The sequence below is a fragment of the Pseudomonas sp. 86_A genome (assembly GCF_017491705.1).
Taxonomy (GTDB): Bacteria; Pseudomonadota; Gammaproteobacteria; order Pseudomonadales; family Pseudomonadaceae; genus Aquipseudomonas; species Aquipseudomonas koreensis.
The window spans coordinates 20,828-78,498 of the sequence record NZ_JAFGYS010000010.1; the positions used below are offsets into that span (position 1 = coordinate 20,828).

A 57,671-nucleotide genomic window follows, 5' to 3' on the forward strand; every position below is an offset into this window, starting at 1 on the left:
ACGCCTCGCCACAAGAGCAAGCCAGTCTGCGCGCCATGGGTAACCATTGAGTCCGAACCAAGGAAACCGTATGAGCCTGTCACTCCTGAGCCGCTACGCCTTCTTTGCCGTCTGCGTGATTTTCACCCTCGCCAGCCTGCCTTTTCTTGAACACGACTGGCTGTGGCCGATCACCGCCGTGACCGCCGTGCTGAGCCTGCTCGGTGTGTTCGACCTGCTGCAGAGTCCGCACGCGGTGCGCCGCAACTACCCGATCCTGGGCAACATCCGCTATCTGGTCGAAGCGATCCGCCCCGAGATCCGCCAGTACCTGCTCGAATCCGACAGCGACGCCCTGCCCTTCTCCCGCGCCCAGCGCTCGCTGGTCTATTCGCGAGCGAAGAACGAAACCGCCGACAAACCGTTCGGCACGCTGATCGACGTGTATCAGTCCGGCTTCGAATTCATCGGCCACTCGATGCGCCCGGCACCGTTGAGCGACCCGAGCAGTTTCCGCGTCACCGTCGGCGGCCCGCAGTGCACCCAGCCGTATTCGGCCTCGGTGTTCAACATCTCGGCGATGAGCTTCGGCTCGCTCAGCGCCAACGCCATCCGCGCGTTGAACCAGGGCGCCAAGCTCGGCAACTTCGCCCATGACACCGGCGAAGGCAGCATCAGCCCTTACCACCGTGAACACGGCGGCGACCTGACCTGGGAGCTGGGCAGCGGCTACTTCGGCTGCCGCACCAGCGACGGCCGTTTCGACCCGGAGCGCTTCGCCGCCCAGGCGCAGAACCCGCAGGTGCGGATGATCGAAATCAAGATGAGCCAGGGCGCCAAACCGGGCCATGGCGGGATCCTGCCCAAACACAAGGTGACCCAGGAAATCGCTGACACCCGCGGCATCATGATGGGTGAAGACTGCGTCTCGCCGTCACGTCACAGCGCTTTTTCCACGCCGATCGAGATGATGCATTTCATCCAGCAACTGCGTGAACTGTCCGGCGGCAAACCGGTGGGTTTCAAGTTCTGCCTCGGTCATCCGTGGGAGTTCATGGGCATCGCCAAGGCCATGCTGGAAACCGGCATCCTGCCGGACTTCATCGTCGTCGATGGCAAGGAAGGCGGCACCGGCGCCGCGCCGGTGGAGTTCACCGACCACATCGGCGTGCCGATGCGCGAAGGCCTGTTGTTCGTGCACAACACCCTGGTCGGCCTGAACCTGCGCGACAAGATCAAACTCGGCGCCAGCGGCAAGATCGTCAGCGCCTTCGACATCGCCAGCGTGCTGGCCATCGGCGCCGACTGGGCCAACTCGGCACGCGGCTTCATGTTCGCCATCGGCTGCATCCAGTCGCAAAGCTGCCACACCAACAAATGCCCGACCGGCGTCGCCACCCAGGACGCCCTGCGCCAGCGCGCCCTTGTCGTCCCGGACAAGGCCCAGCGCGTCTACAACTTCCACCGCAACACGCTCAAGGCGCTGGCAGAAATGCTCGCCGCCGCCGGCCTTGAACACCCGTCGCAACTGTCGGCCAAGCACCTGGTGCGGCGCATGTCGGCGACCGAAATCAAACTGTTCTCGCAGCTGCATGTGTTTCTGAAGCCGGGGGAATTGCTCACCGGGGAAGTGAATGGCGAGTTCTATTCGCGGATGTGGCAGATGGCGCGGGCGGACAGTTTTGAGCCGCAGGAAGTGGCGGCGGCATGATGAGCGATGCGCCAGCCTGATCGACAGGCTGGCGCCTCAGGATCGCTGCTGGCGAAACAGCACGAAGCGGAAAAAGCAGTACCCCAGAAAAATATTCAGAAACGAAAACGAAGCCAACGTCACCAGCCCGGGCAACTGCCTGGCGTCGGCGATCACTCCCACACCAAAACTTACGGCCCCCATCAAGCCGATGAACATCAGGTAGGCGAATATCGACGTTTCCCTTTCGAACGTGTAAAGCGCGTTCACGTAAAACGAGAACGCCGCAGCCACGCAGAACGCCGCAAAGTTGCTGGCCGCCTGGTCCAGGCCTGCTGCACTGCGAAGGACAAAAAAAACTTGCCAGTGGATCAGGGCATCAGCCAATCCGATCACGGTAATTGCCGAGAATCCTTTCATGTCCAGTCCTTGCGTATCCCGCTTGACGGGGCTTTCAAGCTAGGGCACTACGCCGGAATGGTCTACTGTCAGAAATTACAGGTACACCGTGGATTGCGACGGACGGTCAGCTTCACCCCTGCAGCAACCTGCCGCTTGCGGGGGGTTGGTATCGCTCTTGCAGATCGGCGCTTGACGCACCTGCGGCACCCATGAAAAAGCCCCGACCAATTGGCCGGGGCTTTTTTATAACCGCACGTTCAACTTACGAAACCGAACGCACCGCACCTTGCGATTCACCGGTCGGCTGCAGCTTGAACACGTAGAACAACACGGTCAGCAGCACCAAGAACGCTGGCCCCACGTACAGCGCCACGCGGGTGTCCGGGAAGTACGCCATCAGGCCTACCACCAGCACCAGGAACGCCAGTGCGAAGTAAGAGCTGACCGGGTACAGCCACATCTTGTATTTCAGGCCGGCTCGTTCGCTGGCGCTCAGGCCTTTGCGGAATTTGAGTTGCGCCAGCAGGATCATCACCCAGGTCCAGATCGCGCCGAAGGTGGCGATCGAGGTCACCCAGACGAAGACTTTCTCCGGCACCAGGTAGTTGAGCAGCACGCCGATCAGCAAGGCGAAAATCGACAGCAGCAACGCCCGGCGAGGCACGCCGTTGGAGGTCTTGGCGAAACCCGCCGGGGCCTGGCCGTTCTGCGCCAGGCTGTAGAGCATGCGCCCGGTGCTGAAGATGCCGCCGTTGCACGACGACAGTGCCGCGGTGATGACCACGAAGTTGATGATGCCGGCGGCGGTCTTGATCCCCAGACGCTCGAAGGTCATCACGAACGGACTGCCCTGAGTGCCGATTTCGTTCCATGGGTAGATCGACAGAATCACGAACAGCGCGCCCACGTAAAACAGCAGGATGCGCCAGAACACCGAGCCGATGGCGTCGGGAATGGTCTTCTGCGGGTTCTTCGCTTCACCGGCGGTCAGGCCGATCATCTCGACACCCAAGTAGGCGAACATGACCATCTGCAGCGACATCAGCACACCGGTCACGCCATTGGGCATGAAGCCGCCGTGGGCCCAGAGATTGGAAATCCCCAGCGCCACGCCGTCGTTGCCGAAACCGAACGCAATCACGCCGATGCCGCCGATGACCATGGCGATGATGGTGACGATTTTGATCAAGGCGAACCAGAATTCGAACTCACCAAAGGCTTTTACCGCGATCAGGTTGATCGAGCCCATGCTGACCAGCGCCGCGAGCGCCCAGATCCAGCGCGGTACATCGGGGAACCAGATGCCCATGTACACGGCGACGGCGGTGATTTCCGCGACGCAGGTCACCAGCCACAGGAACCAGTAGTTCCAGCCGGTGAGAAAGCCCGCGAGCGGGCCGAGGTAGTCCTGGGCGTAGCGGCTGAACGAGCCGGCCACCGGGTTGTGCACGGCCATTTCACCGAGGGCGCGCATGATGACCAGGATCGCCAGACCGCCGAGAATGTAGGACAGCATGATCGCCGGACCGGCCATTTCAATGGCCTTGGCCGAACCCAGGAACAGGCCGACACCGATACAGGCGCCGAGCGCCATCAGGCGGATATGCCGTTCACCGAGTTCGCGTTTGAGCGGGCCGCCGTGAGCGGTCTCGCCATGGGGCAGGTGATTGCCGACTGGCATAGGGATACAACCTCGTCTTGTTATTGGATATGACCACCGAGTATCGAAGCGTCGACCGATAGGCCTCAGCCTCCCGAAACCGCGCCAGCCTCGTGGGCAAACGCGTCTCGCAGGTCCCAACCTGCAAGATCAGCGGGGCGTGCAGTATAAAAAGCTTGTGACAGGGCTTTTCACTCTATAAACCACAACATTCAGCGGGAAGTCTGGGCAATAAGCCGGTTTACGGAGAGGCATTACCTGGACTCCGTAGGATTTTTCCCCACTAAAAAGGCCGGCGAGTATTGCACAGCGTTGGTGCATCGTCATGCCCTTGCGTGGGTGGAATTGCGCGGGTGATGGCTCTAGCACAGCTGTTTCGATGAACTTGACTGTCTAATCCCCCCTGTGGCGAGGGAGCTTGCTCCCGCCCGGCTGCGAAGCAGTCGTAAATCCTGCCCAAGCGGTGTTTCAGACAGATCGCGATTACAGGGATTGGGGCTGCTACGCAACCCAGCGGGAGCAAGCTCCCTCGCCACAGAAGGCGCGACATCTGGATGCTTTCAGAAACTTCGTACAGTCATCGCAGACCCACCTCTTGAATGAGGCGACTAGCGTGAATCAGGATTGAAATCGCAAAGGACGCGACGGAATGCGTAAACATCTACATTCACATAGGCTACGCCGAGGCCGCTATTCGGAATCGGGGCGTGCCTATCTGATCACTGCAGTGGTGTATCAGCGCCGCAGGATATTCAGCGATTGGCAGGTAGGCCGTTTATTGGTAGCGGAGCTCAGGCGAGCTCATGATCAGCGATGGGTCGACTCGATCGCCTGGGTGGTGATGCCTGACCACCTCCACTGGCTGGTCCAGCTGGAAGCAATGCACATGGAAGGCCTGATGCAAGCGGTGAAGTCCCGAAGCACATTGTCGATCAATCGCGCCCTGAATCGAAAAGGCGCTTTCTGGCAAACCGGTTTCCACGACCGCGCCATACGCGACGGCGAAGAACTGAAACCGTTCGCCCGTTACATCATCGCCAATCCGCTACGGGCTGGCCTGGTGGAAAAAATTGGCGACTATCCACTTTGGGACGCCTGCTGGCTTTAAAGCTCCCACTTCCCCTGTGGCGAGGGAGCTTGTCGAACCGTCGCACCGCCCCGCTCGGCGGCGAAGCCGTCGTAATACCTGCGCACGCTGTGTTTCAGAAAAATTGCGACTACAGGGATTGGGACTGCTGCGCAGTCCAGCGGGAGCAAGCTCCCTCGCCACAGGTGCAGTTTTGTTCAGACGATTGCCCCCGCACTTTTTCTTCCCCATCCCCAACCACCGTCTAAGCTTCAGTCAAGTCCGATCAATCTGCGTGAATGGATCAATCGACTATGGGCGCTTTGTGGCAAACCGATTCGAGTAAAGCCGTGGTTCCGACTGAACGTGTGGATGAAGCGCCTATCTCCCCAAAAAAACGCCGCAACCGGCATGGCTGGAAGGCGTTCTGGTTATTGTTGGTGATTATCGCCATCGTGGTGGGGCTGGCCGCGAGCAAGGAGATGCGCACCTCGCGCTTTCAGTCCCGGGAGCTGAGCCAATACGCCGCCTCACTCAAGTATCAGCTGGAACCCGGTCCCAGCGAAGCGATCCGCTACCCGGGCAACGGGCCGTTCGATCTGCGCCTGGGCTACAGCTCCCTTGATGAATTTTTGCCACGCCTGCTCAAGCGCGATTATGTGATCACCGAGCAGACCCGGTTTTCCCCGGCGCTGCTCAGCTATACCGACAAAGGCTTGTTCGTGCCCTACTCGGAAAAAATCCAGGCCGGGCTGTCGATCACCGATTGCCGCGCCGCGCCGTTGTATCAGTACAAGTATCCGCAGCAGCTGTATGCGAGTTTTGCAGCGATCCCACCAGTGGTGGTCAGCAGCCTGCTGTTTATCGAAAACCGCTTTCTGCTCGACCCCAGGCAACCGCTGGCCAACCCGGCGGTGGACTGGCCGCGCTTCGGCATGGCGGCGTGGTCGCAGGTGGCGAAATTGCTCCACCTGCCGGGGCAATCGGCCGGTGGCAGTACGCTGGCGACGCAACTGGAAAAGTACCGGCATTCGCCCGATGGCCTGACGGTGTCCGGCGCCGAGAAGATCCGCCAGATGATTTCCGCCAGTGTGCGCGCCTATCAACCCGGGCCGCAGACCCTCGGCGCCCGGCAGAACATCATTCGCGACTACCTCAACAGCGTGCCGCTCTCTGCCGTGCCGGGCCACGGTGAAGTGCACGGCATGGCCGAAGGCTTGCGGGTCTGGTACGGCAGCGATTTCAACAAGGCCAATGAACAGCTGAACAGCCCGGCCACCGACCCGAAAACCATGGCCGACAAAGGCCTGGCCCTGCGCGAAATGCTCTCGCTGATGATCGCCCAGCGCCGCCCTTCGCATTACCTGACCAAGGGCCGTGAAGAGCTTTCCGACCTCACCGACAGCCACCTGCGCCTGCTCAAACAGGGCGGCGTGATCGACAGCGCCCTGGCCGATGCCGCGCTGGCGAGCAAGGTCACTTACCGCGACTGGCAGACCCAGCCGACCATTCAGCCGATCGAAACCAACAAGGGCATCAGCGTCGCCCGCAGCCGTCTGGCGAGCATGCTCAATCGCCCGCTGTACGACCTCGACCGCCTCGACCTGTCGGCCACCAGCACCCTGCAGGGCGATCTGCAGACCCAAGCCACCGAGTACCTGAAAAAACTTGCCGACCCCGGGTTTGCCGGGCAGATCGGCCTGATCGGCGAACGCCTGCTCACCCCCACCAGCACCACCCAGGTGCGCTACAGCTTCACCCTGTTCGAGCTGACCCCGGACGGCTCACGGGTGCGCGTGCAGACTGACAGCACTGATCAACCGTTCGACATCAACGAGGGCAGCAAACTGGAGCTCGGCTCGACGGCGAAGATGCGCGTGCTGACCACCTACCTGCAGATCATCTCCGAGCTGCACGACAAGTACGGCGCCATGAGCGTGCCGGAGCTGAAGAAAGTCGAGGTGCCGGATCAGGATCGCTTGAGCCAGTGGGTGATCGACTACCTGATCCAGAACAAGGACCACGACCTGTCGAAAATGCTCGGCGCCGCACTCGACCGCAAATATTCGGCCAGCCCCGGCGAGGCGTTCTTCACCGGTGGCGGCCTGCACGTGTTCCACAACTTTCGCAAGGAAGACAACGGCCGCATGCCGACCCTGCGCGATGCCCTGCGTGAGTCGATCAACCTGCCGTTCATTCGCCTGATGCGCGATGTGGTGCGTTACGTCACCTACTCCGGCCCCAACAGCAGCGCCGAATTGCTCAAGGATGATCGCGACCCGCGGCGTCAGGAATACCTGGCCAATTTTGCCGATCGCGAAGGCACTTCGTTCCTGCTCAAGTTCTGGAAAAAGTACAAGAACAAGGACACCCAGGCACGCCTCGACACGTTCCTCGACAGCATGCGCCCGACGCCGATCCGTATGGCCGCCGTGCACCGCTACCTGTTGCCCAACGCCAGCCAGGAAGACTTCAACAGCTTTGTGCGCGCGCACCTCAAAGGCGCCAAGCTCACCGAGAAACTCACTGACGACCGCCTGATTCGGCTGTACGACGCTTATGGCCCAGGCACCTACGATCTGCCCGACCAGGGCTTCATTGCCAAGGTCCACCCGTTGGACCTGTGGCTGATGGGCTACCTGCTGCACAACCCGGACGCCACCTTCACTCAGATCGTCAAGGCCAGCCAGTTCGAACGCCAGGAGGTTTACAGCTGGTTGTTCAAGAGCAAGCACAAGGGCGCTCGCGACAGTCGTATCCGCACCATGCTCGAGATCGAAGCGTTCCTCGAGATTCACCAGCGCTGGCAGAAAGTCGGCTATCCGTTCGATCATCTGGTGCCCTCACTGGCCACCGCCATCGGCAGTTCCGGCGACCGCCCGGCGGCACTGGCCGAGCTGATCGGCACCATCCTCAACGACGGCGTGCGCATGCCGACCCTGCGCATCGACAGCCTGCACTTTGCCGCCGACACACCGTATGAAACGCGCCTGACCAACGACCCGCATGTGGGCAAACGGGTCATGCCTTCGGAAGTCGCCACGGCGATGCGCGAGGCGCTGTCGCAAGTGGTGGACTCGGGTACAGCGAAGCGGGTCTCCGGCAGCTTCAAGACTGCTGACGGCACACCTTTGGTGATGGGCGGCAAGACCGGTACCGGCGACAACCGCATTGAAGCCATCGGCTCCGGCGGACGCATCCTCAGTTCCAAGTCGATCAACCGCACCGCGACCTTCGTGTTTTACATCGGCAACAACCATTTCGGCACGCTCACCGCCTTCGTCCCCGGGCGCTCGGCAGAGAACTTCAAATTCACCTCGGCGCTCCCCGTGCAGGTGCTCAAGGGCATGGCGCCGATCCTCTCGCCCTATCTGCAACCGGGCACCCACACGCTGTGCCAACCGCCAGAGACGGTGACGGCACAGTTGTAAAAAACCGGGTGGTATTCCTGTATTTCTTAGCGTTGAAATGTGGGTGGTTCACCGCGCAAACCCGCCGCGTTTCAAACGGCTTTTTGCGCTTTTTTCGGGCAAGGCGCTTACCTAGTCTGGTCGCTCCATTCTTGATCAACGGACGATCAGACCATGCCCAATCCCCCTCTGACAGTGGAACAGTCAGCGCAGGCCCCGTCGGCCTCGGCCGAACGCAGTGTCCATTACAAGATCATCCAGACAGCCCTCCCGGACTGGCTGCTGAAAACGTCGCCAGCACGGGTCGCAGCATTGAAACGCGTCAAACTGACCCTGCCCGACTGGCATCGCCAGGCCGCGGCGAGCGCCCACGCCCAACTCAAGGGTGAGATCCAAAAGGCCTGGAGCGCCCAGAACGATGTCGACCGCGCCCTGAGCGACCTGCAGGATGTCTACACCTTCGCCAAGCCCTTGCTGCAAAAGGCCTTGAAGGACCGCTTCGGCGTCGAGGATGACGTCGAAGAGACCTGGGTGCGCCTGTACATGCCGGTCAACACGTCGTGGTGGACGTATGATTTTGCTTCGGGCAAACGCAGCCGCACGGTGTCCCTGCTCGATGCAGCCCTGCACAATTTTTCCCGCGACGAATCCTTCAGCGCCGACTCCGAGTTCATCACCCGGCCCGATACTCGAGGGCATTTCGAGATCAAGCCGCTGAAGGGCAAACTCAGCATCAAGCAGTTCCAGACGTTGTGCCGCGAGCTGAATATCGGCGCCAGTTACCAGCGCCATCTGCGCGAGTTCGTGCTGTCGAAAAACCGTGTGGCCAGTAATTACCTGCGCATCAAGGTCATCGAGAGCCAGAAGCAGGCGTTGCGGGCTGCCGCGCGCCTGGCCCTGCTGAAAAAGGACATCGACCAGCGCGGTTTCGACGTGATTCAGGGCATGCTCGAAGACCGCGCCCAGGTGCTGTGGCATGGCCGGCCCGTGCGTTATCACACGCTGAGCATGATGGACACCTCGCTGTCAGGCATCGTCCTGATTGCCAGCGACCTGCTCTGCGCCACCCACCCCGTTCCGGTGATCGCTTACGTCCCGAATGATCCAGAGCACCCGCTCAAGCAATACCCGACGGCGCTGGCGTTAATGAACGAACTGTCCCGCCAACTGCGCGATACGCAATCGAAACCGTCCTATCAAGAGTTCTTCAGCCAGTTCGTCGCGCATCAGCAACGGGGGTATTTCTTTGCCCGGTTGAACGAACGACTGAGCAACGTCAAGTGGCAACCGGTGCCCGCCGGCTCCAGTTTGCCGACCTGGCGTGAATGGGCGGTGGATAACCCTAGGCTGCAATTTCGCGTGTCGAGGATCGAGGACGATCGCGAGACCCGTTTCACCGGGGATCTGTGGAAATACCTCTACCAGCAGAAGCTGAACAAGATCCTCAACGACGGCCGGGAAGTCGCCATCTCCACCGAATACGCCGACCGCATGGCGCGCTGGGCCTGGTGGGACAACCTGGAAAGAATACTCTCGGACATCCTCAATGCCGCGTTGCTGGTGGCCCTGCCGTTTGTGCCCGGGCTGGGCACCCTGATGCTGGCGTACACCGCTTATCAACTGACCGATCAGGTGATCGAAGGCATTGTCGACCTCGCTGAAGGCCGGTTGGCGCAAGCCGGCGAGCAGACCATCAGCGTGCTGGAGAGCGTGGTGCAACTGGGGGTGTTCGCCGCAGGCACGACGCTGGGCAATGTCGCGCAGGCGAAACTGTCGTCCTTCTTCGAAGGCTTGAAACCGGTGAAACTGTCCGACGGCCAGACCCGTTTGTGGAACCCGGACCTGAGCCCTTATCGCCAGCCTGAAGCGGCGCTGCCATCGCAAAGCCGACCCGATGCCCAAGGCTTGCATACGCACGGCAAGAAACGACTGCTGCGTGTCGACCAGCAGGTGTTTGAAGTGACCAAGGACCCGGTGACCAATGAACACCGCGTCCGCCACCCGAAACGCCCCGAGGCGTACTCGCCAACACTCAAGCACAACACCCGGGGTGCCTGGGTCTGCGAAACGGAGAATCCGCGGCAGTGGCAAGGGTCGCAACTGATGCGGCGGATCGGTCATGCCACCGAGGGTTTCACCGATAAGCAACTGGAGCAGGTCCGCCAACTGACCGGCACCGACGAAGACATCCTGCGCCGCATGCACGTGGAAAACGCCCCGCCGCCGCCCCTGCTCGCCGATACCCTGCAGCGGCTGGGCAACGCTGGTGCACCGAGCGAAGCCGCCGCCGCACCTACGCCCGAGGTGAAACAGCTGCTGGTGGATTGCCCGCAATTGACCACGGTGCTCGCCGAGCGGGTGATCGCCCAGGCGCGCCCGTCGGAATTGCAGCAAATCACCCAACGGCGCACCGTGCCTTTGCGCTTGAAAACCACCGCCCGCGAGCTGCAGTTCGAGGTGCAATCGGTCAGGGCCGCTCAGGGTTTGCATCGTGAGGCGCTGAGCAACATCGACAGTGAACGCCTGATCCTGGGCACCCTGCGCCACCACAGCGATACCTTTGCGACGCTGCGCATCGACATTCGCGACGGCACGTTCGACGGCGAGTTGCGTTGCAGCGCCGGGCCCGAATCGGCCGAACGCCATCGCGTCCTGGTGCGCCTCGCCGACGACCGCTATGCCGTGCGCGATGGCAATGACCAGCCGGTTCATCCTGCCAGCGGTTTGTACGAAGCGATGCTCCATGCCGTCGAACAGGATGGCGGCAGTGCGCTGGGTTACCGCACCGGTGAAACCGAACAATTCAAACAATGGATCATCGCCAAGACCGCCGCGCCGAGTGAACGGCGCACCGTGCTGGCCGAACCGCCGATACGCCCGGTTGCCCAGCCCGACACCTTGCTGCTGGTACGCGGCGGCGGTCTGAGCCGTGACGGCGCCACGCTGCACGAACGTATCGCGGATCTGCACCCGCATTTCAGTCCACGCGAGGTCGATGCCTTCGCCGCGGCATTGACCGAACGGGGTGAACCGCTCAAGGCCATCGAAACTCAGGAGAATGACCTTGATGAGTTACGCAAGATTGTCCACCGCTGGCGCTACCAGCAACCGGAGAGCTGGGGCCCCGACCGCCAAGGGTTCAACGGCGGTGGCGGGCGGCATATCTATGAACGCCTGCTCGACTGCTTCGAACGCAGAAACCAAGAGCTGGGCAACCGCGCGGATCCCGCTTGCTATGCCCTGGATCTGTCCCGGGAGCTGACGTCCGTTAACCTCGAAACCTGGTGGGCCAAGCGCCCGGCGCTGAAAAAATTTCTCGACCGGGTGACCGTGCTCAAACTCGACAACACGCGCTTTGCCACCGACGAAAACGGTTTGCTCAAGGACTTCCCCAATCTGGTCGAGCTCAGTGCCAAATATTGCGAGCTGACGACGTTACCTGTGCGCATCGGCACCACGCTGCGCCGCCTCGAACGCCTGCGGCTGAACAACAACCACATCGTGCTGGATGCTGCCGCCGTCGAACGGCTGCGCAACCTGACCTACCTTGAAGTCCTGAAAATGGACGACAACCCGCTGGGCCTTTCACCAGACCTTTCGCGCATGCCGCGACTGAAAGTGGTGGCGCTGAAAAACACCGGTCTCAGCGAATGGCCGCTGGGTATTCTGAGCAAGCCCAGACCTCGGGGGTTTCTGCTTGATCTGCGCGGCAACCCGCTCACGCAATTGCCCGAAGTGGTCGAAGGTTCGGATGCGCAATGGCTGGTGGCGCGCACGCGGCTGGACGTCGCGGCGCTGTCGGAGGTCAATCAGTTGCGCTACCAGGCCCATCGTCGCGCGATGGCGCTGCCACCGGAAGCGGTCATGCCTGCCGACCCGACACGCGTGCCCTCCATCGTTTCCTCATACGGCGCCGACTACTGGGGCGATGTGCCGGGTTGGGGGGTCGACCGGGAAACGCCGTGGTCGGAACTGGTGGACGAACCCGCAGCGGAGCCGTTCATGGCGACGCTGCTCAGTGTGCGTGAATTCCACGACTATCGGGCCGGTGGCGCGGCGCGCGAGCAATTGATGCAACGGGTCTGGCGCATGCTCGATGCCGTGCATCACGACAGTCAGTTGCGCGAAAAGCTGTTCAATATGGTCGTGGCACCGGTGGACTGCGCCGATGCCGGCGCCCAGTTGTTCAACCAGATGGGCATCCATGTGCTGGCGTCCGAGGCCTATGCCTACGCCATCGATGCGAAGGAACTGGAGCAGCAATTGGTGACACTGGCCAAAGGCGCGGCGCGGCTCAAACAGGTGAACGAGATTGCCCGCGCGGATGTCGCCAGCCGTGGCGGCACGCCAGACGATGTGGAGGTCTACCTGGCTTATCAGACTGGATTGGCAGAGCGCCTCGACTTGCCTTGGCAATCCAGGGGCATGCTCTACCGGCCGGTCTCCGGGGTCACCGACGCAATGATCGATCAGGCCGGCGACACCGTGCTGGCGCTGGGCGAAGGCGATGGTCTGGTCAACGAAATGCTCGAACAGACCTTCTGGCAAACCCATCTGGAGCAGCGTTACCCAGTGCGGCTGGCGTCGAACAAGCAGCGTTATCTGCAGCTCTTCGACAAGCTCGAGGCGCTACGCAGCACCCAGCGCGAATGGCTCGACGCGCGCACATCGGGGGTGCATCGCATCGCGTTGCGCAACCAGTTGCGCGAGCTCGCCCATGACCTGCCGGTGCCGGACACCGTGGTATTTGCCGACGAGCCGATCAGCGACGCGATCTATAACCGCGTACTGATCGATCTGGTTGACGAAGAAAAGGAACTCTCGCGGCAACTGACCCGTGAGGCGATGAAGCGCGCTGACCTGTAACACCAGCACGCCCGCGTGCTGACGGCCATTGCAGCCGTCAGCACGCGGGAGCGCTGCCGCGCATGGCTCAGACTTCCGAATCCCAGACCACGGTGACGTTGCCGGAATAGCGTGTGGGCGCCCCGGGCAAAAAGAGATGCTCGAATCGCTCGACCTCGAAATGCAACGTACCCGGCTGATGGTCGACATAATGGCCGGGCTGAAAAATCAACGCTCCACTCTCTGTCACCAGTTCCTGGCGCTGAACCGGTCTCCCGGCGCTGTCGGTCAAGCCACCCGGCAAGCTCACACTGACTTTCATCGGCACTGACAGGATCGAATCCCGATCAGCGAGGAAACACACTTTTCCATCGCTGAGCGAACACTCCACAAACATTTTGAAGCGCGAGCTGGCGGACAGATTGAACGTCTGATCACGAAACAGCCGCGTCGGTTTGCGCCCGCCTTGCAGCCAGCGCTGCCAGCCTCCGGCGGGGACCAGCTCGACCTTTTCGCCGCCGGGCGGGATGTCGACCTTGAGGGTGTGTTGCACATTGAGGTTGAAGTTGAGGGTCAGTACCGGACTGCTCGGCAACATGACATCGCCGAAGTCGAAATCCGCACCGGGCCCCAGCGTGTAAGTCAGCGAGCCGTCGTAATCGCCGGCGAACATCTGCAAAGGGTCCGGTGCCTCCAGCTCATAAGCGAAATCCAGATACGAGTAACGCATCCACGGCACATCGAATTTCGCCTGTTTGATGCACGCTGCCTGCTCGGGGGTCTTCCAGAAAAAACCGTAGTTGGTGGGGTAGTAGTAACCAAAGCCGCTGTATCCGCAGGGCGCCGGCGCATAGACCCAACTCAAGCCCCACAAACGGTTATGTGCCAGGCGATAATCATTGTCAGTGCTGCCGGTCAGCTTGATCACATCCTCTGTTTCATAACGGGAGCCGATGCCGACAATCCGCACCTTCAGACGGTGTGCGGTGCCGGTCTCCCGGTGCAGAACCATCAGTTCTCGCCACTGTGCGGGCACTTGAAACGTAGCGCCCTGACGTGGCGTGTTATTGGCAGGGATAGGGCCGCTGGATTCGAACACGATTGGCACCCGCAGGCTGAACATGTTGTTGTTCGTACACTCCTGTGGGTATTGCGCGCAATAACCGCTGGCCGGGGTGGTGTTCTTGAACTTGTTGAAATGCGGATTCGCCGAATCCGGCTTGAACTCGGCGGTGATGCTCACGTCCTGCGCCATGACTGGCGGCAATCTCAGACATGCCATCAGCAGCGCCGAACAGCCACTTCGTTTTATGAGATCTGGCGCCATGTCACCTTCATCCTTTTATCGTTTCTGACATCCCTGACTGCCTGCCGGCATCAGGGCGCGGCGGCGCTGAAAATCAGGTGGACGCTGCCGTAGTAAGTGCCCGGTTGGTAGCCACCGGCGGGCACCACCGGTTGAATCTCCAGGGGAAAGCGTCCGCCGGCCATGGCCTGCGCCGCCGTCACCACTTCTCGCGGCTGCGGGTCGTGGCTCAGCTCGCGGCCGTTGAAGCTCACGCGCAGGTAGATTTCCTGCCCTTGCCGGCCGTTGGACAAATAGGGCTGCGCATCCAGCCGTGCCTGCAGCGCACTGGTGTCGTGTTTGACGTCGAAGTTCTTGCGCAGCCCGCCCAGTGTCGAATTGCTGATGTTCCACGGCAGGGTCTGTTGCAGGTGAATCCAGTTCGATTCGGCGGGAATCACATAGAAGCCGAGGGTCGGAATATCCACCGACACTTCGAAGGTGCGCTCCTCCCTCGCCGCAAATACCGGGGCACTCATCAGCGCCATCACGCCGATCCACAGGGCAATGGGTGATTGCTTGATCATGTCGGGTTACCTGTTGCGTTAAAAATATCCGGCCCGCCAGACGCTCGCGATGGCGTTACTGACTGGCGATGCGCAGCGTCTTTTTGGCCGAGCCTTCGATCAGTTTGAAGCGGTATTCACGGCCAGGCTGCTTGTCGAATTCGAAGGTTTTACCGGCCAGCACGTGATGCTTGGTGATCGGCTCGCACTCGTTTTCGTTCTTCAACGAGCAATTGCGAAACTCATCGACCACTACCACGGTGTTGCCGTTGTTGCGCAACCGGTAAGTTCCGGCGCTGTCCTCGACCACACTGTCGAATCGCGCGTTTTTCGGCCGCACGAAAAACACCGTGCCAAAACCGGTCATCACGTTGACCCCCGCCGTCAGCGACTCCTTGTAGGTTTCCCGCTCTTCGCTGGAGACGGCAAATTCGTCCTCCTTTTCCGGCACCACCGGCACGAAGCGCACACGGAAATAGCGCTCGGTGTCGCGGTTGCCCATCAGCAGCAGACGTGTGCCCTGCATGCCGTTGGCCGGCACGATCAAGCGCGCCGGGCTGGCCATCAACCCATCACGCCCGGTTTCATCGGCCTGGGTCTTGACGGGCACTTCTCGATGACCGCCATCGGCGTCGTAGATGATTTCGAGGATGTTGACCTTGACGAAGGCCGTGCTGTCGCCGCTGTTGAATACCCGCTTGAGATAGGTGCTTTTGTCCGCGTCCAGATAGTCGTAAACCGTTCCGACATTGATCTGCGGCCCGGCCTGAATCGCCAGAGAACACACGCTCAATCCCACCATCAATCCCAGCCGTCTCATACCCTTGTACCTCCAGTCATTGAACACAACACTTGCGCGGCCCATCAGATTTCCGAGTCCCAGATCACCGTGACGGAGCCGGAGCAAGGGCTCGCTACGCTGGCGCTGAGCATCCAGTCCACTTCGTTTTTCGGGACTTCGAAGTGCAGGACGCCGGGGGCCCTATCGACGTAAAAGCCGGGCTCGAATATTTGCGCGTTATTGGCTCCGGCCTGCAGACGCCGGTGCTTGACCGGTTGCCCGGCCAGATCGGTCAAGCCATTGGGCAGGCTGACGCTGACCTGCAACTCGACCGCTCGCCGGCCTGCGGCGTCCTCGATCACGCAATCGAGCGTCGCCCATCGCTTGCATTCGATGTACATCTTGAAACGCGATGACGCGGAAATCTGAAAGGTCTGGTCGCGAAACAGCCGCACCGGTTTGCGTCCGGCCTGTAACCAGCCCTGCCAGCCACCGGCAGGCACCAGCTCGAATTTTTCACCACCGGGCGGGATGTCGATCTTGAGGGTGTGCTGCACATCAAGGCTGAAGTCCAGGGTCACCATCGGATCAGTCGGCAGCATGACGTCGCCGAAGTCGAAATCGCCCAGGGGGCCGACGGCGTAGGAGATCGAGCCGGTGTATTTGCCGGAGGCCATCTTCAGCGGATCAGGTGTTTCCAGCTCGTAGGCGAAATCCAGATAGTCGTAACGCATCCACGGAACGTCATACTTCGCCTGTTTTGCACAAACGCCCGCGTAAGGCGTTCGCCAGAAAAACTCATAGAAATCGGTGGAGTAAAAACCGTTGCCTGTGAATTGGCAGGGCGCAGGTGCATAGACCCAGCTCGAACCCCACAAACGGTTGTGCGCGATTTGATAGTCGTCGGCACCGCCCACCAGTTTCTTGACGTCATCGGTCACCACGCGGGTGCCGATGCCGGCGATGCGTATGCGGACCTGTTGCGGGTCACCGGTGCCTTCGTGGATCACGGTCAGGTCGCGCCACTCGGCCGGAACCTTGAACATCGGGCCTTGCCGGCCGGACGCATGGTTGGCCAGGATCGGCACGCGTGAATTGAACTGAATCGGCACCTGCAAACTGAAAAACCGGTTGATCTCGCACTGTTGCGGATGGCTCTGGCAGTAGCCGCTGGGCGGTGTGGTGTTGGTGAATTTGTTCAAGTGCGGATGCGCCGAATCCGGCTTGAACAATGCCGTGATCGTCGCGACCTGGCCCATGACCGGACTGGCAAAAGCCCAAAGCAGCACCCCCTTCATCAGCAGCAGGCTGGGGCGTGAAACCAAACAATGGAAAAGAGTCATGCTCAGCCCGCCGTCGCTACGTTGTGGGTCGCGTCCGCCAGGGTGTCCGGCGAACAGCGCAGATCACCGATCATCAGCACGTTGTTTTCACGGCGGTGCTGGTCGATGTCGACGCGGAACTGGCACAGCAACTGGTCGGCATGCCGTACTTCCAGGGTCGGCGAGGCGGCTTTCATTTCCATCGAGAAAAAACCATCGACTTCACTGATCCCGCGGCTGGCGTGGTTGATCACGTGATGGCCCTTGAGCGGACGTCCCTGCGGGTCAAGCAAGCGGCCGAGTACGGTCAGGGTTTTCATCACCCGCACGGTGCGGTACTCCACCCCGCCCTTGTTCAGGTGATAGCGGGCGCGCGCCGGTTCGATGCTCGCCGCCGGTACGTGATTGCCTTCGAAGTCGAAGCTCACCGAACTGTTTTTGTAGGCGGTCAACGGAATGAAATTGCGTCCGGGACGCAGCGCGGCGCTGCCACCGCTGAGGTCGTCGGCGCGCAAGGCGATGCCTTCGATATCCGACTCGACATCGACGATCATCCCGGCACCACGGCCCTGATGCTGGCTGGTCAATGCCAGGCGCTGGCCACCGACCACCAGCGTGCTGTCAAGATTCAGGCCACCGGTGAACTTGTCGTTGAACGACGAGCGCTGAACAAAACCGTCGCCATTGATCGCGTCGGTACGAAAGGTCGCCAGGCTCGACAGACCGACGCCATAAGTGTCGGTGAGCGCCGTCACTGACACGCTCTGCAAGACGTGGTCCTGCAGGTTTTTGCGGTAGCCGATCGAACCATTGTTGTCGCGGCTGCCGTCGCGGGCGGTACGGCTGCCGATGCTGGCGGAGACCTGCTGACCGGGACCGCCGAGCGCCATGTTGAGGCTCAGGTCGACCCCGCGATTGCGCGCATCGCCACTGCTGTAACTGCCCGGGCGGTCAAACAGCGACAATCGCCAGTTGGAGTCGCTGCCGAACAGTTCGGTGCGTTGCGTCCAGCCCAGGTCGACGCCGACCCCCTCGACATTGCCCTCACTGTGGGACACCCGCGCACTGAGCGAACTCTTGCGGCTGATCCGGTGGTTGAGCGCCAGCGACGAATTGCTGGTCTCACCGGTGAATACATTGCGCTGACGCACACGCGTGCCATCGGGCAGCGTGTCGTACAGGTTGGTGGTGTCGAGCCAGCTGCGATTGTGGCTGACCACCAGGCTGCCGGCGCCGTAGTTGTACAAGCCCTGCAGATCGGCGCCGGTGCCGTGATCGCGGGTCTGGTAGAGATTGGCGTAAAGGCTGACGTTGTTGCCCAGCGTCCAGTCGATGGAGCTGCCGTATTGCAACGTGTCCTGCACCTGGCGTGCCGACAGCCCGAGGATCACGCGCGGGTGCAGCAGGTAGTTGATCGAGGCGCCTGCCGTCGCACCGCCGTTGCTTTGCTGCTCCCAGTTGCTCAGCAGTTTGCTTTCCTGCCCGGCGAACAGGTTGTAACGCCAGCGCTCATCATGGTTGCGCCAGTTATTGGGCTTGTAGATCAGCTCCTGGGTGGTCGACGTGATCTGGCCGTCTTCGATCAGCCGCACTTCCACCTCGTAAATACCGCCGGGCAGCGACCGGGTATCAAGCGTCTGCAGGCCGGCGGGCACCGCTTGCGTATTGATCAGCAGGCCATCGCGGTAGATCTCGACCGAACCCTGGCGGTTGGCGGTGACGTACACCGGGTACACGCTGGGTGTCGGGTTGTCGATGGCCAGACTGTCGGAACTGCCTACCATCACGCCCACGGCGGTGTCGGGGCTGCTGCCGAACGCGCGCGGTTGCCGCGTCAGGCCTTCGGAATTGGGGGTGAAATAGCCCAGGCGGAAAAAACTGCCTTGCAGCTCGCGCTGGGTATAGAGCTCATGCACGGCGTGATAAGTCTTGTCGTCAGGCCCGCCGAGCCGAGCCACTTGCATGTTGAAGCTCTGGCTCCAGTTGCCCAGGCTGGCGCTGGCCTCAAGACCGAAGCGACCGCCCAGATCCTGCGCCTGACCACCGTTGAGGTTGAGTTGATTACGCACCATCAGGCCGCTGCTGCCGCCGTCGGGCTGGTCGTAATAACGCTTGGCTTCACTGTCGCGCTCGGCATTGGCAGTGACGATCGACAGCAACGAGTTTTCCAGGTTGTAGTGCACCGCGAGCATTTGCTCCGGGCATTGCCCGCTACAACTGCCCAGCGCTACACCGGGCTTGAGGATGTCGGCCCAGGTCTCGCGTTCGCTGGCACTGAAGCGGCTGTCGCTGGTGTCGGCGAATTCGAGCAAGGTCACCCGGTCATCGCGCGACAAGACCACCATGGCTTCGCCCAGTGGTTGTTGATCAAGTTCCACCCGCACCGCCAACGGCACATCGAAGAAATGTTCTTCGAACTCCGCCGGCAAACCTTTGGCCTGGGCCAATAAACTTCGCGGCGTATTATCAACGGACGTGGGCGCCGCAAATGCACTGCTACATAACAGCAGCGCAAGCGCTGTCGCGATGGGCGTCATCGGGAACATGGAAAGTACTCTTTTTTCAATAATTCGAAGCTCGGCCGACAAACCGCAAAGTTTGCCGACCGATGACGCGACTTTTAAAAGTCAGCGTTTTTTCGTCGCAGTCATACTTAGACGGAAGGTTCGACCACCAGCATGACGACACCGGTAAAGTCACCGGCTTCGGGTTTGCCGGTCAGGCCTTTGGCCGAGATCTTGAACGGCGCGCGGTAACGGGTGTTGGACTCTTCTTTACCGACGACTTCCTGCGAAGTGGTGGTGAGTTCCTTGCCATTGAGCTCGACCTTCAGGTCGATCGTGCTGGCGCCAGCGATCAACTTGGGCACGCCTTCCAGACGGGCGTGAACCTTGCCGGCGGTGTGCAGCACATCGAAGTGGCCGTTGACTTCCCGCATGGAGTTGGTGGCCGGGTTGAAGCTCATGTCCTGGTCCTTGTTGACCAGGTCCGAATCGACTGGCACTGCATAGAAATCATCGGTCGGCACATTAGCAACGATATTGATGGAGTGCCTGGCCTCAGTGGCCGCGAACGCCATCGAGGAGCCAAGAGCCAGAACAGCCAGCGGAGCAGCAAATGCGATTTTCTTGAACATCTTTCAGTACCTGTTTTTTAAATAAGAAGGCTAAGTATTAAAAGTTTCGCCAGAGCAAAACGTCATCAAGCGTTTTGTTCCGGCGAACGTTTTAATGCCGAAAGATGATCAAGCAAATGCTCTTCAAAGTAAGCCGGAAACTTCCCACAGGGGTGTAGCCTGGAGGTCATTACATTAGAGTGAAAAAACCGTGATATTTAAAGAAACGCCTGACTGACTGTAAGAGCCAGACTACAAAAGGCCAAATAACTGACCGAGCAGGCCACAACTAACAGCGAAACTTCCGTCAGACATGGACCACACTTCCCGTAAATAAGAAGTGAATCGTTAGTTTAGAGAGTTAGCACTAATCTGCGCGTTTGCCGGTGCATTGAAAAGCCCCATTTCCGGGTCAATGCGTGTCATTCGTCGATTCGCTGTCGAGGCAGGCACCACTCGACCATCCGTCAGAAGGTCTTGCTCAATCCTTAAGATATATCTTAAGTTGTATCTAAAGACGCCAGAGAGAAGGAACCATGAGAGACCATCATCCGCCACACCCTCATCATCACCCCGCCCACGGCGACGGCCTCGAGCGCCGTCCCGGTCGCGAACGCGGCGGTCGCGGGCCACGAGTGTTCGCCCCCGGCGACCTAAAATTGCTGCTGTTGGCGCTGATCGCCGAACAGCCGTGCCACGGCTACGACTTGATTCGCCAGATCGAAGGCATGTTCGATGGCGCCTACAGCCCCAGCCCCGGCGTGATCTACCCGACCCTGACCTTTCTGGAAGAAAGCGATTTGATCAGCGGCGATGCCGACGGCGGCAAAAAACGCTACAGCGTGACCGACGCCGGTCGTTTGTCTTTAAGCGAGCAGGCCGTTGCACTGGACGGCGTGCGCATGCGCATCGACGTCAGCAAGCGCTCGTTGCGCGGCCATGATCGGCCGCCGGAAATCCACGAAGCGGTGCACAACCTGCGCCATGCGTTGCAACTGCACCACGGGCGCTGGAGCGCCGAAGAAATCCTGCGCGTGCGTGACCTGCTCAACGACACCGCCAAAGCCATCGTCGACGGCCCCGCCGTTCAATCTGCCCCGGAGAAAGCCGAATGACTGCAGTCGATACCCAAACCATTCACCGCGTGATGCACGAAATCAAACGCCGCAAGCTTGAGGTATTGCGCGTGGTCGACCTGACCCCGCGCATGCGTCGCATCACCCTCGGCGGGCCGGAGCTGGCCGGGTTCATCAGCCTGGGCACGGACGATCACGTCAAGTTGCTGTTCCCGCAGAACGCCGAGCAAAGCGCCGCGCTGGAGACCCTGGTGCTCGGCGCCGGCAAAAGCGCCGGGCCGATGCCCGAGATGCGCGACTACACCCCGCGCCGTTACGATCTGGACAAACTCGAGCTGGACATCGACTTCGTCCTCCACGGCGACGGCCCTGCCTCGACTTGGGCGGAACAGGCCAGACCCGGGCAGTTTCTGCACATCGGCGGGCCGCGCGGCTCGATGATCGTGCCGGACATCTTCGACAGCTATCTGCTGATCGGCGACGAAACCGCCCTCCCCGCCATCGCCCGCCGACTCGAAGGCCTGGCGGCCAATCGCAAGGCGCTGGTGGTGATCGAAGTGGAAAACGGCGCCGAGCAACAGGTGCTGGAGAGTGCGGCGCAGGTCAATGTGATCTGGGTGCTGCGCGAGGGCGGCAAGGACAACCTGCTGACCACCGTCAAACAACTGCAGGTGCCCAAGGGCAACCTGTATGCGTGGGTGGCGACCGAGACCAAGGTTTCGCGGCAGATTCGCCGGGTGCTGATTGACGAGCATGGGCTGGATGAGCAGCTCATCAAAGCCGTCGGCTACTGGCGGGCCGAGGGTACTCCTGAAGAGGAGTGATGTTCACTCCACGGTGAAAATGAACACCTTTGTGGCGAGGGAGCTTGCTCCCGCTGGGCTGCGAAGCAGCCCCAAAAACTGCAATCGCATTGCATCAGGTAAATCGCAAGTACAGGTTTTGCGACTGCTGCGCAGCCGAGCGGGAGCAAGCTCCCTCGCCACAGGATTTTTTGATCTCAGGATCGAAGGCCGCGCCAGCGGTCGAGGCCGATCAGCGCCAGCCCAATCAGCACAAACCCCAGCAATATCCCCCCGGCATTGATGAACACCTGTGCATAACCCAGTGTCGCCACATCAATGAACGGGTACGCATACGCGCCCAGCAGATGCCCGCGCAGCAAGGCGTAGATGAAATACACCAGCGGGTAAATCAGCCACAGCGGCAAGTGCCACAGGCGCAACGTTCCTTTGGGCACGCAGCACCACCAGTAGCCGAGAAACAGCAGCGGCATGACATCGTGCAGCAATTCGTCAGCGACAAACTGCCAGCCCTGCGGGTGCCACAAGTGCCGCAGCAAAAGGCTGTAGGCCAGACCGACCACCGCGATGCTGACGGCGATCCCGCTGCTGACCCACGGCTGCAGAAACCAGCGCTGCGCAGCGGATTCGCGGCGGGTGACTGCGCAGGTCAGCACGGTCGCGACCAGGGTGTTGGTCAATACCGTGAAGTAACTGAAGAAACTCACCAGCCCACCCAGCAGGCTGGCGTCGACACTCAGCCGCGCGAGGAAAATCAGGTACAACTGAATGCTCAACCCGGCCCAGCCGAGACTGGCGATTACCGTGAGCAGGCGTCGTCGCGCAACGGCGTCCATCTCAAAGCGGTCGCTTGGTGCGCATCAGTTTCACGTACAAGCGCTCGACCTTTTCCCGCGCCCACGGGGTTTTACGCAGGAAGGTCAGGCTCGACTTGATGCTCGGATCGCTCTTGAAGCAGCGGATATCGATGCGCTCGGCCAACCCCGACCACTCGTAATGCGCCACCAGCGCATTGAGGATCTGTTCGAGGGTTACGCCATGCAGCGGATCGGGAGAGTGGTCGTTCATGCCAGGCCTTTGGACGGAGTGAAAATGCACAAGCCGCGCACCTTAGCCGAGGGGCCGGTCAGGTGGAAGGCCTTGCATCAAATGTAGGCCAACCGAAGAAGATCGCAGCCTGCGCCCAGCGCCACAATGCGCCCGTTTGCCGCACTGTTACCGAATCCGAAACGCTGCATGTCTGCAAAAGCCCTTTGTCTTTTTGTTACAGATCATTATCCTGCCGCCCTTCAGCTGAATCGCTTCACTGCCTGCGTCAAATTGAAGCGCTCGGTTCACCCCCGGAAAACACCCAAAAAAGACTGATCAATGCCTGATTTTTCCTTCTCTCGAGACAGCGCTATCTCGGCCCTGCGCCTGCTCGGCGGCTGCACCGCGCTCGGCTTCGCCACCTACGCCCAGGCGGCCCCCGCCTTCGACAGCGACTCACCGTGGATGCTCGGTGACTGGAACGGCACCCGTACCGAACTCTCGGAAAAAGGCTACGACTTCAAACTCGATTACACCGGCGAAATGGGCAGCAACCTGCACGGCGGCTACGACCACGATCGCACCGCGCGCTACAGCGACCAGTTCGGACTGGGCACGCACTTGGACCTGCAAAAGATCCTCGGCTGGGACGATGCCGAGTTTCAACTGACGATCACCAAGCGCAACGGCAACAACATCAGCAACGACCGGATCAACGATCCGCGCGTCGGCGGCTTCACCTCGGCCCAGGAAGTCTGGGGCCGTGGCCAGACCACGCGCCTGACGCAGATGTGGTACCAGCAGAAATTCTTCGACCAGAAGCTCGACATCAAGGTCGGCCGGTTCGGTGAAGGCGAAGACTTCAACAGCTTCCCGTGCGACTTCCAGAACCTGGCGTTCTGCGGCTCGCAGGTCGGCAACTGGGTCGGCGGCATCTGGTACAACTGGCCGGTCAGCCAGTGGGCGCTGCGGGTCAAATATCACCTGACCCCCGAGCTGTACGCCCAGGTCGGCGCCTACGAGCAGAACCCGTCGAACCTCGATCGCGGCAACGGCTTCAAACTCAGCGGCAGCGGCACACAGGGCGCCGTGTTGCCGGTCGAACTGGTATGGACGCCGAAACTCAATGGTCTGCCGGGTGAATACCGCGCCGGTTACTACTACAGCAGCGCCAAGGCTGCTGACGTCTATAAGGACCAGAACGGCCAGCCTGCCGCGCTGAGCGGCGAAGCCTACCGCAGCGCGTCGAGCAAGCACGGCGTGTGGTTCGGCGCGCAACAGCAAGTCACGAGCATCGCCAGCGACCACTCGCGCGGCCTGAGCGTGTTCGCCAACGCCACGATGCACGACAAGAAAACCAACGCGATCGACAACTACGTGCAGGCCGGCGTGGTCTACAAAGGCCCGTTCGATGCCCGCGCCAAGGACGACATCGGTTTCGCCCTGGCCCGCGTGCACGTCAACCCGGCCTTTCGCAAGAACGCTGAAGCGAGCAACCGCGCCAACGCCGTCTACGACTACGACGACCCGACGTTCCTGCCGCCGCAAGACACCGAATACAGCGCCGAACTCTATTACGGCGTGCACGTCGCCAACTGGCTGACCGTGCGCCCGAACCTGCAATACATCCGCCATCCGGGCGGTGTGGACCAGGTCGATGACGCGCTGATCGCGGGGATCAAGATCCAGTCCTCGTTCTAAAGCACACCACGGATCAAATGTAGGAGTGAGCCTGCTCGCGATAGCGGTGTTTCAGGCGACATCTCCAGAGACTGACACACCGCCATCGCGAGCAGGCTCACTCCTACAGATGAATTTCGTTAGCTACACAAGTTTTATCTGAACCATACCTGTGCCCAATCGTCATCTAAAGTGACTACAGCGCGGGACTACATAAACGTCACGGAGAATCACACTATGAGCACCGAAAGTGCTTCGAGTCGGGGCCGTCTGCTACCGAGCCTGCTCGGCATTCTGCTTCTACTGATGGGCCTGGCCATGCTGGCCGGGGGAGTCAAGCTGAGCATGCTCGGCGGCTCGCTGTACTACCTGCTGGCCGGTATCGGCATCGCCCTGTCCGGCATCCTGTTGCTGCTGCGTCGTCGCGCGGCGCTGGGCCTGTACGCCATCGTGCTGTTCGCCAGCACCGTGTGGGCGCTGTGGGAAGTCGGTCTGGACTGGTGGCAACTGGTGCCGCGTCTGGCGCTGTGGTTCGTGCTCGGCATCGTGATGCTGCTGCCGTGGTTCCGCCGTCCATTGCTGCTCGCCGGCCCCGCGCCGATGGGCACCGGTGGCCTGACCGTCGCTGTGGTCCTGGCCGGCGTCACGGCCCTGGCCAGCCTGTTCACCCATCCGGGTGAAACCTTCGGCGAACTGGGCCGCGACACCGCGGACATGACCAGCACCGCGCCAGCCATGCCTGATGGCGACTGGCAGGCCTATGGCCGCACCGAATTCGGTGACCGCTACTCGCCGCTCAAGCAGATCACCCCGGCCAACGTCGGCAAACTGCAAGAAGCCTGGCGCATCCAGACCGGCGACCTGCCGACGGCTGACGACCCGGTGGAACTGACCAACGAAAACACCCCGCTCAAAGCCAACGGCATGCTCTATGCCTGCACCGCGCACAGTAAAGTGCTGGCGCTGGACCCGGACACCGGCAAGGAAATCTGGCGCTTCGACCCGCAGATCAAGAGCCCGGTCGGCTTCAAGGGCTTCGCCCACATGACCTGCCGTGGCGTGTCGTACTACGACGAAGCCGCTTACGCCAAGTCTGAAAACGCCGCGTCGGCCGTGATCTCCGAAGCCGGCAAAGCCGTTGCCCAGGCCTGCCCGCGTCGTCTGTACCTGCCAACCGCGGATGCCCGCCTGATCGCGCTGAACGCCGACACCGGCAAGATCTGCGAAGGCTTCGGCAAAAACGGTGTGGTCGACCTGACCCAAGGCATCGGCCCGTTCACCGCCGGCGGCTACTACTCCACTTCGCCAGCGGCGATTACCCGTGATCTGGTGATCATGGGCGGTCACGTTACCGACAACGAATCGACCAACGAGCCATCGGGCGTGATCCGCGCCTTCGACGTGCGCGACGGCCACCTCGTGTGGAACTGGGACAGCGACAAGCCGGACGCCACCGAGCCATTGGCCCCGGGCGAAACCTACAGCCGCAACTCGGCCAACATGTGGTCGCTGGCCAGCGTCGACGAAAAACTCGGCATGGTCTTCCTGCCACTGGGCAACCAGACCCCAGACCAGTGGGGCGCTGACCGCACCCCGGGCGCCGAGAAATTCAGCGCCGGTATCGTGGCCCTCGACCTGGCCACCGGTAAGGTGCGCTGGAACTACCAGTTCACCCACCACGACCTGTGGGACATGGACGTTGGCAGCCAGCCAACCCTGCTCGACATGAAAACCGCCGACGGCGTGAAACCTGCGCTGATCGCTCCGACCAAACAGGGCAGCCTGTACGTCCTCGACCGTCGTGACGGCACGCCGATCATCCCGATCCGCGAAATCCCGGTACCGCAAGGCGCCGTGAAAGGCGACCACACCGCACCGACCCAGGCCCGTTCGGACCTCAACCTGCTGGCCCCGGAACTGACCGAAAAAGCCATGTGGGGCGCCAGCCCGTTCGACCAGATGCTGTGCCGCATCCAGTTCAAGGAACTGCGCTACGAAGGCCAGTACACGCCTCCGTCGGAGCAAGGCAGCCTGATCTACCCGGGTAACGTTGGCGTGTTCAACTGGGGCGGCGTCTCGGTCGACCCGGTTCGCCAGATGCTGTTCACCAGCCCGAACTACATGGCCTTCGTCTCGAAAATGGTGCCACGCGAAAAAGTCGCCGCCGGCAGCAAACGCGAGAGCGAAACCGCTGGCGTGCAACCGAACACTGGCGCGCCATACGCAGTGATCATGCACCCGTTCATGTCGCCACTCGGCGTACCGTGCCAGGCCCCGGCCTGGGGCTACGTGGCCGGTATCGACCTGACCACCGGCAAAGTCGTGTGGAAACGCAAGAACGGCACCAGCCGCGACAGCTCGCCCATCCCGATCGGCTTCACCCTGGGCGTACCTAGCATGGGCGGCTCGATGGTGACTGCGGGCGGCGTCGGCTTCCTCAGCGGCACCCTCGACCAGTACCTGCGCGCCTACGACGTGAACACTGGTAAAGAACTGTGGAAATCGCGTCTGCCTGCGGGCGGCCAAGCGACCCCAATGACCTACACCGGCAAGGACGGCAAGCAATACGTCCTGCTGGTGGTCGGCGGCCACGGCTCGCTGGGCACCAAGATGGGTGACTACGTGATTGCGTACAAACTGCCGGAATAAGTTTTAGCGGCGGTAAAAATGAAGGCGATGTCCCGTGAGGGGTGTCGCCTTTTTTGTGCACGCCATTTCTGAATTCACCACAAAACCTGTAGGAGTGAGCCTGCTCGCGATGGCGGTATGTCAGTCAACATCTTCGGTGGCTGATTTACCGCCATCGCGAGCAGGCTCACTCCTACAAAGGACGGTGTTCGTCCTACAGAAGCGCATTGTCAGCGAGAGTTTTCCGACAAGTCGCGTCGGTTGTGCCTCGGAAATCGGCTGGATAGGCTCGGGGGGTCGCTGCAAATTCAGCGAACGGGCGTCGCGGCCCGATAACTGATGCATAATCGCCAACCTCACGGCACCTCGGTGCCTGTAGTTTGTGTCATGGCGGCTGTGCGCGGGATACCTTCGTTGGGGGTATGCCGATTTCTCAGTTATCGGTCCGCGAACCCGCGTACAGCTGCCACCTCACATTGCGTCGCGGCAATTGGGTGGAGCTCCATTTCACAAACTGAGACTTGATCATGAAAAAGCCAACACCAAACCCACCTGAAACCGACGAAACCTCGCCCTACGAATCAATCGACTCGAAAAAACTTCACGACGCCGCCGAACGCGCTCTCGACCACTACCTGAAACCGACCGCCGCCCTCAAATTGCACAAACCGAGCACCATGTTCCAGGTCGCCCCGGGCATGGACAACGAGAGTCTGCTGGTCCACGCCTGCGAATCACTGGCCTCGGCGAACATCATGACCAGCGACATTGCGGCCTATGTCGACCCGCCGCAGCGACACACCCTCCTCGCGATCCAGCAAATCATCATGCTGGCTGAGCTGGCGGTGAATCGCGTGCTGGATAATGTCGAAATCACTCAGTCTTAGTCCCCTGTGGGAGCGGGTAAACTCGCTCCCACAATCGAATGGCAGAAGTAATAATTACCGAAACTACGTAATCCTTGCCGCTACAATCAAGACATCTTCAATGGGAACATTCGGATATGCTCCTTTGTTGGCAGTCCTTACACTGGCAATCTTATCTACAACATCCATTCCCCCGACAACCTTTCCAAACACCGCATACCCCTCCCTCTCCGGGGCCTCCGGGGTCGGGGCTCTATAATTCAAGAAATCATTATCAGCCAGGTTAATGAGGAACTGAGATGTCGATAAACCTGGATGACTATCTCGATCCATCGCTATGGTTCCTCTTTTGTTCTTCAGCCCGTTTCGGGATTCATTCTTAAATACATTAGGCGTCAGCTTTTGCTTCATGCCCGGCCCGAACACACCGCCTTTGATCGTAAAGCCTAGAATGATGTTATGAAATAGAGTGCCGTTATAACCATCTACCTCTACATCTCGCAAAAAATTACTAACCGTGACTGGGGCTGCCTCATCGTTAAGTTCCAAAAAAATAATTCCATGCGAAGTTTCAAGTGTAACTGTAGTCATAACATTCACCTTTCATGAGGATAAATCTGGAAAACCATTAATATTCCCAACAGTACTTACTCGACAGGGGCACATCCGGCACTCCCGCTTATGCAAGTTATTCTTCATGTTCCAGTTGAACCACCTGTTAGAAATAACAGTTCCGACGGACGGTTATGATCCCCTCCCCACAATCGATCAATGTGCAGGCCACCAAAAATACGCCGGTTAGCAGCTAACCATCACTAGCAAACTTCCTCAGTTTTAATGCCCGTACGAAGCCGCCCCACTCAACAGGATGAGCGTTAGCTCGGCTGCAGCTCTTGATCTTGCCGTACCGGCCCCTTCGGCAGGCTGAGTGGAGGGGTTCATCCGGGGGTGGGAGCGCAGCGACCGTTCGACGAAGTCGAACACAGCGAGAGGAGGTGCAGCGAAGCAAACCGTAGGCGCTGCCCCCGGATGAACCCCGCAACGAAGGAACCCGAGCCACGGCGAGGGCCGAACGCCGGGGCCCAGCGTTTTGGTTACTTTTGGGCGTCTGCAAAAGTGACTCGCTGTAAAAGCGAAACCGCCAGCCGCCACACCCACAGAAACGGATATTCACCCAAAACCCAAGAGCATGGTCGGCCCAGAGGCCGCCAAGTCCAAAAAACACACCCCTGTCAAAACCCTGAACACAATCAGAAACACCGCCCCCCATTGAAACCACCCAAGCCCTGCCCCATCTAAGACCCATACCCCATTGCGCAGGTGCCCCATGAGCGACCAGCAAGAATTCCCTGACAACCCCGACGACTACACCGAAGCCGAACACATCGAACACACCTCCTCCGGCAAAGGCCTCGCCCTGCCCGGCCAGAACCTGCCGGACAAGGTATACGTCATCCCGATCCACAACCGCCCGTTCTTCCCGGCCCAAGTGCTGCCGGTCATCGTCAACGAAGAACCCTGGGCCGAAACCCTCGATCTGGTGAGCAAATCCGAGCACCACTCCCTGGCCCTGTTCTTCATGGACACCCCCCAGGAAGACCCGCGCCACTTCAACACCGGCGCCCTCCCCGAATACGGCACGCTGGTCAAAGTCCATCACGCCAGCCGCGAAAACGGCAAACTGCAGTTCGTCGCCCAAGGCCTGAGCCGTGTGCGCATCAAGACCTGGCTCAAACACCATCGCCCGCCGTACCTGGTGGAAGTCGAATACCCGCACCAGCCGACCGAGCCGACCGACGAGGTCAAGGCCTACGGCATGGCGCTGATCAACGCGATCAAGGAACTGCTGCCGCTCAACCCGCTGTACAGCGAAGAGCTGAAGAACTACCTCAACCGCTTCAGCCCCAACGACCCGTCGCCACTGACCGACTTCGCCGCCGCCCTGACCTCGGCCACCGGCCCTGAGCTGCAGGAAGTGCTCGACTGCGTGCCAATGCTCAAGCGCATGGAAAAAGTCCTGCCGATGCTGCGCAAGGAAGTCGAAGTCGCGCGCCTGCAAAAAGAGATTTCTGCCGAAGTTAACCGCAAGATCGGCGAGCATCAGCGCGAGTTTTTCCTGAAAGAACAACTCAAGGTGATCCAGCAGGAACTCGGCCTGACCAAGGACGACCGCAGCGCCGACATCGAACAGTTCGAGCAGCGCCTGGAAGGCAAAGTCCTCTCGGCACAGGCGCAGAAACGCATCGAAGAGGAAATGCACAAGCTGTCGATCCTCGAAACCGGTTCGCCGGAGTACGCGGTCACCCGCAACTACCTCGACTGGGCGACCTCGGTGCCATGGGGCGTTTATGGCGAGGACAAACTCGACCTCAAGCACGCGCGCAAAGTGCTCGACAAACACCACGCCGGCCTCGACGACATCAAGGATCGCATCCTCGAATTCCTCGCGGTCGGTGCCTACAAAGGCGAGATCAGCGGTTCGATCGTGCTGCTGGTCGGCCCGCCGGGCGTGGGCAAGACCAGCGTCGGCAAATCCATCGCCGAATCCCTCGGCCGGCCGTTCTACCGCTTCAGCCTCGGCGGCATGCGCGACGAAGCCGAGATCAAGGGCCACCGCCGCACCTACATCGGCGCGCAGCCGGGCAAACTCGTCCAGGCACTGAAAGACGTCGAAGTGATGAACCCGGTGATCATGCTCGACGAGATCGACAAGATGGGCCAGAGCTATCAGGGCGACCCGGCCTCGGCGCTGCTGGAAACCCTCGACCCGGAACAGAACGTCGAATTCCTCGACCATTACCTCGACCTGCGCATGGACCTGTCGAAAGTCCTGTTCGTGTGCACCGCCAACACCCTGGATTCAATCCCCGGCCCGTTGCTGGACCGGATGGAAGTGATTCGCCTGTCGGGCTACATCACCGAAGAAAAAGTCGCCATCGCCAAGCGTCACCTGTGGCCGAAACTGCTGGAGAAGGCCGGCGTGTCCAAGGGCAGCCTGAGCATCAGCGACAGCGCGCTCAAAGCCTTGATCGACGGTTACGCCCGTGAAGCCGGCGTACGCCAGCTCGAAAAGCAAATGGGCAAACTGGTGCGCAAAGCGGTGATGAAGCTGATCGACGACCCGAAAGCGGTGATCAAGCTCGGGCCGAAAGACCTCGAAGCCTCGTTGGGCCATCCGGTGTTCCGCAACGAACAAGTGCTGTCCGGCATCGGCGTCATTACCGGTCTGGCCTGGACCAGCATGGGCGGCGCAACCTTGCCGATCGAAGCGACGCGGATTCACACGCTCAACCGTGGGTTCAAACTTACCGGACAACTGGGCGACGTGATGAAAGAGTCGGCCGAGATCGCCTACAGCTACGTCAGCTCGCACCTGAAGGCATTCGGCGGTGATCCGAAGTTCTTCGACGAAGCCTTTGTCCACCTGCACGTGCCGGAAGGCGCAACCCCGAAGGACGGCCCAAGCGCCGGCGTGACCATGGCCAGCGCCCTGCTCTCGCTCGCCCGCAACCAGCCGCCGAAGAAAGGTGTGGCAATGACCGGCGAACTGACCCTGACCGGGCACGTCCTGCCCATCGGCGGGGTGCGCGAGAAGGTGATCGCGGCGCGGCGGCAGAAGATCTTCGAACTGATTCTGCCGGAGCCGAACCGGGGTAATTTCGAGGAACTGCCGGACTACTTGAAGGAAGGGATTACCGTGCATTTCGCGAAGAAGTTCGCGGATGTGGCGAAGGTGCTCTTCTGATAGTTATGCAGTGATATGACCCCCGCTATCGCGAGCAGGCTCACTCCTACAGGGTTCTGTGGTGAACAGTTGATTTCTGAACGCCACAACCCACTGTAGGAGTGAGCCTGCTCGCGATGGCGTCAGCCCAGACACCAACACTCCCAGACTGTCACACTTTGTCTCATCTTCAGTTATGCTCGCCGTTCGTCGCCAACGTCGGAGCCGCTGACCTTATGTCCCCCACTCGCCTGTTTGTCCCCCTCGCCCTTTCTCTGCTGGCCGCCTGCGCCACGCAACCGAAACAGAACGTGACCGTGGAAAAACAGAGCGAATGTCCGGTGCGCCTCACCAACGGGCAAACCCTGATCGTGATGCTGCCGAGCAACCCCACCACCGGTTATCGCTGGGCCATTCAAGATTCCGCCGGCGGCGTCCTGCGCGCGCTGAGTCCGGAGGTCTACAGCAGCCCGAAAGATGCCGGCATGGTCGGCGCGGGCGGTTTTTCCACCTGGCGCTTTCAGGCCTTCGCTACGGGGACCGGCCGCCTACGCCTGACTTCGCAGCAGCCATGGGAGCCTGAAGTCACGCCGGCAGAAACCTTCGACTGCGCGATTTCGGTGAACTGATCGTGGGCTGGCTGATTCTGGCGCTGATGGGCGCGGTGACGTTTCTCTACGGGGTCAGCACCCATGCGGCGCTGCTGTGCCTGTTGGTCAAACCGTTGCCCGTCCTCGCACTGCTCGGCTGGCTGCATGACGCGCCGCCCAGCGACTATCGGCGCTGGATCAGCCTCGGTCTGATTTTCTCGCTACTGGGCGATGTATTGCTGGCGTGGCCGGGTGATTTGTTTGTGTTCGGCCTCGGTGCGTTTCTGGTCGCACATCTGGCGTATCTGAAGGCTTACCTCAGCGACTGCAAACGTCTGGCGCTGTTGCCGCTGGTGCTTGCCCTCGGTGTTGGCGCGGTGCTGCTGGGTCTTCTGATTTCCAGCGGTCTTGGGCCATTGCTGGTGCCAGTGATTGTCTATGGCACGGCGATCAGCGCCATGCTCTGGCGCGCCCTCGCTCGTCTGGGCACCGATGTGCCGAAACGCTCGGCGCTACTGGCGGCCGGCGGTGCAGTGGCGTTTGTGTTCTCTGACAGCGTGATTGGCATTGACCGGTTTGTATCGCCATTCCACGCCGCGCCGTACGTGATCATCCTCAGCTACTGGCTGGGCCAGTGGGGCATCGCTGCCTCCGCCTTCTCCCAGAAAACCCGCTAACCCCCTGTGGCGAGGGAGCTTGCTCCCGCTCGACTGCGCAGCAGTCGCTAAACCTGAGTACGCGGCACACCTGCAGCATCGTATGCAGCGGTTTTGGGGTCGCTTCGCAACCCAGCGGGAGCAAGCTCCCTCGCCACAGGTGTGTGTTTCAGGCTGGTGTGCGGCGGTTTATCAGACAACCCAAGCATCCCTGCGCCACTTTGGCTAAAATGCCGGCCTTTTCCACCGACACCGCCGGAACCGCCGTGAGCAAAGAACCCGATCGCATTTTCGCCCAGCCGATGGCCCAGGTGCCTGACTTCGCCTTCAACGAGGACGTGGTGCGGGTGTTCCCGGACATGATCAAGCGCTCGGTGCCGGGTTACCCGACGATTGTCGAAAACCTCGGCGTGCTGGCGGCGCAGTTCGCCCAGCCGAACAGCGTGCTGTACGACCTCGGCGCTTCGCTCGGTGCCGTCACCCAGGCCCTGCGCCGCCACGTGCGCACCGACGGTTGCCGGGTAATCGCGGTGGATAACTCGGCGGCGATGGTCGAACGCTGCCGCGAATACCTCAACGGTCAGGATTCGATGTTCCAGGAGTTGCTGCCGGTCGAGGTGATCGAAGGCGACATCCTCGCGCTGGATTTCAAACCGGCCTCGGTGGTGGCGCTGAACTTCACCCTGCAATTCATTGCGCCCGAGCAGCGTACCGCGTTGCTGTCGCGCATCCGCCAATCGCTGCTGCCCGGCGGTGCCTTGATCCTGTCAGAAAAGCTGCGCTTCAACGATGCCGAAGAACACGCGCTGCTCACCGATCTGCACGTCGCGTTCAAACGCGCCAACGGCTACAGCGAACTGGAGATTGCCCAGAAGCGCAGCGCCATCGAAAACGTCATGAAGCCCGACAGCCTCGAAGAACACCGCGAACGCCTGCTGGCCGCCGGATTCTCGAAAGTCGTGCCGTGGTTCCAGTGTCTTAACTTTGCCTCGTTGATTGCCTTGCCATGATTGATCTGTCCCCCCTCGCCCGCCGTCTGGCCGGTACCCCGCTGGCCGACTGGGCCAACACCCTGCAAGTGCAACTCGACAAGAAAATGGAGAAGGGCCACGGCGATCTGGAGCGCTGGCAAAGTGCGCTGGACGCGCTGCCCAAGCTGCAGCCGACGGAAGTCGATCTGCTCAATGGCCTGACACTCGATACCGATTGCGACGACGCCACCCGCGCGCAAATGCGTACCGCGCTGATGGGCCTGTCGCCGTGGCGCAAGGGGCCGTTCGACTTGTTCGGCGTACACGTCGACACCGAATGGCGCTCGGACTGGAAGTGGTCGCGGGTGGCACCGCACTTGGACCTGAAGGGCAAACGCATCCTCGACGTCGGCTGCGGCAACGGCTATTACATGTGGCGCATGCTCGGTGCCGGCGCCGACAGCGTGATCGGCGTCGATCCGAACTGGCTGTTCTTCTGCCAGTTCCAGGCGGTGCAGCGTTACCTGTCCGAGCCGAATGCCTGGCACCTGCCGTTCCCGTTCGAAGACCTGCCGCCGAACCTGGAAGGTTTCGATACGGTATTTTCCATGGGCGTGTTCTACCACCGTCGCTCGCCGATCGAGCATTTGCTGGCGCTGAAAGATTGCCTGGTCAAGGGCGGCGAACTGGTGCTGGAAACCCTGGTGGTCGAAGGCGACAAGCATCAGGTGCTGGTGCCGGAAGATCGTTACGCGCAGATGCGCAACGTGTGGTTCCTGCCCTCGGTGCCGGCGCTGGAACTGTGGCTGCGCCGTGCCGGCTTCAGCGATATCCGTTGTGTGGACGTCAGCACCACCACGGTTGAAGAGCAGCGTGGCACCGAATGGATGAAGTATCAGTCGTTGAGCGACTTCCTTGATCCGGAAGATCACAGCAAGACGATCGAAGGGTTGCCGGCGCCGATGCGGGCGGTGATTGTCGCCCGTAAGTAACTCGATGACGCCGCATAACCCTGTAGGAGTGAGCCTGCTCGCGATAGCGGTGTGACAGTCACAGCAACGTTGAATGTCACACCGCTATCGCGAGCAGGCTCACTCCTACAGTTTCAGGTGGTGTTTATTCAGCGGGTTTGGCGCGCCGGGCGCGGAAAAACTCGGTCAGCACCGCCCCACACTCCTCCGCCAATACCCCACCCTCATACAGCACCCGGTGATTCAAAAAGCCCTGGGTAAAAAACTGCCCCTGACTCTGCACAATCCCCGCTTTCGGCTCCAGCGCGCCATACACCACCCGCGCAACGCGAGAATGCACGATCAGCCCGGCGCACATGCTGCACGGCTCCAGCGTCACGTAGAGCGTGCTGCCCGGCAGGCGATAGTTGCTGACGGCTTGAGCGGCGGTGCGGATGGCGACCATTTCCGCGTGGGCGCTCGGGTCGCTGCCACTGATCGGGCAGTTGAAACCGCGACCGATGATCTCGCCGTCCTGCACCAGCACCGCGCCCACCGGCACTTCGCCGAGGGCGGCGCCTTGGGCGGCGAGGGCCAGGGCTTCGCGCATGAAATCCCGGTCACGGCTGCGGTCGATGATCGCCGCGGGGCGAATCTGGCGCATCACTTCACCTCGATGGCGGCCATCAGGCCGGTTTCCATGTGGTCGATCACATGGCAATGGAACATCCAAACGCCTGGGTTATCCGCCACCAGCGCCACTTGCGCGCGCTCGTTCTTGCCCAGCAGGTAGGTGTCGGTGAAGTACGGAATGATCTTGTGCCGGTTCGACGCAATCACCTTGAAGCTCATGCCGTGCAGGTGGATCGGGTGCTGGTACTGGGTCATGTTTTTCAATTCGAAGATGTAGCTCTGGCCCAGCTTCAGGCTGGCAATCGGCCGATCGGCGCAGGTCTTGTCGGTGATGTCCCAGGCCTTGCCGTTGATCTGCCACAGGCTCGGCGGCTTGCCGTTGTCGACATTCACCGACACCGAACCGACCCATTCGAAATTGAAGTTGAGTTTCACGGCATTCGCCAGATCCGGCTCGGCCACCGGGTTGGCGGGCAGGGCTTTCGGCCACTCGGTCGGTGCATCGTTGTTGGGCACCGAACGCAGGGTACCGAGGCGCACCGGGCCGTTACGCAGCGACAACTCTTCGCCGGCCGGCGGTGCCTTGATCGCCAGACAAATGCGCATGCCCGGGCCCAGCCAGTATTCCTTGCCCAGCGGGCGCGGCTCGACCGGGTTGCCGTCCAGCGCGTAGATCTGCGCTTCGACGCCGGGAATGTTGATGCGATACGTCAGGGTGTTGTCGAGGTTGAGCAGCCGCACCCGGGTGATCTGCCCGGCCGGCAATTCGATCACCGGAGCCGGCACACCGTTGATGGTCGACAACCGCCCCGCCGTGCCGCCACGGGCCGCTTCACGGGGAATGCTGAACTCGACGAAATTGCCTTCTTCGTCGATGTGCCAGTTCTTCAGGCTCAGGGTCTTTTCATACTTGAAACCGGTCGGCTCGCGCTCTTCGACGATCAACGGCCCGACCAGCCCGCGCCCCAATTCTTCGCTGCTGCTGACGTGGGGGTGATACCAGTAGCTGCCGGCGTCGGGCACGCGGAATTTGTAATCAAAGTATTCACCGGGCAGCACCGGCAATTGCGACACATAAGGCACGCCGTCCATTTCCAGCGGCAGACGAATGCCGTGCCAGTGAATGGTGGTCGCCACCGGCAAGTGGTTGATGAACCGCACCCGCAGCCATTCGCCCTGACGCACGCGCAATTCGGTGCCCGGCGCCGACGGGCCGAACGCCCACGCTTCGGTCTTGTGCCCCGGCACCAGCTCGACGTCCAGCGGTGCGGCGATCAACTCGTAGTCGTGACCGGCTTCGGCCTCGGCGACCTTGCCCAGCCAGTAACGCGACGCGCCTCCCGCCCCGACACCAACGACAACAAGACCGGCCAGGCCACCGAGGATTTGGCGACGGGTAAAGGACATGAACTCAACTACCTCACGTATCTGCGTCGGGCGAGCAGCCCGCAAAAGGCGAATACGATACACCTGCAATTGCGAAACGGTAAGGGCGACCTGCGACCGCACCTGCGCGCCGATATATATATGTAGTGCACATACCCGGCGGAAACGACTCATCCTTGGCGCCCCCTCATCCCAAGGAAGGAGAGTCCATGGACACCCAAGAAGCGCGTGCCTTGCCTAATGCTGCCGACAAAGCCGCACTGAAGGCCATCGCCAGCACCGTCATCAAGAATTGCCAGAGCGTGCAAGAGGCAGCCCACGACGTCGCCAGTGACCTGCTGAAAAAATTCGGCATCACCGGCCTCGACCCGGATCAGGTGTACTACCACCGGTTCGACACCGCGGAAAGCCGTTCGAAAGCCTTTACCGGTTGGGAGCACGTGCCCGCCACCCTGAGATCCACCGTCACCCTGACGCAGTTGGTCGTCCAGCGCTTTCGGCCCAGCGATCAGGACAACGCCGACCTGTTGGACGTTTACAGCGGTTTCTATACCGCCGGCCCGAGCGCCAAGCGGTTCAATGAAACCAACGAAGTGCGCCTGCACGGCGACGAAGTATTGAAAGCGTTCTGGGACATCAACTTCAGTGCCCTGTACCGAAAGCGCCTCACAGCGTTCTGGCAGACCTCTGCCGCTGACTTCCGCACCCTGGCCAAGTGCAATTTCCTCATCGAAGCCGTCAAGGCCCGGGACAAGCGCCAGCTGAGCGACGAGGACTTCCAGTTCATTACCGAGGCCGTCACAGGCCCGCTCACCTGGCCTGTAACCCTGAACATGCTGCAAACAGAGCATGCGTGCCCGAGCACCGTACGCGCGGTCGACATCGATGGCCATGTGGCCACCAACCTCCTTCGCTTCGTGGCCCCCAAGGGTCGGCAGATCATTTATCTGCCCGGCGAGAGCAGCGCCTTCAAGGTGCTGGAAACCGCGGTAGACATGCACTACTGGGTCTTGCAACGCATGAACACGGACGCCGAGCGCAAAGCGTTCATGACGCATTTCCCCCTTGCCGAGCGACAGACCATCAACGACAACCTCACCGACCTGATGAACCGCCTGGTCAGTACCTGGGGCAAATATGACCATCACCTGATCAACGGCAAGAACCTCATCGTTGACGGTGACGCGTTCAGTTGGCTGCGCGATTCAAGCAAAGACGCGATGTTTGCCGAAGCCGACCTCTTGCTGACCTCCAACGGTGATCTGCGCGAAAGACTGTGGATCGGCTATCTCACTGCCGGAATAAAGGTGTTCGGCCCTATGGCCGTCGTCGGCTGGCCGGTTGCACTGCCTGTGGTCGGCGCGAGTATCGCCAGTCTGGGCCTGAACATCGATCAGGCGGTCAATGCGAAAACCGCTCAGGAGCGCAAGGCCGGCGTGCTCGGCGCGGTGTTTGCCGGGATTGATCTGCTGTTCAACCTGCTGGTGCTCAAAGGACCCGGCTCGCTGGAAGAAGTCGGCCCTGAACTTGAGGCCGCCGAGGCGCAGGAGATGGCCGATCTGAAGCAATCGTCAGCAACCGCAGCCCCCGCCGAACCGGTATCGGCCGAAGCCGTGAGTGAAAGTCCCGAGCCTGTCGCAGAGCAAACGCCCATTCCGCAGACATTCAAGATCGACACCGTGCTCGACGACGCCCGGCTGATTACTGAAGCAGGACGATTCAAGGGCACCTATCAACTCGCGTCCAATCCGTCTTCGGCGATCAGGCTCGATGGCAATGCTTATTATGTGCGCTATGAGTCCGACCTCAATGGTCGCGGGACCTGGGCAATCATCGACCCGGCACGGCCCGATGCGTTTTCCGGCTCGATCCCGGTGCGCCTGAATGCGGCGGAGCAATGGGAAATCGCCCCGCAACTGGGACTGCGCGGCGGTACGATCAAACCAGCGACGGCCAGCGTCGGCGCATCCAGCGCCCCTGCCGCAGAAGCATGGGCACGAACACCGGGCATTCACGTACCGGGCCTCGAAGACCCTGAAATGCGGGCCTGGGCACTCGGCGGCCCAGACGTGCGCAGCCTGTTCCGGCGGGTGTGGGCACCGGGCGGTATCGATGTGCGCAACGTGCTCGGCCTCGACACCGAAAACCTCGGCGCCCGCAGCGTATTCATGGGCCCCGCCGACGAGTCCGTGCAGGAGTTGAGTGAGTTCGAGCTGGCGCAGGAGGAACCGCGCCGCGACTTGATCAGCGACGCCAACGCGTATTACGCCAACCATCCGCCTGCTCCACGGCAGCCTCTGACATCGGCGCCGGTGATCACTACACCGGATGCACTGTTCGATTACGCCTTCGCGCAAAAGCCGGGGCTGGTGCTCGGTGAGGGCACTGGCTGCATCGCCAGCAAACGCTTTCTGATCGAGAACATGGCGGCCCTTGCCCAGCAAAACGTCAAGACCTTGTACCTGCAAGAGCTGTTGGCCAACGTCAATCAGCTGGATCTGGATACGTTCGCCAGAACCGGGGAAATGTCCGAGGAGTTGCAGAACTATCTGAACAAACTCGACCTCAAGGCCGGTAACGATCCCGAAGGCAGATTCAACCTGCTGGCCCTGGTCAAGGCCGCCAATGCCCAGCGCATCCGGGTCCAGGCCATCGACATGACAACCACCTGGCACATCAACGAGGGCCCGATCACCCAGAGTCCGCAAAGACAGATGTCACGCAGCTTCTTTGCCAGCGAGGTCATCGGCTTCAACCAGCAACTGAACGGCCAGGGGCGCTGGATTGCCTTGGTGAATCAGGAAAACATGACCACCTTCCGGGGCTATCAGGGCATCAGTGAACAGACCGATGCCTTGTGCGCGCGCGTCGAAGACGTCGTCCCTGGCCGCGAGCAACCGCTCGGCAGCGACCCCGGTCTGGCCGTGGAATACGACGAAAATCCCGATTCCTCGGTGCATGAAGTGGTCGACGGTGAGATTGATCTGAACAGCGTTCAGGCGTCGATCAAAGGCGATTGGCGCGTGCAGCTGCCCAGCGTCTGGGCTTACCGCACATCCCAGGAACTGCGCTCACTGCTGCCGGAACCGGGCATGTTCACCCTGCAGCGCTACAGGAGCAATGTGCTGGTGGTCTATCGCAACGCCAACGGCGCGATGGCCGACAGCGTGATTCGTTCGACGCCCGGCGGGCGGATCAACCTCGATACACCGCTCGCCCCCACCTACGAATCCATGACCGTGGACTCTCTGGAGGAGCTGAAACAAGCCCTGATCAGAAAAGGCATGCAGCCCAAGGGCTGGCCGCCAGCGGCTGGCGAAGCGGTGAGTGGCGTGTCGCCGGTCGAATCGCTTGCCGAGGCATCACCGGAACTCGAGCAGTCCGTCATCCCGGCCAACTGGGAAGCCAATGAGTTGCTCGAAAACCTCTCTCCGGATACCACACCCGGAAAATTTCAGGGCATCTACCGGCTCGATTCGAATCCATCCACCGCGATCATGCTCGACGATTGCGCGTATTACGTGCGCTATGAAAGCGACGCCAACGGCGGCGGAGCTTGGGCCATCATTGACCCGCAGCAACCGAATGCCTTTTCAGGATCGATCCCCGTGCGCCTCAACGCCGAGGGTGAATGGGAACTGGCGCCGCGAGCCGGTCTCAAGGGGGGCGGCAACCTTCAGCCCCGCGGCTCACGCCCTCGCGCGCCGGCAGCCCCTCAGCGATCGCCGCAAGCGCAGGCGAGTGCGCTGCCGGCGCAAGTGAGTCCAGAGCTGCGCGGCCCGACCACGTCATACGACACGCCCCCCCGAGCCCGAGTCAGACAATTGGCGATGGGCGAGAGGGAAACCCACCTCAAGGTCGTTCATCAGCCGGACGGCAGCTTGAAAGGAATTCCGACCTTCGAAGAATACGTCGCGCCCCATCGGGCCGATCTATCCCGGGACGCCCGCCAGTTCATGTCCCGGGAAGGCCTGACCCGCACGCTGCCCGCACGCCCGCCACTGGCGGACGTGGCCACCTCGACCAGCGCATCGCAATTGATTCAGCGGGTTTACGAGGTCGCACCAGGCCTGGTCATTGGCGAAAGCCAGGATCGCATTGCCAGCATGCAGTTCCTGATCGAGAACATGCAGGCGCTGGCTGAGCAAAAGGTCGAAACGCTTTATTTCCAGCGTCTGCTCAATGACTTCAACCAAGTGCATCTCGACAAGTTCTTCCGCTCCGGTGAGATGACCAGCGATCTTGAACAGTACCTTCGACAGTTGCAAAGCGATCCCACGGGACGCTTCACCCCGCTCGAAGTGGTCAAAGCTGCGCAGCGCAATGGCATTCGGGTCCAGGCCACCGATTGCCTGGCCAGCTATCGCTATCCGGGGGCGCCGCTTCCCGACATGCACGAGCAAACCATCAAGACCTACCTGACCCACACCATCATGCAAGCCGACAAGGCGCTCAACGGCGGCGGTAAATGGGTGGTCCTCACCGATCAGCAAAACACCAACACCTTCCGGGGTATCGCGGGTATCAGCGAACTGCAGGGGGGCATCGGTCTACGGGTCGAGGAAGTGTTGCCGGCCAACCCTGCGCTGATCGAAACAGACCGGGGCATCGAGTTGGGGCGTGGCTACGCCTCTCAACCTGAGTCCCTCGAAGGAGATTCCGACACGCTGTATGCCGACATGAATCTGCAGACGCCCCTGCCGTTGCTCACCCGAACACCGAAAGAACTCGAACGGTTGTTGAGCCGCCAGGGCATGTTCACGTTCGAGAAGTCCGAGGGCACGTGGACACTGCTGCATCGCGGCCGCGATGGCCAGATTGCGCGCACGCTGGTCGAACGCACAGCCGACGGGCGCTATCTGATCAATCGCCCGTCATGGACCGAGGTCCATCAAGTGCCTTACGACACCATTGTCGAGTTGTCGTGGGGACTGAGCCGAATGGGCATGGACTTGGTAGGTCGCCTGCCGCTGTAACGCATGCTCACCCAAAACGCAAAAGGCCCCCGATCTCATGATCGGGGGCCTTTCTGGTTGCTAGCGTATCGAACCGGCAGCGACCGGCTCAGACACGATCACTCCCACTCAATGGTCGCTGGCGGCTTGCTCGACACGTCGTAAGTGACGCGGGAGATGCCTTCGATTTCATTGATGATGCGGCCGGAAACGGTTTCCAGCAGTTCGTAAGGCAGGTGAGCCCAACGCGCGGTCATGAAGTCGATGGTTTCCACGGCACGCAGGGCCACGACCCAAGCGTAACGACGGCCATCACCGACCACGCCAACCGATTTCACTGGCTGGAACACCACGAACGCCTGGCTGACCTTGTGGTACCAGTCGGCCTTGCGCAGCTCTTCGATGAAGATGTGGTCGGCACGACGCAGCAGGTCGGCGTATTCCTTCTTCACTTCGCCAAGGATGCGCACGCCCAGGCCCGGGCCCGGGAACGGGTGACGGTAGACCATGTCGTACGGCAGGCCCAGTTCCAGACCCAGACGACGGACTTCGTCCTTGAACAGTTCGCGCAGAGGCTCGACCAGTTTCAGGTTCATCTCTTCCGGCAGGCCGCCCACGTTGTGGTGCGACTTGATCACGTGCGCCTTGCCGCTTTTCGCGCCAGCCGACTCGATCACGTCCGGGTAGATGGTGCCCTGAGCCAGGTACTTGATGTTATCCAGCTTGCAGGATTCGGCATCGAACACGTCGATGAAGGTACGGCCGATGATCTTGCGCTTCTTCTCCGGGTCGGCTTCGCCGGCCAGGTTGTTGAGGAACTGCTCTTCAGCGTTGGCGCGGATCACCTTGACGCCCATGTTCTCGGCGAACATGGCCATCACTTGTTCACCTTCGTGCAGACGCAGCAGGCCGTTATCGACGAAGACGCAGGTCAACTGGTCGCCGATGGCCTTGTGCAGCAGTGCGGCAACCACCGAGGAGTCAACACCGCCGGACAGGCCCAGCAGCACGTTGTCGGTACCGACTTGTGCGCGGATGTTGGCAATGGCGTCTTCAGCGATCTTCGACGGAGTCCACAGGGCTTCACAGCCGCAGATGTCCAGCACGAAGCGCGACAGGATACGACCGCCCTGCTTGGTGTGGGTCACTTCCGGGTGGAACTGCACGCCGTAGTAAGCGCGTTCGTCGTTGAACATGCCGGCGATCGGGCAGCTCGGGGTGCTGGCGAGGATGTGGAAGTCTTGCGGCATCTTGGTGACCTTGTCACCGTGGCTCATCCACACGTCGAGGCCGAACAGGCCGTCGGCGTCGATGTGGTCTTCGATGCCGTCGAGCAGGCGGCTCTTGCCGACCACGTCAACGCGGGCGTAACCGAACTCACGCAGTTCGGAACCTTCAACCTTGCCGCCCAGTTGCTCGGCCATGGTCTGCATGCCGTAGCAGATACCGAAGACCGGCACGCCCAGATCAAACACCGCTTGCGGGCAGCGCGGGCTGTTGGCTTCGTGCACGGACTCGGGGCCGCCGGCGAGGATCACGCCTTTAGGCGCGAATTCGCGGATCGCCTCTTCGTCCATGTCGAACGGGTGCAGTTCGCAGTACACACCGATCTCGCGCACGCGGCGGGCAATCAGTTGGGTGTACTGGGAGCCGAAGTCGAGGATCAGGATGCGGTGAGCGTGAATGTCGAGGGCCATGATTCAGTCTCGTCTTAAGTAATTCAGAAACAGTCGTGATTCAGAAACAACTCGGGGCTGAATAAAACAGCCCCGGTTGCTTGATGATTTGCTTGAAGCCTCAACCTACGCGGTAGTTTGGCGCTTCCTTGGTGATCTGCACGTCGTGAACGTGGGATTCGGCCATGCCGGCACCGGTGATCCGCACGAACTCAGGCTTGGTGCGCATTTCTTCGATGTTGGCGCTGCCGGTGTAACCCATCGAGGAACGCAGACCGCCCATCAACTGGTGAATGATCGCGCTCAGGGTGCCTTTGTAAGGAACACGGCCTTCGATGCCTTCCGGAACCAGTTTCTCGGCGCCTGCCGAGGAGTCCTGGAAGTAACGGTCGGACGAGCCTTGCGCCTGGGACATGGCGCCCAGCGAACCCATGCCGCGATAAGCCTTGTACGAACGGCCCTGGAACAGTTCGATCTCGCCCGGCGCTTCTTCGGTACCGGCGAACATCGAGCCCATCATCACGCAGGACGCACCAGCAACGATGGCCTTGGACAGGTCACCGGAGAAGCGGATGCCGCCGTCGGCGATCAACGGAACGCCAGTGCCTTCGAGGGCAGCGGCAACGTTGGCGATGGCACTGATTTGCGGCACGCCGACACCGGCGACGATACGGGTGGTGCAGATCGAGCCAGGGCCGATACCGACCTTGACCGCATCAGCGCCAGCTTCGGCCAGGGCCTTGGCTGCGGCGCCGGTGGCGATGTTGCCGCCGATCACCTGCACTTCAGGGAAATTCTCTTTGACCCAGCGAACGCGGTCGATCACGCCTTTGGAGTGACCGTGTGCGGTGTCGACCACCACCACGTCCACACCGGCATTGACCAGCGCGGCAACGCGGTCACCAGTGTCTTTACCGGTACCGACGGCAGCGCCAACGCGCAGACGACCTTGGTCATCCTTGCTGGCCAGCGGGTAGGCTTTGGCTTTTTCGATGTCGTTGACGGTCATCATGCCTTTGAGGGCGAATTTGTCGTCAACGATCAGCACGCGCTCGATGCGGTGCTTGTGCAGCAGTTCGCGTACGTCGTTCTTGTCGGCGCCTTCCTTGACCGTGACCAGACGCTCTTTAGGCGTCATCACTTCACGGACAGTGGCTTCCAGACGATTTTCGAAACGTACGTCACGGGAAGTGACGATGCCGACCAGGTCGCCATCGTGCAGTACCGGAACGCCGGAAATATTGTGCAGACGGGTCAGTTCGAACAGATCACGTACCGTGGCATCGGCCTCGATCGTGATGGGATCCTTGACCACACCGGCTTCGAACTTCTTGACCTTGCGCACTTCGGCAGCTTGCTGCTCGATGGTCATGTTCTTGTGGATAATGCCGATGCCACCTTCCTGAGCCATGGCGATTGCCAGACGGGCTTCAGTCACGGTGTCCATTGCAGCAGAAACCAGAGGAATATTCAGTTCGATGCCACGGGTAAGGCGGGTCTTGAGACTGACTTCGTTAGGAAGCACCTCGGAATAACCGGGCACTAGGAGAATGTCGTCGAATGTCAGAGCTTCTTGGCTGATACGCAGCATCGCGGGGGCTCCCGAGCGGGAAAATGGAAGCGCGCCATTATAGTCAGACACCCCCTGCTGTTCAATGTAAAACTCAGCCTAATTGATGTACGGGGCCCGCTGTTTTCTGGAGGAGCTGCCGAAGGCTGCGATCTTTTGATCTTGCCTGTAAAAAACCACGTCAAAAGATCGTAGCCTGCGGCAGCTCCTACAGCTTCAGAGTTCGACTTTTACCCAGCTGACAGGCTGGTCGAGCCAATCGGCAAATTCATCGATAAAGCTCTGCTTGAACCCGGCTTCCAGCCAGTTGTTGAAAATGAACCCCAGGTTGGAAAACGCGCATTCCTGCAAATACAGAAAGCCGTTGATGTCGTCTTCATGCCCGCATTCCGGGCAGGTGAAGTTGTCGGTGCGCCCGGGCATCCAGTCTTCCAGACTCTCGAACAGCGCTTCGCCGACTTCGCGGCGACACTCGGCGCACCCGGCTTCTTCGAGAAAGCCCTTGGCCGGGGTGTAGATGCAGCGCTTGACGATGATCTCCAAGCCATTGATCGGCTCACCGAAGGGCAGCGCCTCGGGGTGCAGCACCACCGCACGCGCGCCATCGGCAATCGCGTGGGCCATGCGGTTGCCGGTGCGGCCGCAAGTCGTCAGCTGTTCTTCGATGATGTTCTTGCGCACCAGCCAGCGCACGATCGCCCGCGCCCGGGGTTCGTGGACCGGCAGGGTGGAGATTTTCGGGACGATGATGCTTTGCGAATTCATGGGTGCAGCCTGTGACGTCAAATGGAAGTTCTGCGGTGCTCTCTCCGACGCCATCGCTGGCAAGCCAGCTCCCACAGGTTTTGCTGGTGCACACAGTATTTGTGAGCGACCGAAACTCTGTGGGAGCTGGCTTGCCAGCGATGGCATCAGTGCGGCCGGCAGCTTAATCCCTGACGAAATCCGGTCAAGTGCTGAGATAACGCCCGATCAACGCAATCCCGCTCGCCAACACCAGCCAGGTCACCAATCGCACAAACGCCTCGCGCGACAAACGCAGGGTCAATCGCCGCCCGATCCACAGCCCCAGCGCCATGGCCGGCAACAGACACACCGCCAGCATCAACAAGGGTAGCTCGGCATACACACCGGCGATGGCGAACAGGCTCAAACGCACCACCGTGCTGCAACTGATCAACGCACTTTGCGTGGCCCGGGCCGCGTCTTTCGGCAAGCGGCTGTTGAGATAGATCGCATATAAAAAGCCGCCACTGCCAAACAGCGCCCCAAACAGCCCGCCCACCGTGCCCATCGGCAGCGCCCATGCGGCGGACAGTTGCGTTGGCCGGGTTTTCACCCACAGGCTGTAAATCGCATAAGCGCTGATGAACAGGCCCATCAACAGCAGCAACAGATCGGATTTGAGATTAAGCAGGAAAATCACCCCCAACGTGCACCCCACCGCCATGCACGGCAGCAGCCGCAACAACTCCGACTTGGCCACGTCCCGGCGCGAGGGCAGCAGATTGCCGAACGCCGCAACGAAATCCAGCAACACCAGCAGCGGCACGATTTTCGACAACGGCATGAACAGAATCAGGATCGGTCCGGCGACCAGCGCCGTGCCGAAGCCGGCAATCCCGAACACGATATAGGCCAGCGCGATCCCCAAGCCGATCACCGCCCAGCCGCCCGCGCCCCACGACCACTCGCTCAACAACCCCAGCACACTCATCGATCTGCTTCCTTTATAAGCCTGAGATGACTTTAGCCAGCGCCCAGCGTTGCGACTAATATGTTCACAGCCGCTTACTCATCTCGAAAAGGCATACCTGGTGCTCTCGACCCGTCAACTGCGCTACTTCGTGGAAATCGCCGAATGCGGCAGCTTCAGTGCTGCCGCTGAACGTCTGTTCATCGCGCAGTCGGCGCTGAGTCGGCAAATCAAGGACATGGAAACCCGCCTGCAAACGCCGCTGTTCGAACGCACCGCGCGCCAGCCCCGGCTCACGGCTGCAGGCGCGGCATTTTTGCCCCGCGCCAGAAACCTGCTCAATGAACTGAGCAAAGCCAGCGCGATGGCAACCGACGTCGGCAACGGGCAAGTGGGGACCTTGCGCCTGAGTCATTCCAGCACCGTGTCGCTCAGCGGACATTTATTACGCCGGATCAGCACGTATCTGGATCAGCAGACTGGCGTGTCGCTGGACATCGGCAAACTCTCCTCCGAGGCGCAGCTTGAGGAATTGGCCGAAGGTCGTCTCGATATTGGCCTGCTGCGCCTGCCGGTATTGCGTCAGCGCGAGGGCATTCAGGTGGTGCCGCTGTTCACTGAACGCCTGCTGCTGGCGGTGCCGAACGCTCATCGCCTGGCCGATTCAGCCTCTGTTGATCTGGCGCAACTGAAGGACGAGCCGTTCATTTCGATCCCGCATCCGCAGCGTGGCGGGCTCAGCTACCTGTGTGCCGACCTGTGCATGCGTCAGGGCTTCTTCCCCAAGGCGGCGCGGGTGATGTCGCGCAAGACCACTCAGCTGCAACTGATCCAGGCCGGATTCGGCATCGCCTTGCTGCCCGAATCGATGCAGGACATTGCGCCCGGCGGCGTACGCTTTCTGCCGCTGCGCAATCCTGATTGCCAAAGCACCGTCGCCCTCGCCTACCGCCAGAATCCCACGCCATTGATCCAACACTTCATCCAAACCTTCACAATCCCCCTGTAGGAGCTGCCGCAGGCTGCGATCTTTTGATCTTTTTCATACCGATCAAGCTCAAAAGATCGCAGCCCGCGGCAGCTCCTACAGGGATCGTGCAATGACGGCGACAATGCCTTTAAACTGCGCCCCATGATTAAAGATCCCTTTTCAAGGCTCGGCCTTGACCGTGAAGTCCTGACCGTCAGCCAGCTCAACGGCCGCGCGCGGGTGCTGCTCGAAGACGTGTTCAGCAACATCTGGGTCGAAGGCGAGATCTCCAACCTCGCTCGCCCGGCGTCCGGCCATGTGTATTTCACCCTCAAGGACAGCGGTGCGCAGGTGCGTTGCGCGCTGTTTCGCAACAATGCGGCGCGGGTGCGTCAGGCGTTGAAAGACGGTCTGGCCGTGAAAGTGCGCGGCAAGGTCTCGCTGTTCGAAGGGCGTGGCGACTATCAGCTGATTCTCGACACCGTGGAGCCGGCCGGCGACGGCGCGCTGCGCCTGGCGTTCGATGCGCTGAAGGAAAAACTCAGCGCCGAAGGCTTGTTCAGCGCCGAACGCAAAGTGCCGTTGCCGGCACATCCGCAGCGCATCGGCATCATCAGTTCGCCGACCGGTGCGGTGATTCGCGACATCATCAGCGTGTTCCGCCGCCGCGCGCCGCAAGTGCAACTGACGCTGATCCCCACGGCCGTGCAGGGCCGCGAAGCCACGGCGCAGATCGTCCGCGCGCTGAAGATGGCCGATGCCCGTGGTTTTGACGCGCTGATCCTCGCCCGGGGCGGTGGTTCGCTGGAAGACCTCTGGTGCTTCAACGAAGAAGCCGTGGCCCGCGCAGTGGATGCCTGCGTGACACCCATCGTCAGCGCCGTCGGGCATGAAACCGATGTGTCGATCAGCGACTTTGTCGCCGACGTCCGCGCGCCAACGCCTTCCGCCGCTGCCGAATTGCTCGCCCCGGACTCCAGTCATCTGATCCGTCAGGTCGAAAGCCTGCATCGCCGTCTGGTGATGCGCATGCGTGACCGCCTGATGCGTGATCGCCTGCGCCTGGAAGGCATGGCCCGTCGCTTGCGCCATCCCGGCGAGCGTCTGCGCCAGCAGGCTCAGCGTCTGGATGATCTGGACATGCGCATGCGCCGCGCCTTCGAACGCCAGCTCAATACCCGTCGCGAACGTCTGATCCGCCTGGAAACCCGCCTCGCCGGGCAGCATCCGGGACGCCAGCTGGCGATGTTGCGCCAGCGCCTCGACAGCCTCGCCGAACGCTTGCCCCGGGCCATGCGCGAAGGCCTGAAAAGCCGTCGCTTGCAACTGCACAGCCAGATGCAGACGCTGCATGTGGTCAGCCCGCTGGCGACCCTCGGCCGTGGCTACAGCATTCTGCTGGATGAGCGCGGACACGCGATCCGCAACGCCGCGCAGACCCACACCGGCCAGCGCCTTAAAGCCAAACTGGGCGAAGGCGAACTGCAAGTGCGCGTCGAGGACAATCACCTGACGCCTGTCACCCTCTCTTTACTGGACTGATCCATGCCGCGTTTTTTCGCTCCGTTATTGTTGCTGTGCCTGACCACCTTCAACGCCCATGCCGACAGCTACATCACCCGCCTGTTGAACAAACCGGTGCCGGGCGGCGTGGCGGTGGTTGATCTGGGCAGCGCCGCGCAGGCGCCGAAAGCCACTTATCAAGGCAAATCGGTGCTGGTGGTCAAGGAACAGAACAACTGGCTAGCGATTGTCGGCGTGCCGCTGACGGTCAAACCCGGCAGTCAGCAGATCAGCAGCGGCGGGCGCAATCTGCCGTTCACGGTCGGCAACAAGAAATACCCGGAACAGCACATCACCCTGAAGAACACTCAGCAGGTGAATCCGAACCCGGCCAACCTCAAGCGCATCGAGGGCGAACTGGCCGAGCAGATCAAGGCTTACCGCAGCTTCAGCCCGAACACCCCGAGCAACCTGTTGCTGGACAAACCGGTCAACGGGCCGCTGTCGAGCAAGTTCGGCGTGCGCCGTTTCTTCAACGGTGAAGAGCGCAATCCTCACGCCGGCCTCGACTTCGCGGTGCCGGCCGGCACGCCGATCAAGACCCCGGCGGCGGGCAAGGTGATTCTGACCGGCAACTATTTCTTCAACGGCAACACGGTGTTTGTCGATCACGGCCAGGGCTTTATCAGCATGTTCTGCCACATGTCGAAAATCGATGTGAAGGTCGGTGATCAACTGGCCCGCGGCGCAGTAGTCGGCAAAGTCGGCTCGACCGGCCGGGCGACCGGACCGCACATGCACTGGAACATCAGCCTGAACGATGCGCGGGTGGATCCGGCGATTTTCATTGGTGCGTTCCAGCCCTGAATATGTATTGAGGCGATCGGCCTCTTCGCGAGCAGGCTCGCTCCCACTCTGGATCTTATTCACAACAAAGATCGCCTGTGGGAGCGCGCCTGCTCGCGAATGCGGCCTATACAGCACATCAATACTTACTGAATTGCTATAAACCTCAATTGCGCCCCTATCAAACCTCGCGCAAAAAACAAAACGATCACGTTCATTACGCACAATAAAATCGCGCAAAATCTCGCTTTTCGAGTATTCCTCTCAATTTTTTTCGACTGCTTGCCATCCTCTCCCCTCGCGGTTAGGGTTGAAGACATGAAAACCTCTCACACCCTTATTCAGCTTCGCCAGCACCGCAGTCTGTGCCTCGTCAGCGCGCGACTGCCGGGCTGAATCGCTGCGCCTCGTCCCAAGCGTTTTCCCGAACATTCGTTCCACCGGCAGGCCGCCTCTTTTCGGCCCAGACAATAAGGAATTTCCCGATGAGCATGCTCAAAGACCCGTCTTCGAAATACCGCGCGTTCCCCGTCATCAACTTGCCGGATCGCACCTGGCCGTCGAAAACCATCGACACCGCGCCGATCTGGTGCAGCTCCGACCTGCGTGACGGCAACCAGTCGCTGATCGAGCCGATGGACGCGGTGAAAAAGCTGCGCTTCTGGAAAACCCTCGTTCAGGTGGGCGTGAAGGAAATCGAAGCCTCGTTCCCGGCCGCTTCGCAAACCGACTTCGACTTCGTGCGGACCCTGATCGAAGAAGGCCATATCCCGGACGACACCACCATTCAGGTGCTGACCCAGGGTCGTGAAGACTTGATCGAGCGCACCTTCGAATCCCTGCGCGGGGCGAAGAAAGCCATCGTTCACCTGTATAACGCCACCTCGCCTTCCTTCCGTCGCATCGTCTTCAACCAGGACAAGGACGGCATCAAGGCCATCGCGGTCAACGCGGCCAAGCTGTTCGTCAAATACGCGGCGATGCAGCCGGACACCGAGTGGACCTTCGAATACTCGCCGGAAACCTTCAGCGCCACCGAGCTGGAATTCGCCAAGGAAGTCTGTGACGCGGTGATCGAGGTCTGGAACCCGACGCCTGAGCACAAGATGATCCTCAACTTGCCGGCCACCGTCGAATGCGCGACCCCGAATGTCTACGCCGACCAGATCGAATGGTTCGGCCGCAACATCAACCGTCGTGACAGCGTGATCATCAGCCTGCACACCCACAACGACCGTGGCACCGGCGTCGCCGCCACTGAACTGGGCCTGATGGCCGGTGCGGATCGCGTCGAAGGCTGCCTGTTCGGCAACGGCGAGCGTACCGGTAACGTCGACCTCGTCACCGTGGCGTTGAACATGTACACCCAGGGCGTCGACCCTGAGCTGGACTTCTCCGACATCGATGGCGTGCGCAAAGTCGTCGAGGAGTGCAACCAGATCCAGGTGCACCCGCGTCACCCGTACGTTGGCGACCTGGTGCATACCGCATTCTCCGGCTCGCACCAGGATGCGATCCGCAAGGGCTTCGCCCAGCAGAAACCGGACACCCTGTGGGAAGTGCCGTACCTGCCGATCGACCCGGCCGACATCGGTCGCAGCTACGAGGCGGTGATCCGCGTCAACAGCCAGTCGGGCAAGGGCGGTATCGCTTACCTGCTGGAGCAGGAATACGGCATCAGCCTGCCACGTCGCATGCAGATCGAGTTCAGCCAGGTCGTGCAGCGTGAAACCGACCGCCTCGGCCTGGAAATGACCGCCAAGCAGATCCACGCGCTGTTGATCAGCGAATACCTGCAAGCCAACACCCCGTACGCGCTGGTCAGCCATCGCCTGCAGGAAGAAAACGGCAACAGCGCCGTCGAAGTGGAAGTGGCGAGCAAAGGTCAGGGCGAAACCAACCTGCACTGGCGCGGCAAGGGCAACGGTGCGCTGGAAGCCTTGGTGGCCGGCCTGCCGATCCCGGTGGAAATCATGGACTACAACGAACATGCGATCGGCGCAGGCACCAACGCCAAGGCCGCGGCTTACATCGAGCTGCGCGTGAACGGTGAGCGTGCGGTGCACGGTGTGGGCATCGATGAAAACATCACCACCGCCAGCTTCAAGGCGCTGTTCAGTGCACTGAACCGCTCGCTGAGCCAGCCTGAGGCGAAAGCGGCGTAATCGATCGCAGAAATGCAAAAGGCCCCGGAGTGCGAACTCCGGGGCCTTTTTGTTGAGAATCAAAAGATCGCAGCCTTCGGCAGCTCCTACAGGATGTACACCGTCCCGATGTAGGAGCTGCCGAAGGCTGCGATCTTTTGCTTTTCAGGTGAACTCGAAGGTGTCGGCATCCAGATTCGCCGGAAAGCGCTCGCGATACGCCGCCAACGGCGCAGCCTCCAGCACAACCTTGAACACGCCGTCCGCCTCCCCCGCCGCCAGCAGCGTCTCACCCTGGAAATCCAGCACCTGACTGTCACCGGTGTAGGCAAAACCCTTGCCGTCTGTGCCGATGCGATTCACCGCCGCCACATAGCACAGGTTTTCAATCGCTCGCGCCGGCAGGAGGCGGTTCCAGTGCAGACGCCGTGCGCCCGGCCAGTTGGCGGTGTACAGCAGCAGATCGGTGTCCTGTGCGTCGCGACTCCACACCGGGAAACGCAGGTCGTAGCAAATCAACGGACGGATGCGCCAACCCTTGAGCTCGAACTGCACCTGACGTTCGCCGGGGGTGTAGTGATTGTGCTCGCCGGCCATGCGGAACAAGTGGCGTTTGTCGTAATGCCAGACTTCGCCGTCGGGCCGCGCCCACAGCAGGCGGTTGCGATGGCTGCCATCCGCCGCCTGAATGATCACGCTGCCGGTAATCACGGCATTCAGCTTGGCCGCCTGAACCCGCAGCCATTTGCTGGTCGGGCCGTTCTCGGCTTCAGCGAGGGTCTCGGACTCCATCGAGAAACCGGTGGTGAACATCTCCGGCAGGATGATCAGGTCTGCACCCCGGGCTTGCTCCAACAGCACGTCGAAGTGCTCGAGGTTGGCCTGACGGTCATGCCAGGCCAGGCTGGTCTGGATCAGCGCCAGATTGAGATCGGGCAACGCACTCAGATCACGCATAGTTTTGCCGCTGCCTCGCGCAGCGTCTCCTCGCGTTTGGCGAAGCACAAGCGCACCAGGCGCTGGCCTTCGGGTGGATTCTGGTAGAACACCGACACCGGGATACTCGCCACGCCGTGTTCACGGGTCATCCACATCGCCATGTCGACGTCGTTCAAGTCAGGACGAATCTGCGAGTAGTCGACCAGCTGGAAGTAGGTGCCGGTGACGCGGGTGAAGGTGAAGCGTGATGGCGCCAGCAAGTCGCAGAACAGGTCGCGCTTGGCCTGATAGAAACCCGGCAGCTCTTCAACGTGCTCCGGATGCTCGGCCATGTAATCGGCCAAGGCGTATTGCAGCGGCGTGACCCCGCAGAAACTGACGTACTGGTGCACCTTGCGCAACTCGGCGGTCAACGCCGGTGGCGCGACCACATAGCCGGTTTTCCAGCCGGTGACGTGGTAGGTCTTGCCGAACGAGCTGACCACGAAGGCGCGCTGATACAGCTCTTCGTGGGCCAGCACGCTGACATGTGGCACGCCGTCGAACACCAGGTGTTCGTACACCTCGTCGCTGATCAGATAGATGTCGCGGCCGCGGATCAACTCCGCCAATTGATCCAGCTCGGCGCGGCTGATCAGTGCGCCGCTGGGGTTGTGCGGAGTGTTGATGACGATCATTTTCGTGCGCGGGCTCAGGGCCGCCGCGAGCTTGTCGAAATCGATGGAGAAATCGTTCGGGTTCAGTTGCACATGCACACACCGACCGCCCGCCAACTCCGTCGCCGGCTCGTAGCTGTCGTAGCAAGGGTCGAACACGATGACTTCGTCGCCGTTGTGGATAACCGCCTGAATCGCACAGAAGATCGCCTGGGTCGCGCCCGGCGTCACCGTCACTTCGCTGTCGGCATCGACCTTCACCCCATAGCTGCGCGCGATTTTTGCCGCGATCTGCTCGCGCAGCGCCGGCAGGCCGGTCATCGGCGAATACTGGTTATGGCCGCTGGCAATATGCCGACCCACCGCATCACGCAGCGACTGCGGGCCGTCAAAATCAGGAAAACCCTGGGACAGGTTGATGGCACCGGTCTGCGCCGCGAGCTGAGACATCTGCGTGAAAATAGTGATGCCGACATTCGGCAGCTTACTGGTGATCATCGGGGGTTCCCTGCTCTACACCCGGCTCTGACGGCGGCGCGGGAGAGCCCGAGGATAGCCCATCCGGCGCCCATAAAAAAAGGGCGCTCTGGTGAGCGCCCTTCTTATCGCCGAACCCACGTAGGAGCTGCCGAAGGCTGCGATCCTTTGATCTTGTCTTCGAAGCAAAATCAAAAGATCGCAGCCTGCGGCAGCTCCTACACGAAGTGATAAATCACTTCTTGTCGCGGCGCTTCTTGCTGGCTTTCTTGTTGTGCGACATCAAGCGACGCTTCTTGTTGACCTGGCGGTCGGTCAGCGTGTTCTTGTTGCCTTCGTACGGGTTCTCGCCGCCCTTGAACTCGATGCGGATCGGCGTACCGACCAGCTTCAGCACACGGCGGTAAGTGTTCTCCAGATAGCGCACATACGACTTCGGCACTTTCTCGATCTGGTTGCCGTGGATCACGATGATCGGCGGGTTGGCGCCACCCAGGTGAGCGTAACGCAGCTTGATCCGGCGGTTGTTGACCATCGGTGGCGCGTGCTCGCCAACGGCGTCTTCCAGAATCTGGGTCAGACGGTTGGTTGGCCAGCGAGTGACCGCCGACTTGAACGAGTTCTGTACGGAAGCGTAGAGGTTACCCACGCCGGTACCGTGCAGTGCCGAGATGAAGTGGATATCGGCGTAATCAACGAAGAACAGCCGACGCTGCAGCTCGACTTTCACGAAGTCGCGCTCGCTTGGCGTCATGCCGTCCCACTTGTTGATCGCGATGACCAGCGCACGACCGGACTCGATGGCGAAGCCCAGCAGGTTGAGGTCGTGATCGACCACACCTTCGCGGGCGTCCATCACGAAGATCACCACGTTGGCGTCTTTGATCGCCTGCAGGGTTTTGACCACGGAGAACTTTTCGACTTCTTCGTGGATCTTGCCGCGCTTGCGCACACCGGCGGTGTCGATCAGCGTGTACTTCTCTTCATTCCGTTCGAACGGGATGTAGATACTGTCGCGGGTGGTGCCGGGTTGGTCGTAGACGATAACCCGATCTTCACCGAGCATGCGGTTGACCAGGGTCGACTTGCCGACGTTCGGACGGCCGATGATGGCGATCTTGATCCCGTCTTTTTCGCTCGGGCCAGGAATGCGCTTGGCTTCCTCGCCTTCAGCGACGATCTCTTCCTCTTCGCCTTCCTGCGGTTCGTCTTCGTCACGCGGGAAATCGCTCAGTGCTGCTTCCAGCAGTTGAGTGATACCACGGCCGTGAGCACCGGCGATCGGGATCGCGTGGCCCATGCCCAGCGGAGCGAATTCGGCGCGGGCCATTTCCGGGTCGATGTTGTCGACCTTGTTGGCAACCACGTGAGAACGCTTGTTACGTTTGCGCAGGTGCTCGGCGATCATCTGGTCGGCGGCGGTGAAACCGGCCTTGGCATCTACCAGGAACAGCACAACATCCGCTTCTTCGATGGCGAGCAGCGACTGCTCGGCCATTTTTTCGTCCATACCGTGTTCGTCACCGGAGATACCGCCGGTGTCGATCAGAATGTAGGAACGCCCTTGCCACTTGGCCTCACCGTACTGGCGATCACGGGTCAGACCGGACAAGTCGCCGACGATGGCGTCACGTGTCCTGGTCAGGCGGTTGAACAAGGTGGATTTGCCGACGTTCGGTCGGCCCACCAGGGCGATTACGGGAACCATGCGGCTCTCCACTTCGTTATTTCAGAAAATACAAAAGCCGCTGCGAGGCAGCGGCTGGTGCTCGGGGCAACGCCTGTACGCGCTGCAAGCCCCATGAATCCGGGGCCGCCTGGGGGGTTAACCCCAAGCATAGTTGTTACTTGATGGTCAGGGCTTCCAGTTTGCCGCTGTTGCCATACACATAGATCGTGTTGCCTACCACCAGCGGACGGGCACGCAGGCCGTCACTGTCGATACGCTCACGACCTACAAAACGACCGTCCACCTGACTCAACAGGTGCAGGTAACCTTCCATGTCACCGACGGCTACGTAGCTGGAGAACACTTCCGGCGCCGACAGTTGACGGCGGGCCAGCGAATCGTTGCTCCACAACGCGGTGGTCGAACGCTCGTCGACGCCTTCAACGGTGCCCGAAGACAGGCTCACGTAGACGTTGCCGAAACCCTGGGCGACACCGGCATAGCTCGACGCATCGCGCTGCCAGAGTTGACGACCGCTTTGCAGATCGAGTGCCGCGACGCGGCCCTGATAGCTGGCGACGTACAGGGTTTCGCCGGACAGCAGCAGACCGCCGTCGATGTCGACCACGCGCTCCAGTTCCGAACGACCGGTTGGAATCGCAACCCGTTGTTCCCAGACCGGCACGCCGTTGGAAATGTCCAGGGCAACCACTTTACCGGTCGACAGACCCGCCACCGCGAGGCGGTTGGTCACGACTGGCGCGCTGGTGCCGCGCAGGGTCAGTACCGCAGGGGTGCTGTCGTAGGTCCAGCGACGGTCGCCGGTGGCCGCGTCCAGGCCGATCAGACGATCGTCCTGAGTCTGGACCACCACCACGTCACCGTTGTTGGCCGGCGGCGCGAGGACTTCGCTGGACACCCGGGCGCGCCACTTCTCTTCGCCGTTGATGGCGTCGAGGGCAACGATTTCACCCTTGAGGGTACCGATCGTGACCAGACCGTAACCCACGCCAACGGCGCCGGACACAGGCAGTTCAAGATCCTTTTTCCACTTCACGTCGCCATTACTGCGATCCATGGCCATCAGCACGCCGGTGACATCGGCGGCGTAGATGGTGTCACCATCGATCGCCGGCACCAGCATGTTGTAGGTTTCGCCCTGACCGTCACCGATCGAACGGCTCCACTGCTTTTGCAGGACCACTTCTTCTTTGAAGTCGGTCAGCTCGGCCGGTGGCAGTTCTTTTTTGCTGTTGCTGCTGCAACCCGCGGCCAGAATGGCCAGAGCCAGCAATGCTGCATGCTTCCAACGGATCACGTCACGCATCCCCTTTGGCCAGGTCGTCGAGCTTGATTTGAAGGCCACCGACTGCCGCTTCATCCGACAGTGCCGCCTTGGCTTTTTGATACGCGGTGTTCGCCTCGTCGGTACGACCCAGCTGCACCAGCAGGTCACC

41 protein-coding genes (1 of these 41 cut by a window edge) are annotated in these 57,671 nt (G+C 60.9%); 19 read left to right on the top strand and 22 right to left on the bottom strand.

The genetic code is table 11. The features are described from left to right. Positions 1-70: 70 nt before the first annotated feature. Complete coding sequence (locus tag J5M57_RS16260) at positions 71-1,690, top strand: FMN-binding glutamate synthase family protein (protein WP_207847925.1); 1,620 nt, start codon at positions 71-73, stop codon at positions 1,688-1,690. 36 nt (positions 1,691-1,726) lie between these two features. On the opposite strand, the gene J5M57_RS16265 is transcribed toward J5M57_RS16260, so the two are convergent. Both J5M57_RS16265 and J5M57_RS16270 read right to left on the bottom strand, forming a co-directional pair. Further along, entirely contained in the window at positions 1,727-2,089 is a 363-nt protein-coding gene (locus tag J5M57_RS16265) for a GtrA family protein (protein ID WP_169842354.1), read from the bottom strand. A 244-nt stretch (positions 2,090-2,333) separates the two neighbouring features. Continuing rightward, positions 2,334-3,752 carry an amino acid permease gene (locus tag J5M57_RS16270; RefSeq protein ID WP_083368017.1) on the bottom strand — a complete coding sequence of 473 codons (1,419 nt, stop codon included), beginning with the start codon at positions 3,750-3,752 and terminating at the stop codon, positions 2,334-2,336. Positions 3,753-4,380: 628 nt separating this feature from the next. Between J5M57_RS16270 and J5M57_RS16275 the strand changes: the two genes are divergently transcribed. The 3 genes from J5M57_RS16275 (at position 4,381) to J5M57_RS16285 (ending at position 13,073) form a co-directional block, all read left to right on the top strand. Beyond that, the gene (locus tag J5M57_RS16275; RefSeq protein WP_207847924.1) at positions 4,381-4,839 is read left to right on the top strand and encodes a transposase; all 459 of its coding nucleotides are present in this window, start codon (positions 4,381-4,383) and stop codon (positions 4,837-4,839) included. A gap of 272 nt (positions 4,840-5,111) precedes the next feature. Further along, complete coding sequence (locus J5M57_RS16280) at positions 5,112-8,228, top strand: transglycosylase domain-containing protein (protein ID WP_207847923.1); 3,117 nt, start codon at positions 5,112-5,114, stop codon at positions 8,226-8,228. 153 nt (positions 8,229-8,381) lie between these two features. Then, complete coding sequence (locus tag J5M57_RS16285; RefSeq protein ID WP_207847922.1) at positions 8,382-13,073, top strand: NEL-type E3 ubiquitin ligase domain-containing protein; 4,692 nt, start codon at positions 8,382-8,384, stop codon at positions 13,071-13,073. Between the two features lie 67 nt (positions 13,074-13,140). Here J5M57_RS16285 and J5M57_RS16290 read toward each other — a convergent pair whose 3' ends face one another. The 6 genes from J5M57_RS16290 to J5M57_RS16315 all read right to left on the bottom strand — a co-directional run bounded on the left by J5M57_RS16290 (position 13,141) and on the right by J5M57_RS16315 (position 20,142). After that, positions 13,141-14,334 (bottom strand): hypothetical protein, encoded by a 1,194-nt coding sequence (locus J5M57_RS16290; RefSeq protein ID WP_207847921.1) that lies wholly within the window; start codon positions 14,332-14,334, stop codon positions 13,141-13,143. A 95-nt stretch (positions 14,335-14,429) separates the two neighbouring features. Continuing rightward, positions 14,430-14,924 (bottom strand): CS1 type fimbrial major subunit, encoded by a 495-nt coding sequence (locus J5M57_RS16295; RefSeq protein WP_064589039.1) that lies wholly within the window; start codon positions 14,922-14,924, stop codon positions 14,430-14,432. Positions 14,925-14,979: 55 nt separating this feature from the next. Continuing rightward, positions 14,980-15,723: a hypothetical protein gene (locus J5M57_RS16300; protein ID WP_064589040.1), complete on the bottom strand. Its 744-nt coding sequence runs from the start codon at positions 15,721-15,723 to the stop codon at positions 14,980-14,982. Between the two features lie 44 nt (positions 15,724-15,767). Beyond that, positions 15,768-17,027, bottom strand: coding sequence for a hypothetical protein (locus tag J5M57_RS16305; protein WP_347709553.1), 1,260 nt, complete (start codon positions 17,025-17,027; stop codon positions 15,768-15,770). Positions 17,028-17,029: 2 nt separating this feature from the next. Next, positions 17,030-19,552, bottom strand: a complete 2,523-nt coding sequence (locus J5M57_RS16310; RefSeq protein WP_207847920.1) for a TcfC E-set like domain-containing protein — start codon at positions 19,550-19,552, stop codon at positions 17,030-17,032. Positions 19,553-19,659: 107 nt separating this feature from the next. Next, the gene (locus tag J5M57_RS16315) at positions 19,660-20,142 is read right to left on the bottom strand and encodes a CS1 type fimbrial major subunit (protein WP_083368010.1); all 483 of its coding nucleotides are present in this window, start codon (positions 20,140-20,142) and stop codon (positions 19,660-19,662) included. 515 nt (positions 20,143-20,657) lie between these two features. On the opposite strand from J5M57_RS16315, the gene J5M57_RS16320 reads away from it, so the two are divergent. After that, positions 20,658-21,236: a PadR family transcriptional regulator gene (locus tag J5M57_RS16320; RefSeq protein ID WP_064589044.1), complete on the top strand. Its 579-nt coding sequence runs from the start codon at positions 20,658-20,660 to the stop codon at positions 21,234-21,236. Next, the gene (locus J5M57_RS16325; protein ID WP_169842360.1) at positions 21,233-22,021 is read left to right on the top strand and encodes a siderophore-interacting protein; all 789 of its coding nucleotides are present in this window, start codon (positions 21,233-21,235) and stop codon (positions 22,019-22,021) included. Before J5M57_RS16320 ends, J5M57_RS16325 begins: the two co-directional genes overlap by 4 nt. Before the next feature lie 176 nt (positions 22,022-22,197). Here the strand turns inward: J5M57_RS16325 and J5M57_RS16330 are convergent, their stop codons facing one another. Together J5M57_RS16330 and J5M57_RS16335 are read right to left on the bottom strand one after the other, a co-directional pair. Continuing rightward, entirely contained in the window at positions 22,198-22,836 is a 639-nt protein-coding gene (locus J5M57_RS16330; RefSeq protein WP_169842361.1) for a Pr6Pr family membrane protein, read from the bottom strand. 1 nt (position 22,837) lies between these two features. Further along, complete coding sequence (locus J5M57_RS16335; protein WP_041068262.1) at positions 22,838-23,068, bottom strand: VF530 family protein; 231 nt, start codon at positions 23,066-23,068, stop codon at positions 22,838-22,840. Between the two features lie 300 nt (positions 23,069-23,368). On the opposite strand from J5M57_RS16335, the gene J5M57_RS16340 reads away from it, so the two are divergent. From J5M57_RS16340 to J5M57_RS16350, 3 genes are all read left to right on the top strand, one after another. Continuing rightward, positions 23,369-24,730, top strand: a complete 1,362-nt coding sequence (locus J5M57_RS16340; protein WP_207847919.1) for a carbohydrate porin — start codon at positions 23,369-23,371, stop codon at positions 24,728-24,730. 216 nt (positions 24,731-24,946) lie between these two features. Continuing rightward, complete coding sequence (locus J5M57_RS16345) at positions 24,947-27,358, top strand: glucose/quinate/shikimate family membrane-bound PQQ-dependent dehydrogenase (protein WP_207847918.1); 2,412 nt, start codon at positions 24,947-24,949, stop codon at positions 27,356-27,358. A gap of 506 nt (positions 27,359-27,864) precedes the next feature. After that, complete coding sequence (locus tag J5M57_RS16350) at positions 27,865-28,224, top strand: DUF6124 family protein (protein WP_207847917.1); 360 nt, start codon at positions 27,865-27,867, stop codon at positions 28,222-28,224. Positions 28,225-28,287: 63 nt separating this feature from the next. Here the strand turns inward: J5M57_RS16350 and J5M57_RS16355 are convergent, their stop codons facing one another. Continuing rightward, a complete protein-coding gene (locus J5M57_RS16355) occupies positions 28,288-28,794 on the bottom strand; it encodes a peptidylprolyl isomerase (RefSeq protein WP_207847916.1) in 507 nt (168 codons plus the stop codon). Positions 28,795-29,530: 736 nt separating this feature from the next. On the opposite strand from J5M57_RS16355, the gene lon reads away from it, so the two are divergent. The 5 genes from lon (at position 29,531) to cmoB (ending at position 35,136) form a co-directional block, all read left to right on the top strand. Further along, positions 29,531-31,948 (top strand): endopeptidase La, encoded by a 2,418-nt coding sequence (lon, locus tag J5M57_RS16360; RefSeq protein ID WP_064589050.1) that lies wholly within the window; start codon positions 29,531-29,533, stop codon positions 31,946-31,948. Positions 31,949-32,163: 215 nt separating this feature from the next. After that, complete coding sequence (locus tag J5M57_RS16365) at positions 32,164-32,556, top strand: protease inhibitor I42 family protein (RefSeq protein WP_064589051.1); 393 nt, start codon at positions 32,164-32,166, stop codon at positions 32,554-32,556. A gap of 2 nt (positions 32,557-32,558) precedes the next feature. Beyond that, positions 32,559-33,194: a lysoplasmalogenase gene (locus tag J5M57_RS16370; protein WP_169842366.1), complete on the top strand. Its 636-nt coding sequence runs from the start codon at positions 32,559-32,561 to the stop codon at positions 33,192-33,194. Positions 33,195-33,403: 209 nt separating this feature from the next. Next, positions 33,404-34,183 carry a carboxy-S-adenosyl-L-methionine synthase CmoA gene (gene cmoA, locus J5M57_RS16375; RefSeq protein ID WP_169842367.1) on the top strand — a complete coding sequence of 260 codons (780 nt, stop codon included), beginning with the start codon at positions 33,404-33,406 and terminating at the stop codon, positions 34,181-34,183. Beyond that, complete coding sequence (cmoB, locus tag J5M57_RS16380; RefSeq protein ID WP_207847915.1) at positions 34,180-35,136, top strand: tRNA 5-methoxyuridine(34)/uridine 5-oxyacetic acid(34) synthase CmoB; 957 nt, start codon at positions 34,180-34,182, stop codon at positions 35,134-35,136. Before cmoA ends, cmoB begins: the two co-directional genes overlap by 4 nt. 124 nt (positions 35,137-35,260) lie before the next feature. Here the strand turns inward: cmoB and tadA are convergent, their stop codons facing one another. Both tadA and J5M57_RS16390 read right to left on the bottom strand, forming a co-directional pair. Further along, complete coding sequence (gene tadA, locus J5M57_RS16385) at positions 35,261-35,758, bottom strand: tRNA adenosine(34) deaminase TadA (protein ID WP_207847914.1); 498 nt, start codon at positions 35,756-35,758, stop codon at positions 35,261-35,263. Then, positions 35,758-37,134, bottom strand: a complete 1,377-nt coding sequence (locus tag J5M57_RS16390; RefSeq protein ID WP_169842369.1) for a multicopper oxidase family protein — start codon at positions 37,132-37,134, stop codon at positions 35,758-35,760. The genes tadA and J5M57_RS16390 overlap by 1 nt, the downstream gene beginning before the upstream one ends. A gap of 188 nt (positions 37,135-37,322) precedes the next feature. On the opposite strand from J5M57_RS16390, the gene J5M57_RS16395 reads away from it, so the two are divergent. Then, on the top strand, positions 37,323-42,089 hold the full coding sequence (locus tag J5M57_RS16395) for a membrane-targeted effector domain-containing toxin (protein WP_207847913.1): 4,767 nt from the start codon (positions 37,323-37,325) through the stop codon (positions 42,087-42,089). A 98-nt stretch (positions 42,090-42,187) separates the two neighbouring features. Here J5M57_RS16395 and guaA read toward each other — a convergent pair whose 3' ends face one another. The 4 genes from guaA to J5M57_RS16415 all read right to left on the bottom strand — a co-directional run bounded on the left by guaA (position 42,188) and on the right by J5M57_RS16415 (position 47,031). Further along, positions 42,188-43,765 carry a glutamine-hydrolyzing GMP synthase gene (guaA, locus tag J5M57_RS16400; protein WP_064589057.1) on the bottom strand — a complete coding sequence of 526 codons (1,578 nt, stop codon included), beginning with the start codon at positions 43,763-43,765 and terminating at the stop codon, positions 42,188-42,190. Between the two features lie 100 nt (positions 43,766-43,865). Beyond that, entirely contained in the window at positions 43,866-45,335 is a 1,470-nt protein-coding gene (guaB, locus tag J5M57_RS16405; protein ID WP_064589058.1) for an IMP dehydrogenase, read from the bottom strand. A gap of 195 nt (positions 45,336-45,530) precedes the next feature. Next, a complete protein-coding gene (locus J5M57_RS16410; RefSeq protein WP_064589059.1) occupies positions 45,531-46,079 on the bottom strand; it encodes a hypothetical protein in 549 nt (182 codons plus the stop codon). A gap of 184 nt (positions 46,080-46,263) precedes the next feature. Beyond that, the gene (locus tag J5M57_RS16415) at positions 46,264-47,031 is read right to left on the bottom strand and encodes a sulfite exporter TauE/SafE family protein (RefSeq protein WP_064589060.1); all 768 of its coding nucleotides are present in this window, start codon (positions 47,029-47,031) and stop codon (positions 46,264-46,266) included. A gap of 100 nt (positions 47,032-47,131) precedes the next feature. On the opposite strand from J5M57_RS16415, the gene J5M57_RS16420 reads away from it, so the two are divergent. The 4 genes from J5M57_RS16420 (at position 47,132) to leuA (ending at position 52,494) form a co-directional block, all read left to right on the top strand. Beyond that, complete coding sequence (locus tag J5M57_RS16420) at positions 47,132-48,019, top strand: LysR family transcriptional regulator (protein WP_207847912.1); 888 nt, start codon at positions 47,132-47,134, stop codon at positions 48,017-48,019. A gap of 123 nt (positions 48,020-48,142) precedes the next feature. Further along, entirely contained in the window at positions 48,143-49,522 is a 1,380-nt protein-coding gene (xseA, locus tag J5M57_RS16425) for an exodeoxyribonuclease VII large subunit (protein ID WP_064589062.1), read from the top strand. Positions 49,523-49,525: 3 nt separating this feature from the next. Further along, positions 49,526-50,350, top strand: coding sequence for a peptidoglycan DD-metalloendopeptidase family protein (locus J5M57_RS16430; RefSeq protein WP_207847911.1), 825 nt, complete (start codon positions 49,526-49,528; stop codon positions 50,348-50,350). Positions 50,351-50,814: 464 nt separating this feature from the next. Beyond that, positions 50,815-52,494: a 2-isopropylmalate synthase gene (leuA, locus tag J5M57_RS16435; protein WP_064589063.1), complete on the top strand. Its 1,680-nt coding sequence runs from the start codon at positions 50,815-50,817 to the stop codon at positions 52,492-52,494. A gap of 144 nt (positions 52,495-52,638) precedes the next feature. On the opposite strand, the gene J5M57_RS16440 is transcribed toward leuA, so the two are convergent. From J5M57_RS16440 to J5M57_RS16460, 5 genes are all read right to left on the bottom strand, one after another. Further along, positions 52,639-53,430 carry an amidohydrolase gene (locus tag J5M57_RS16440; protein ID WP_064589064.1) on the bottom strand — a complete coding sequence of 264 codons (792 nt, stop codon included), beginning with the start codon at positions 53,428-53,430 and terminating at the stop codon, positions 52,639-52,641. Beyond that, positions 53,418-54,566, bottom strand: a complete 1,149-nt coding sequence (locus J5M57_RS16445) for a pyridoxal phosphate-dependent aminotransferase (RefSeq protein ID WP_169842374.1) — start codon at positions 54,564-54,566, stop codon at positions 53,418-53,420. Before J5M57_RS16445 ends, J5M57_RS16440 begins: the two co-directional genes overlap by 13 nt. Positions 54,567-54,780: 214 nt before the next feature. Next, complete coding sequence (der, locus tag J5M57_RS16450; RefSeq protein WP_064589066.1) at positions 54,781-56,253, bottom strand: ribosome biogenesis GTPase Der; 1,473 nt, start codon at positions 56,251-56,253, stop codon at positions 54,781-54,783. Between the two features lie 136 nt (positions 56,254-56,389). After that, complete coding sequence (gene bamB / locus J5M57_RS16455) at positions 56,390-57,541, bottom strand: outer membrane protein assembly factor BamB (protein ID WP_095136893.1); 1,152 nt, start codon at positions 57,539-57,541, stop codon at positions 56,390-56,392. Then, positions 57,534-57,671, bottom strand: the 3' end of a protein-coding gene (locus J5M57_RS16460; RefSeq protein WP_007964436.1) for a tetratricopeptide repeat protein. The gene runs 504 nt beyond the window's last position; the window shows 138 of its 642 coding nt (coding positions 505-642); its start codon lies off the right edge, out of view — the gene reads right to left on this strand; its stop codon occupies positions 57,534-57,536. Before J5M57_RS16460 ends, bamB begins: the two co-directional genes overlap by 8 nt.

What these genes read in the sequence shown, in the direction of transcription:
- J5M57_RS16390 (WP_169842369.1), bottom strand. Translation starts at nt 37,134, where the DNA reads ATGTCCTTTACCCGTCGCCAAATCCTCGGTGGCCTGGCCGGTCTTGTT.
- guaA (WP_064589057.1), bottom strand. Translation starts at nt 43,765, where the DNA reads ATGGCCCTCGACATTCACGCTCACCGCATCCTGATCCTCGACTTCGGC.
- J5M57_RS16365 (WP_064589051.1), top strand. Translation starts at nt 32,164, where the DNA reads ATGTCCCCCACTCGCCTGTTTGTCCCCCTCGCCCTTTCTCTGCTGGCC.
- J5M57_RS16440 (WP_064589064.1), bottom strand. Translation starts at nt 53,430, where the DNA reads ATGCGTGATCTGAGTGCGTTGCCCGATCTCAATCTGGCGCTGATCCAG.
- J5M57_RS16295 (WP_064589039.1), bottom strand. Translation starts at nt 14,924, where the DNA reads ATGATCAAGCAATCACCCATTGCCCTGTGGATCGGCGTGATGGCGCTG.
- J5M57_RS16310 (WP_207847920.1), bottom strand. Translation starts at nt 19,552, where the DNA reads ATGTTCCCGATGACGCCCATCGCGACAGCGCTTGCGCTGCTGTTATGT.
- J5M57_RS16265 (WP_169842354.1), bottom strand. Translation starts at nt 2,089, where the DNA reads ATGAAAGGATTCTCGGCAATTACCGTGATCGGATTGGCTGATGCCCTG.
- J5M57_RS16275 (WP_207847924.1), top strand. Translation starts at nt 4,381, where the DNA reads ATGCGTAAACATCTACATTCACATAGGCTACGCCGAGGCCGCTATTCG.
- J5M57_RS16300 (WP_064589040.1), bottom strand. Translation starts at nt 15,723, where the DNA reads ATGAGACGGCTGGGATTGATGGTGGGATTGAGCGTGTGTTCTCTGGCG.
- J5M57_RS16280 (WP_207847923.1), top strand. Translation starts at nt 5,112, where the DNA reads ATGGGCGCTTTGTGGCAAACCGATTCGAGTAAAGCCGTGGTTCCGACT.
- J5M57_RS16290 (WP_207847921.1), bottom strand. Translation starts at nt 14,334, where the DNA reads ATGGCATGTCTGAGATTGCCGCCAGTCATGGCGCAGGACGTGAGCATC.
- J5M57_RS16345 (WP_207847918.1), top strand. Translation starts at nt 24,947, where the DNA reads ATGAGCACCGAAAGTGCTTCGAGTCGGGGCCGTCTGCTACCGAGCCTG.
- J5M57_RS16285 (WP_207847922.1), top strand. Translation starts at nt 8,382, where the DNA reads ATGCCCAATCCCCCTCTGACAGTGGAACAGTCAGCGCAGGCCCCGTCG.
- J5M57_RS16335 (WP_041068262.1), bottom strand. Translation starts at nt 23,068, where the DNA reads ATGAACGACCACTCTCCCGATCCGCTGCATGGCGTAACCCTCGAACAG.
- J5M57_RS16320 (WP_064589044.1), top strand. Translation starts at nt 20,658, where the DNA reads ATGAGAGACCATCATCCGCCACACCCTCATCATCACCCCGCCCACGGC.
- der (WP_064589066.1), bottom strand. Translation starts at nt 56,253, where the DNA reads ATGGTTCCCGTAATCGCCCTGGTGGGCCGACCGAACGTCGGCAAATCC.
- J5M57_RS16340 (WP_207847919.1), top strand. Translation starts at nt 23,369, where the DNA reads ATGCCTGATTTTTCCTTCTCTCGAGACAGCGCTATCTCGGCCCTGCGC.
- J5M57_RS16270 (WP_083368017.1), bottom strand. Translation starts at nt 3,752, where the DNA reads ATGCCAGTCGGCAATCACCTGCCCCATGGCGAGACCGCTCACGGCGGC.
- xseA (WP_064589062.1), top strand. Translation starts at nt 48,143, where the DNA reads ATGATTAAAGATCCCTTTTCAAGGCTCGGCCTTGACCGTGAAGTCCTG.
- J5M57_RS16305 (WP_347709553.1), bottom strand. Translation starts at nt 17,027, where the DNA reads ATGACTCTTTTCCATTGTTTGGTTTCACGCCCCAGCCTGCTGCTGATG.
- J5M57_RS16430 (WP_207847911.1), top strand. Translation starts at nt 49,526, where the DNA reads ATGCCGCGTTTTTTCGCTCCGTTATTGTTGCTGTGCCTGACCACCTTC.
- J5M57_RS16355 (WP_207847916.1), bottom strand. Translation starts at nt 28,794, where the DNA reads ATGACTACAGTTACACTTGAAACTTCGCATGGAATTATTTTTTTGGAA.
- J5M57_RS16325 (WP_169842360.1), top strand. Translation starts at nt 21,233, where the DNA reads ATGACTGCAGTCGATACCCAAACCATTCACCGCGTGATGCACGAAATC.
- J5M57_RS16395 (WP_207847913.1), top strand. Translation starts at nt 37,323, where the DNA reads ATGGACACCCAAGAAGCGCGTGCCTTGCCTAATGCTGCCGACAAAGCC.
- J5M57_RS16330 (WP_169842361.1), bottom strand. Translation starts at nt 22,836, where the DNA reads ATGGACGCCGTTGCGCGACGACGCCTGCTCACGGTAATCGCCAGTCTC.
- lon (WP_064589050.1), top strand. Translation starts at nt 29,531, where the DNA reads ATGAGCGACCAGCAAGAATTCCCTGACAACCCCGACGACTACACCGAA.
- guaB (WP_064589058.1), bottom strand. Translation starts at nt 45,335, where the DNA reads ATGCTGCGTATCAGCCAAGAAGCTCTGACATTCGACGACATTCTCCTA.
- cmoB (WP_207847915.1), top strand. Translation starts at nt 34,180, where the DNA reads ATGATTGATCTGTCCCCCCTCGCCCGCCGTCTGGCCGGTACCCCGCTG.
- J5M57_RS16445 (WP_169842374.1), bottom strand. Translation starts at nt 54,566, where the DNA reads ATGATCACCAGTAAGCTGCCGAATGTCGGCATCACTATTTTCACGCAG.
- J5M57_RS16410 (WP_064589059.1), bottom strand. Translation starts at nt 46,079, where the DNA reads ATGAATTCGCAAAGCATCATCGTCCCGAAAATCTCCACCCTGCCGGTC.
- bamB (WP_095136893.1), bottom strand. Translation starts at nt 57,541, where the DNA reads ATGCGTGACGTGATCCGTTGGAAGCATGCAGCATTGCTGGCTCTGGCC.
- J5M57_RS16350 (WP_207847917.1), top strand. Translation starts at nt 27,865, where the DNA reads ATGAAAAAGCCAACACCAAACCCACCTGAAACCGACGAAACCTCGCCC.
- J5M57_RS16415 (WP_064589060.1), bottom strand. Translation starts at nt 47,031, where the DNA reads ATGAGTGTGCTGGGGTTGTTGAGCGAGTGGTCGTGGGGCGCGGGCGGC.
- leuA (WP_064589063.1), top strand. Translation starts at nt 50,815, where the DNA reads ATGAGCATGCTCAAAGACCCGTCTTCGAAATACCGCGCGTTCCCCGTC.
- cmoA (WP_169842367.1), top strand. Translation starts at nt 33,404, where the DNA reads ATGCCGGCCTTTTCCACCGACACCGCCGGAACCGCCGTGAGCAAAGAA.
- tadA (WP_207847914.1), bottom strand. Translation starts at nt 35,758, where the DNA reads ATGCGCCAGATTCGCCCCGCGGCGATCATCGACCGCAGCCGTGACCGG.
- J5M57_RS16315 (WP_083368010.1), bottom strand. Translation starts at nt 20,142, where the DNA reads ATGTTCAAGAAAATCGCATTTGCTGCTCCGCTGGCTGTTCTGGCTCTT.
- J5M57_RS16260 (WP_207847925.1), top strand. Translation starts at nt 71, where the DNA reads ATGAGCCTGTCACTCCTGAGCCGCTACGCCTTCTTTGCCGTCTGCGTG.